Here is a 57,671-nt window from a genome sequence, read left to right on the forward strand (position 1 = left end):
TAAAGCCCATCAAGCAGGCCGAGTGGAAGGGGTACAAGAAATGGCCCTGAAGATTGCCAGCTCGATGCTCGCTAATGGTTATGACCGCACTGAAGTCATGAAGCTGACAGGTCTGAGCGATAAAGAACTGGCACAAATTTGCCATTAAGTTATTAGCTAAATCTCTACTTTTAACAGGCGATGTTGCCTTAAACGTCGTCTGTTTGCGCTGTTTATTACCCCTTTCCCTTTTTATTTCTTACTCTTTGTTGCCTCATCCATCTTTAACGCATCACCACGATAACTGCCTATTTTTACAGAAAAAATGTTTGTCCTAAAGTGATGTGGGTTGATTGCACAGCAGAACGTCGCTGAGCTATAGTCACGCCGCAGCGGCAAAATCCGCTGTCGGGATTAGCGTCCCGGAATTTACCAAAGCGCACGACCGTAGACACGGCTATTATGTGCGGCACAGTGACACCTGTAATAGGTAAGAAACGGTGAACTGGGTGGGGGCATCGCAAGATGCGCCGGGGTCTTTGGTAGCCGGTTACGCTAACCCCACCCAGTTCACTACCCTCTGAGGTTAGCGTCTCTTGGTGGTGATTAATCCCCTACCAAAGAGGTAGTCATCATGGATTCGACGACTCAATATCTATCATTATTTACCTGCAATATCATTGTTATTCCCATACCTGTTTCTTCATCTGCCCTTCTGCTGCCGGAGGTGCGCTATGTATGATGACACTCCCCGCGAACGCGAAGTAGAAGAACTTATCGACCACTGCCGGGCGCTGATTTACGCCATCGTTACCGGCCATCACCATTACGCGCGCCAGCGGTGATAAGCACAGCTTCCGGGTGGCTGACCGTGACGCCTACACCGGCGTTACCGCTTACTGGCTGGATCTCAACTACGGCAAGCCACAAAAAACCAGCGTTCGCCGCAAGCGAAAGACCACCACACCACCTAAAGTAAAAACACCGGCATCGAGCAGCAAAGAGGGAAATTATCTGGAAGGTGTCGAGGGGAATGTGTTTGTGATGCGGGAAACATTCAAGACGGAACGGGCCGCCCGTCGCGCCGCGCGTTGATCGAAACTGCAACGGGGTGTGGCTGAATTTACCATGACGCTGGTACGCGGTCGTGCTGACTTATTTCCGGAACTGCCCGCCGTGATGCAGGGATTTAAACCGAAGATTGACCAGGCGGCGTGGATCATTACCCAAGTCACGCACACTATCGGGGATAATGGTTTTACTACCGCGTTGAATTTTGAAGTGAAGATATCCAGTTGGGATATGGTAGGGGAAGCAGCAGAGGAAAAGAATTCGGAGAATGAATAGATTATACTTTAGCCAAGTAATAAAAGGTTGGAGTTATTATCATGATGTCATGCCCACAATGTGGTGCCGTTACTCGCACCCGTACCAGCAGAATGATAACCGTCAATACCAAAGAGAATGACCACCAGTGTCAAAACCTGCTTTGCAGTTGTACATTCACCACGCTGTAATCAGTCGATAAAATCCTGTCCCGCCCCAGCCGTAATAACACCGCAACCCTACCCCGCGATCTGTTTCTGCCGGGGCATTTGGGTGATGACCAATTTGATTTAGCGTTTTGATGCTCTCAGTTTTCAATCAGCCTGCCGCGTGCAGGCTTTTTTGTTTGGCTCAGGATGTCTTCTAATGGATTGCTAACCTATTAATCATTACAATCAGTTAAGTGTTAAAAACACTGAGTTGAAGTTAGCATATTAAAAACGAAATGAAATCAATAAGACTTGTGAGGCCACACAATGATGTGCCTTGCTGAAACCTCTCAGCAAATTCAGTGCGCTGATTATGATTGTCTTTGAAATTTAGAAGGATTACACATTATGTCAAACATGGTTTTTTGCCGTGGGTGCGGTAAAGAAATACATGAATCAGCAAGAGCTTGCCCAAGTTGCGGTGCAACTCAAAAAGTCACGGGTGAGAGAAATCGTATGGTTGCGGCTCTTCTGGCGTTTTTTCTTGGCGGATTCGGCGCACACAAATTTTATCTAGGTAAGATTGGACAGGGATTTTTATATCTCATTTTTTGCTGGACATTCATTCCATCAATTATCGCCTTCATTGAATTCATTATTTATCTTTGCAATTCAGATGAAGAGTTTGCCCGAAAATACGGTTAGCATAAATTGGGTAATGAGCTCTAGCCACATGCACGCTCATAGCAACAGAGCAACAGAGCAACAGAGCAACAAGACCTTAAGTTGCGGCCAGAATGTGGGCAGTGAAAATAAATAATTCAATAAAATCAATGTAAAAAAGACAAAAAAAGGGAGGCTTTCGCCTCCCCTTCGCACTCCCCAAACCTACATTAATGGTTACGAATGTACTCGTCCATATCTGTTTTCAGGTTATCCGATTTCGTCCCGAAGATAGCCTGAACACCAGAACCTGCGACAACAACGCCGGCAGCACCCAGTTTCTTCAGACCCGCCTGGTCAACCTTGGATACATCGGCCACGCTGACTCGCAGACGGGTGATGCAAGCATCCAAGTTAGTAATGTTTTCTTTACCGCCAAACGCATTGACCAGTGCCGCTGACATTTCTGTGCCGCTCTGTACCGTTTGCTCAGTAGAGGTATCTTCACGGCCCGGTGTTTTCAGATCCAGTTTGGCAATCAACACCCGGAAGATGGTGTAGTACACCAGACCGTAGCAGATACCCACCAGAGGGAACAGCCAGATTCGGCTGCTGTTGCCACTCAGTACGATGAAGTCGATCAGACCGTGGGAGAAGCTAGTACCGTCACGCATCCCAAGCAGGATACAGATTGGGAAGGCCAGACCGGCCAAAATTGCATGAATAACATACAAAATTGGCGCCACGAACATGAAGGAAAATTCGATTGGTTCGGTGATACCGGTCAGGAATGAGGTCAATGCAGCGGAGATCATGATCCCGCCCACTTTTGCCCGGTTTTCCGGTTTGGCTGAATGCCAAATGGCAATGGCGGCAGCTGGCAGACCGTACATTTTGAACAGGAAGCCACCAGACAGTTTACCCGCAGTTGGGTCACCAGCCATGTAGCGTGGGATATCACCGTGGAATACCTGACCCGCTGCGTTGGTATATTCACCAATTTGCATTTGGAATGGTACGTTCCAGATATGATGCAGACCGAATGGTACCAGCGCACGTTCCACCACACCGTAGATACCAAAGGCCACTACCGAGTTCTGGTAAGCTGCCCACTGGGAGAATGTCTGGATCGCTGTACCGATAGGTGGCCACACGAAGGACAGCAGTACACCCAGGAAGATGGCGGTGAAACCAGAAATAATCGGAACGAAGCGTTTACCCGCAAAAAAGCCTAGATATTCAGGTAACTGAATACGGTAGAAGCGGTTAAACATGTAGGCAGCTATAGAACCGGCAATAATCCCGCCCAACACACCCGTATCGGCTAAATGCTTGGCAGCTATCTCTTCTGCCGGCAGATGCAAGACCAGAGGTGCTACCACAGCCATGGTTTTCACCATGATGCCGTAAGCAACAACTGCCGCTAACGCGGATACACCGTCGTTATTGGTAAAGCCAAGTGCAACGCCAATAGCAAAGATTAATGGCATGTTAGCAAAGACGGAACCGCCTGCTTCGGCCATGACATGAGAGACAACTGTTGGTAGCCAGCTAAAATTCGCGGAACCGACACCCAGCAGAATACCTGCGATGGGTAACACCGATACCGGTAGCATTAGCGATTTACCTACCTTCTGTAGGTTTGCAAATGCGTTCTTAAACATAATTGAGTGTGCTCCTGAGTAATAGTACTTTTCTGCTTTTTCTCGCGTTATTAATTCCGCGTTATGGCGTTACAAAAGGGGGGAGTAAGCCTTTGCGAATAAGGGTGTCTAAAGCACCCCTTTAATTTTTACGAAGAGTAAAATAAATAGCCTGCTTAATGTTTGATGGCAGTCACGTTTCTTCCAACAAAGCGCATAACTTGATACAAAATGCGCGTTTTTTGTAAAAAAACGTCAGTAAGAGCTGCCCTCACCCCATAAATCGGGTGAGAACATTACTCGTTTCGGCGATTAATTACGAGATTAAAAAAAAGTATTATTAAGGGAGTTGGGGCATTTCATTGGATAGCGTTGAAGACTCCAGATGAAATAATCGGCAGAAGTTATCTGTGGTGGCTTGCGCCAGTGATTCAAGACTCACGCCTTTCAGTACCGCCATATATTCTGCAACATCACGGACATAGGCCGGTTGATTTTCTTTACCACGGTGAGGAACCGGGGCCAGATAAGGCGAATCTGTTTCTACCAACAACCGGTCCAACGGAACATAGCGGGCAACATCACGCAGTTGTTCTGCATTACGGAAGGTGAGGATCCCTGAGAAGGAGATATAAAAACCGAGGTCTAACAGCGTTGCGGCCGTCGCTTTATCTTCTGTAAAGCAATGTAATACGCCACCGCACTCCTGCGCCTGTTCTTCATGCAAAATGGCGAGGGTATCTTCACGAGCATCACGCGTATGCACAATGACCGGTTTATTTAATTCGCGGCCAATACGAATATGCTCGCGGAAGGAGGCTTGTTGCAGCGGGATATTATCTTGCTGATAAAAATAATCCAGCCCAGTTTCACCCATTGCGACCACATTATCTGCTGCCGCAAGCACTCTGAGTTGCTGAAAATCATAACCACCGTCAAGATTCAGCGGATGAACACCACAGGAAAATGCGACATTCTTTCGCTCGCCGATGAGGGTGGTCATCGCGGTAAAGCCCGGTAATGTCGTGGCAACCGCCAGAACAAAACCCACATCCCGTGCATTGGCTTTAGCTAATACATCATCGACACTACGGTGTAAGGTCTGGTAATCAAGACTATCAAGATGACAGTGAGAATCTACTAACAACATAATATTTAACTCTTCCATACTCTTCGCACTTTACGCCGCAGGGGTGTTAGCTACGCTCACTCACCCAAATCACTTACTTGAGTAAGCTCATTGGGATCCTCTTGCTTGCCGCCTACCTGCAACGCCAATGACTTTGAGTATTTAATTAAGATAAGGTGGAATAAGTGCCGGTGGTCAGGGCGGTTTCCCAATTGAGCAAAAACTCGGTGAGTAATAACTCACGATTGACACCAACCACAGATAATAACTGATGACGGCAATGACCCAACTGTTGAGCTGACTGGAGCAATACCGGTGTCGTAGCTATTTGTGCCCATTGCTGCACCAGTGATAATTGATCCTGATTAACCGCGAACTCACCCGCGCCCTGCTGCCATTTTAACGCGTCCAGCACTAGCGAAGTGATCCATTGCAGGCGATCTGGCGCATCATCATGATTCAGTTGCGGTAATAACGACAGTAAATCTGAACTATACAGTGCGCTGCTCAGCGCGCCGCACAAGGTGGCTCTGATGGCCCAACGATCCGGTTGCAGCAAACGCTCTGCTGCCAGTGGTGCGCCTTCACTCAATTTAAGTGCTGCCAGCACTGCGATCGGTTCTGCCTGAACCTGTCGATGCAGCCATTGCAGACTAAGTGTGCTATCCGGGCAAGCCAGATGCCAGTAAAAACAACGGCTACGCAATGTCGCTAACAAACTGGCGGGTTGGTGGCAATCCAACAGGAAATACGTTTTCTCCGGTGGCTCTTCCAGCGTTTTCAGCAAAGCATTCGCGGCTGCATCGGTCAGCAGCTCAGCATGTGGCAACCACACCACTTTAGTCCCGCCTTGATGCGCATGAGAATAGAGCTTATCAATCTGCTGGCGCACCAGCTCAACGCCGAGACTACTTTTGCCTTTTTCGGGAGCCAACATATACCAATCTGGATGGTTGCCTGCCAGCATCAAACGGCAGCTATGGCATTCGCCACAGCTTTTCTCACCTTGTCGTTGCTGGCACATCAACCAACGGCTAAGGCCATAGATCAGCGCATCTTCGCCATTACCAGGCAAAGAATGCAGCAATAATGCATGGTGCCCGCGCCCGGCAATATGTTGCCCTATTAGCTGACGATAAGGTGCAGTAAGCCACGGATACCATTTCATTACAGGACTTCCCGGCTGGACAGCCATTGGCTAAGCACCTGACGGATAGATGCACTCACCTGCGCAAGAGACTGTGAAGCATCAATGGTTTTAATATTGGGATCCACAGCGGCCAAGGCAAGATAACGCGCGCGGGTGCGTTCAAAAAAGGCCAATGACTCTTGTTCAATACGATCCAATTCGCCACGCGCACGGGCGCGCGCCAGCCCCACCACCGGAGGCAAGTCCAGATACAGCGTCAAATCAGGGCGGAACTCACCTAGCACCGTATCACGTAACGATGTCATCAGTTGGCTATCAATACCGCGCCCCCCGCCCTGATAGGCCTGAGAGGACAGATCATGACGATCCCCCACCACCCAATTACCTTGGGCCAATGCAGGTTTAATCACGTTTTCAACTAATTGCACCCGAGCGGCATAGAGCATCAAGACCTCGGCTTTGTCCGTCAGAACTTCACCGTCAATACCTTGTTTAATCAAATCACGCAGCTTTTCAGCCAACGGCGTCCCCCCCGGTTCACGGGTAAAGACAATATCGTTAATCCCTTGGGCGCGCAGTGTAGCCACCACCACGTCTCTGGCAGTGGTTTTCCCTGCCCCTTCAAGCCCTTCAATAACGATAAATTTACTGTTCATTTTTATCCTTGAGCGATTGACGATAAACCCGTACTGCTTGGTTATGACTGGCTAAATTAGTGCTGAATGTGTGCCCGCCTTTGCCATCGGCCACAAAGTAGAGGTAAGCAGTTTTAGCTGGATGAGCGGCGGCAGTCAGTGAGGCCAAGCCTGGCATCGCAATCGGGGTCGGCGGCAAACCGGAAATCACGTAGGTATTATAAGGTGTCGGGGTATCTAAGTCTTTACGACTAATATTGCCATTATATTTATCACCCATACCGTAGATGACCGTCGGATCCGTTTGCAGGCGCATACCAATCCGCAAGCGATTAACAAATACGGATGCAACTTTGGTTCGTTCTTCATTTACGGCGGTTTCTTTTTCAATGATTGATGCCATCGTGACCAGATCGTCCGGTGTCTTATAAGGTAAAGACTCATCACGTCCTTGCCAAATTTCATCAACGGTCTTTTCCATCTTCACATGGGCGCGTTTCAGTAACGCGAGGTCAGTCGTGCCAGCCGTATAGGAATAGGTATCTGGGTAGAGCCAGCCTTCGGGGTGCTCACGGTCTTTCAACCCCAACAACGCCGCAATCTCGGCATCACTCTTCCCTGCCAATACCTGTGTTACGTATTTTGATTGCTGCAATTCATCCAGCCAATCACGCAGCCGCTTACCTTCAATAAAGCGCACGGTAAATTGTGCTTCCTTTCCGCTGGCGAGCAGTTCTAACATGCCGCGCACCGTCATTCCAGGGGTAAACCGATAAGTCCCCGCCTTGAACTTGGCCAACTCAGGCTCGATACGTAATAACCAGGGGAATAAACGGGTATTTTCAATCAGGTGATCGCGTTGCAGCAGATGCTCTAATGCAACCCGCCCGGTACCTGCCGGGAGTGTAAATAGAGTCTCTTGCTTGATAGCCAACGGCTGGTTCGCAAACTGCTGTACTTTCTGATAACCCAACAGCAGTAATCCCAAACAGATAGCAATAAAAAGGATCAACGCTCTGGTGCTTTTTAGTTTCATCGGGCGACCATCTTCAAATTAAATGTAGTTATAAATGCTATAAATTAAAACCGTCATGATGCTTAAACGTCGCAACAATGCAGGTTCAGGAAATCAAATAATTGCCGCGAGTTATAAACCCATGTCTCGGCACTCTTCACTGGGAGTAGCGGCATCAACGCGTTACACAGGATAACTTCATCCGCATCAGCCAGCACACTCAATGGCTGCGCCACTATTGCCACCGGCCAGCCATGGCGGGCCAGACAGCTAATAATCCGCTGGCGCATTATACCGTCAACACCTGACTGGCTAAGGTCAGGGGTAAATATCTTATCTTTTTTACGCCAGAATAAATTAGCCGCACAGCATTCCACCAGCATACCTTCAGTGTCAAGTACCAGCGCCTCATCGGCCTCTGTCTGCTCAAGATGCATGCGAATCAAGACTTGCTCAAGGCGATTTAGATGTTTAATGCCTGCCAGCAATGGGCTGCGGGCCAAAGGCACCGGGCTTAACGCCAATGAAATACCTCTATCACGCCAGCTATGGTAGTGAGCCGGGTAATCACTAAGCGAGATAACCCGCGTAGGATGTTGACATACCGGAGCACTGTAACCCCGGCCACCAATACCCCGGCTAATAATCACTTTCAGCACACCGTCTTTGGTATGATTTGCGGCCTCAACCATCTCATTGGTTAAAGCATCCCAGTTTACTGCGGACATCAACAGGCGCTTAGTCGCCTGCTGCAAACGCTGTATGTGCGCATCAAGCCACACCACTCGACCACCAGCTACTCTGGCGGTAGTAAAGCACCCATCACCAAACTGCACCGCGCGGTCTGACGCTGAAATAAAATTTTGTTCAACACCATTAATCCAGAACATTCAGATTCTCTTTAAATGGGATGGTCGTATTGGCTCTATATTCAATTAGGGTACAGGTATTGCCCATAAGTATAAATTGTACCTGCTGACAGTATCAGATTTAAGCCAGTGGCTGTTTGCGGATTTGTCTCTTATTGAGATAATTATTATGGAGGGATGTTATGACTGAAGCTTGGCTAAGCGAATAAAAGACCCGGAGAACCGGGTCTTTTAAGCAGTTGGCGTTTAACGACGGTCTATACTTTGCGGAAAACCAAAGAGCCGTTAGTACCACCGAAGCCGAAGGAGTTACACAACGTGTACTCCATATTGTTTACCTGACGGCCGTCATGCGGAACAAAATCCAAATTACAGCCTTCATCTGGGTTATCCAGATTAATGGTTGGCGGAATGGCCTGATCACGCAACGCCAGCACGGTGAAGATAGACTCAACGGCACCTGCGGCACCTAATAAGTGCCCAGTCATAGATTTGGTGGAACTGACCATCACTTTATGGGCATCTTCACCAAATACAGACTTAACAGCCTGCGTCTCGGCTTTATCACCAGCGGGAGTTGATGTGCCGTGGGCATTGATATAACCAATTTGAGAGGTGGTTACTCCCGCGTCACGTAAAGCATTCACCATGGCCAGAGCTGCACCAGAACCGTCTTCTGGCGGAGAGGTCATGTGGTAGGCATCGCTGCTCATACCAAACCCAACAACTTCAGCATAGATTTTCGCGCCGCGTTTCTTGGCGTGTTCATACTCTTCCAACACCATCATGCCTGCGCCATCACCCAGCACGAAGCCGTCACGGTCTTTATCCCATGGACGACTTGCTGCCTGCGGGTTATCGTTGCGGGTAGACAATGCACGAGCCGCACCAAAACCACCGACACCTAATGGTGTACTGGCTTTTTCAGCCCCACCCGCCACCATGACATCAGCATCATTGTAAGCAATGATGCGTGCCGCGTGACCAATGTTGTGTACACCAGAAGTACAGGCAGTCGCAATAGAAATGCTTGGCCCACGCAGACCATACATTATGGTCAAGTGACCGGCAATCATGTTAACGATGGTTGAAGGCACGAAGAATGGGCTAATTTTACGTGGCCCGCCATTCACCAACGAGGTATGGTTTTCTTCAATCAGACCCAACCCACCAATACCAGAACCAATAGCGGCACCGATACGGAAAGCGTTAGCTTCTGTTACTTCAAGCCCGGAGTCTTGCATGGCTTGTATGCCAGCAGCAACACCGTACTGTATGAAAGCATCCATTTTGCGTGCATCTTTACGCGAAATGTAATCTTCACAATTAAAATCTTTTACTAAGCCAGCAAATCGCGTTGCATAGGCACTAGTATCGAAATGGTCGATCAGGCTGATGCCACTCTGCCCGGCAAGCACAGCTTTCCATGTGGATTCGACTGTATTACCGACAGGAGACAACATGCCCAGTCCAGTCACAACAACTCGACGCTTAGACACGGTTGTCCTCCAGGGAGGGAAAATAACACTTAGGACAAAAAAAACTTAGGCGGTCGAGTGACCGCCTAACTATCTAAACTTAAAGCATGTTCGCTTACTGCTGATTAGCGTTGATAAAATCAATAGCTGCCTGAACAGTAGTGATTTTTTCTGCTTCTTCGTCTGGGATTTCGGTATCAAACTCTTCTTCCAGAGCCATTACCAGCTCAACGGTATCCAGAGAATCCGCGCCAAGATCTTCAACGAAAGAAGCACTGTTCTTCACTTCGTCTTCTTTAACACCCAGTTGTTCAACGATGATTTTCTTAACGCGTTCTTCGATAGTGCTCATACTCTTAAATTTCCTATCAAAACTCGCTTTCGCGATGGTTTTTGTAGTGTATAAAATGTTGAAAAAGATGCAACTAAATCTCGGCTGGTCAAACCACGATTTTGCGCTATTTTGCGGTTTCCACCCCAAATAATGCAAATACTTTCGTGATTTTTAAATCATATACATGCCACCATTGACATGTAACGTTTCACCAGAGATATAGCTGGCCTCGTCAGAGGCTAAAAATGCAACAGCGCTGGCGATTTCTTTAGCTTGCCCAAGCCGGTTAGCTGGTACTTGGGCTAAAATGCCTGCGCGTTGATCATCTGTCAACGCCGTCGTCATATCCGTCTCAATAAAGCCAGGTGCCACAACGTTGACAGTAATGCCACGTGAAGCAACCTCACGCGCCAAAGACTTACTAAAGCCGATCAAACCCGCTTTAGCTGCCGCGTAGTTAACCTGCCCCGCATTGCCCATTGTCCCGACTACAGACCCAATGGTGATGATGCGCCCAAACCGCTTCTTCATCATAGCGCGCATTACCGCTTTTGACAGACGGAATACGGAAGTCAGATCGGTGTCAATAATATCCTGCCACTCTTCATCCTTCATACGCATCAGCAGGTTATCACGCGTAATACCTGCATTATTCACTAAAATATCGACTTCGCCAAATTCTGCACGAATCGCTGTCAATACCTGGTCGATCGACGTGAGATCCACGACGTTCAACATATAGCCTTTTCCGTTCTCACCCAAATAGTCGCTAATCGCTTCTGCGCCCTTTTCACTGGTCGCCGTACCAATAACACGGGCACCGCGTTCAGCCAATAATTCTGCAATCGCACGGCCAATACCGCGGCTAGCGCCGGTTACCAGCGCAATTTTTCCTTCGAAGCTCATGTTACCCTCTTTCTTCGTTTTCAAGCGCATTGGTCAGCGTGGCAACATCGTTTACCGGTGCTGCTGCTAATGTATCAACGATACGCTTGGTCAAGCCAGTCAAGACCTTACCCGGCCCAACTTCTAACAGCCGCTCAACGCCTTCTGACGCCATAAATTCTACACTTTCAGTCCAACGTACCGGATTATATAACTGACGCACCAGCGCGCTACGAATCGCTTCTGGTGACACTTCCGTGTTCACATCTACGTTGTTCACCACCGGGAATACCGGTGCCTGGAATTCAATATTTTCCAGTGCGACTGCCAGCTTATCTGCCGCAGGCTTCATCAGCGCACAATGAGACGGTACACTGACCGGTAAAGATAAGGCGCGCTTGGCACCAAAGGCTTTACAAGCAGCAGCGGCGCGCTCTACCGCGTCTTTGTTACCGGCAATAACCACCTGGCCCGGTGAGTTAAAGTTGACTGGCGAGACAACCTGCCCTTGTGCCGCTTCTTCGCAGGCTTTGGCAATGGATTCATTATCCAGACCAATAATTGCGTACATCGCACCGGTACCTTCAGGCACCGCTTCCTGCATCAGCTTGCCGCGCAGTTCAACCAGACTGACCGCCTGTTTGAAATCCAGCACGCCAGCACAAACCAGAGCCGAGTATTCACCCAAACTATGGCCTGCCATCAGCGCTGGCGGTTTACCGCCTTTATGTTGCCAAACGCGCCAAATAGCGACAGATGCAGTAAGCAATGCTGGCTGTGTCTGCCAAGTTTTATTTAATTCTTCTGCCGGACCTTGTTGCACCAACTGCCAGAGGGAGTAGCCCAGAACTGACGACGCTTCACTGAAGGTCGCTTCAACTATCGGAAATTGTGCGGCCAAATCGGCCACCATGCCAAGGGATTGAGAGCCCTGGCCTGGAAATACCATTGCAAATTTCGACATTTTGCTTTCCTGTTAAATCAAAAAAGGTCCTGTTAAATTAAAAACGAACCAGCGCTGAGCCCCAGGTAAAGCCACCGCCAAACGCTTCCAGCAGCACCAGCTGCCCACGTTGAATACGCCCATCCCGTACCGCTTCGTCCAGCGCTGCAGGTACTGAGGCCGCAGAGGTGTTGCCATGACGATCAAGGGTGATCACCACTTTATCCATCCCCATGCCTAATTTTTTAGCCGTTGCACTGATAATGCGCAGGTTAGCCTGATGCGGCACCAACCAATCAAGCGCGGTACGATCCAGATTATTAGCCTGCAATGTCTCGTCCACAATGTGGGCAAGCTCGGTCACTGCAACTTTAAAGACTTCATTACCCGCCATGGTGACATAGGCTGGTTGCTCTTGCTGTTGACGATCCTGATATGGTAGTGCGAGTAATTCGCCATACTTACCATCAGCGTGCAAATGGGTCGAGAGGATGCCAGGCTCCGTTGATGCGCCTAATACTACTGCACCTGCGCCATCACCAAACAGAATGATCGTGCCTCGGTCTTCTGGATTCAATGCGCGAGATAACACATCTGAACCAATGACAAGAGCATGTTTTACCGCACCACTTTTCACGTACTGATCGGCAACACTCAGCGCATAGGTAAAACCAGCACATGCCGCCGCCAAATCGAAAGAAGCCGCATCTTTAATCTCCAACATCTGCTGCACCTGGCAAGCAGAGCTTGGAAAAGCATGGCTTGACGAAGTGGTTGCCACGATAATCAACCCGATATCGTTATTCGCGATACCGGCCATCTCCAGCGCTTTTTTAGCCGCATGGCAACCCATGGTAGCGACTGTTTCATTCAGGCCGGCAATACGCCGCTCACGAATACCGGTTCGAGTGACAATCCACTCGTCCGACGTATCCACCATTTTTTCTAAATCAGCATTGCTGCGCACTTGTACGGGCAGATAACTCCCCGTACCGAGAATCTTAGTATACATGTACGATCAGTCACTCTTGGGTAAAACCGCTTCAAGGCGCGCGGCAATTCTTTCAGGAACTTGCCGCTGCACCGCCTGTACAGCCTGTTCGATAGCAACCGCAAATGCGCGTTGATTCGCAGCGCCGTGACTCTTGATTACAATACCCCGTAATCCTAACAGACATGCACCATTATACTGGTCGGGGTTCAAATGGCCGAACCGCTTCGTCACCCGTTTTTGCAGCCAACGCCCAATGAGTTTAAGCCACCAAGACTGTTTGCTACCTTCGCCCGATGATTTGAGCAGTGACAAGAACATTCTTATCACACCTTCCATGGTCTTTAGAGTGACGTTACCCACGAAGCCGTCACAAACCATCACATCAGTCTTACCTGTGAGCAAATCATTGCCCTCCAGATAACCAATATAGTTGATCGCCGGTGTATTTTTTAATACTGCGGCGGCTTCGCGGATATTATCCAGCCCCTTGGTTTCCTCTTCGCCGATATTCAGCAAAGCAACACGAGGATTCGCTATTCCCACAACTTCTTCTGCCATCACTGAGCCCATGACGGCAAATTGCACCAACATCGTGCTATCACACTCAACATTCGCACCCAAATCCAGTACCACGGTTTTGCTACGTTGTTGATTGGGGATCACCGTCATTAACGCCGGGCGCTCTATTCCATCCAGTGGCTTGATAAGCATCTTCGCCAACCCCATCAGTGCCCCAGTATTCCCTGCGCTCACACAAGCTGCCGCTTTACCATTTTTGACCAGCTCCAACGCGATACGCATTGAGGTACCACGGCTGGCGCGAATGGCTTGTGAGGGCTTAGCATCGCCAGCAATAACATGCTCAGCGGGGATGACTTGTAACCGCTCCAGCAACAAAGGATTGGCATTAACAAGTAACGGAGTGAGAGTGTCGGGGTTCCCGACCAACAGGAGTTTAAGTTGTGGATTAGAGGCCAGCGCCTGCAATGAAGCAGGCACTGTGACGTGGGGACCGAAATCCCCACCCATTGCATCTAACGCTAGGGTTAGACAAGTCAAGGTATCGCCTTGCTAAAAATTAGCAAGTATTACTCAGCCGATAACCTTGCGGCCGCGGTAGAAACCATCGGCTGTGATGTGGTGACGCAGGTGAGTTTCACCGGAAGTTTTGTCCACAGACAGAGTGGCGGTGGTCAGCGCATCGTGTGAACGACGCATGCCACGTTTGGAACGAGTTGGTTTGTTTTGTTGTACGGCCATTGACCTTACTCCTTAATTACTTTCTTTAAACTGGCTAATACGGCAAATGGATTAGGTTTCTCCACCTCTTCAGGTAGTTTGCCAAATACCATGTCCGCCTCGGACACTTCACAGTGTTCAGAATCATGTACCGGAACGACAGGCAGTGAAAGAATAATTTCGTCTTCAATCATAGCCAGCAGATCAACTTCGCCAAATTCGTCGACTTCGATCGGCTCGTACGCTTCCGGTAATGCTTCAGCCTGCTCATCATTGATGACCGGGCTAAAACAATACGTTGTATGAACATGGTGCGCAAACGTGCCACCACAGCGCTGACACATCAATGTTACATCGACGTCCGCATGACCTGTAATAACCGCCAGGCGCTGATTATCGATATTAAACGATAATGAGGCCACAACATCGCTGTCCACACTTACCACTGAATCGGCTACTCGTGTAACCTGCTCAGGTGAATAGATACCTGCGTAATCTAAACGTTTCTGAGCGGTACGAACCGCATCAATGGTTAGGGGTAATTTTACCTTTTGCATAGGGCGCGCATATTAACTTTGTAACGACATAGAGTCAAAGAAAAAGGCCGTTTTACCGCACCTTTCACCAATATTCGCTTCCGAAGCGACAGACAGTTTAAAATGCCTGATTAAATTACGCCATGGTTTATGGAAAATATTATGCCGCAACTGGTTCTTGCTTCAACCTCACCCTATCGCAGTGCCTTGCTGGCAAAGCTGCAATTGCCCTTTGTTACCGCCGCGCCAGAGACCGATGAAACCCCGCTACCATCCGAAACCGCGGACGCGCTGGTCCAGCGTCTGGCGATCGCAAAAGCCCAAGCACTGGCCGGGCGTTATCCACAACATAAGATAATCGGCTCAGATCAAGTATGCGTAATTAACGGGGCGATCGTCGGGAAACCCCATAACCATGCCAATGCGGTGAAACAATTACAGCAAGCCAGTGGACAATGTGTCACTTTTTATACTGGCCTGGCACTGATCAATACAGCAACCACCCGTATTAATTGCCTCTGTGAAACCTTTGACGTTTATTTCCGCACCTTGAGTGATGCAGAAATAAACGGTTATTTGACACGAGAACAACCGTGGAATTGTGCCGGCAGTTTTAAAAGCGAAGGTTTGGGTATCACGCTGTTTGATCGTCTGTCAGGCCGTGATCCCAATACTCTCGTCGGTCTGCCATTAATCGCCCTCACCCAAATGCTGATCGAGCAAGGGATAAATCCGCTACTACAAATATAAATAAGTCAAAAAAACAGGGCGCGTCATTGTGAACTGCGCCCTGCTGTTTCAATCAGTAATTACTGCAATTTATTTTTCTACTGTTTCTTCCTGCAACATCAACCTTTCTTTCGTAACATCAACAGGCAGTGACGTAATTGGTTATCCAGCGGAGCTTCAATACGCATGGTTTCACCGCTATTCGGATGCTCAAAACGCAATGCGGCGGCATGCAAGAATAAACGATGTAGCCCTGTTCCTTGCAATTGCTGATCAAATTCACGGTCGCCATAACGATCATCAAAAGCGATTGGATGGCCGGCATGTAGCGCGTGAACGCGGATCTGGTGGGTCCGGCCAGTAATTGGGCTGGCTTTAACCAATGTGGCGTGCTCGAAGCGCTCTTCTACTTTAAAACGAGTTTCTGAAGGTTTACCTTCACTGCTGACTTTCACTACACGCTCACCACTTTGCATAATATTTTTCAGCAGAGGAGCTTGCACCGCTTTACAGTGAGATTGCCATTGGCCACGGACTAATGCCAGATAGTCTTTCTGCATACCTTTTAATCGCAGTTGCTCATGTAAAGAGCGCAAGGCCGAACGTTTTTTGGCGACTAATAAGACGCCGGAAGTATCTCGGTCAAGGCGGTGAACTAACTCCAGGAAGCGGGCTTCGGGGCGCAAAGCACGTAACCCCTCAATAACACCAAAACTCAAACCGCTGCCACCATGAACCGCCGTACCCGAAGGCTTATTCAGGATCAACAGATAATCATCTTCAAATAAAATGCAATCGGTCAGTGCCGCGACTTTATCAAGCTTGGCCGACACCTGAATGTCTTCGCGCTCAGCCACCCGCACCGGAGGTATGCGTACCACATCCCCGTCAGCCAGTTTATATTCTGGCTTAATGCGCCCTTTATTAACGCGAACCTCACCTTTGCGCACGATGCGGTAGATCATACTCTTTGGTACACCTTTCAATTTGGTGAGCAAAAAGTTATCGATCCGCTGACCGGCTTCGTCGGCAGAAATGGTGATTAATTGAACTGCTGGAATATTCGTTTTCATGGGGCGCGATTCTAAATACACCGAGGAATTAGCGCCACCCCTTTTTCTGTGCTTAACTGTCAATCTAGCTATTTAAAGATAACGTTTGCGCGCATTTATTGTTTAATAAGACAACGATAGCCGCCAACACTGTGAATACAGTAAAAGAATCTTTACGTAGATAGGTAAAGTCACCTTGCTATATCAGTGTCAGCAATGGAATAATGTCGCTAATTCTGCGTTGATTCTCGTTAGACCAAGAGACTTGTGGAATAATAAACTTTGCCTGATCACACAAAAACGCAGCAATGGCGTAAGACGTAATGTGAAATCAAGCAATTAGCGGGCTGCGGGTTGCAGCTTGGTCGGCAAGTGGGTAAAGCTCTGTTGTGTTATATTCAGAAGCTACCCTTTATATAAAAGCGCTGTTTTTCAGAACGAAACACAGGCTTACCGAAATAATGCGCCCCTATGCAGGCGACAACCGTGAGGTTGACGGCTTTGCTAGCAGACTCGGGGTCATCGGTTTATCCGACCATGAGGTTATTTTGCCCGCAGTTCTAACGCCAATGTAAAAATAACGAGTAAGTAAAGATGAAAAGAATGTTGATTAACGCAACTCAGCAAGAAGAGTTGCGTGTTGCCCTTGTAGATGGACAGCGGCTGTATGATTTGGATATTGAAAGCCCAGGTCATGAACAGAAAAAAGCGAATATTTACAAAGGTAAAATCACCCGAATAGAACCGAGTCTGGAAGCCGCTTTTGTTGATTACGGTGCTGAACGACACGGTTTTCTCCCATTAAAAGAAATTTCTCGCGAATATTTCCCTAGCAACTATTCCTCTCATGGCCGCCCGAATATCAAAGATGTTCTGCGCGAAGGCCAAGAAGTTATTGTTCAGGTTGATAAAGAAGAACGTGGCAATAAAGGTGCCGCACTGACGACCTTCATCAGCCTAGCTGGCAGTTATTTAGTTCTTATGCCTAACAACCCGCGTGCCGGTGGTATTTCCCGCCGCATCGAAGGTGATGACCGCACTGAGCTGAAAGAAGCCCTATCCTCCCTGCAATTACCTGATGGCATGGGTCTGATTGTTCGTACTGCAGGTGTTGGCAAATCTGCTGATGCACTGCAATGGGACTTATCATTCCGCCTGAAGCACTGGGATGCGATTAAAAAAGCGGCTGAAGGCCGCCCTGCACCGTTCTTGATTCATCAGGAAAGCAACGTGATTGTCCGTGCTTTCCGTGATTATCTGCGCCCGGATATCGGTGAAATCCTGATTGATAACCCTAAAGTTCTCGAACTGGCAAAAGAACATATCGCAGCATTGGGTCGCCCGGATTTCAGCAGCAAAATCAAGTTGTATAGTGGTGAAATCCCGCTATTCAGCCACTACCAGATTGAGTCGCAGATTGAGTCTGCATTCCAGCGTGAAGTGCGTCTGCCTTCCGGTGGCTCTATCGTCATTGACACCACCGAAGCCTTGACCGCAATTGACATCAACTCCGCGCGCGCTACCCGTGGTGGTGATATCGAAGAAACGGCGTTCAATACCAACCTTGAAGCCGCAGATGAAATTGCGCGTCAGTTACGTTTACGTGACTTGGGTGGCCTGATTGTTATCGATTTTATCGATATGACACCCGTGCGCCACCAGCGTGAAGTGGAGAATCGTTTACGTGATGCCGTTCGTCAGGACCGTGCCCGCATCCAGATTGGTCGTATCTCACGCTTTGGTTTACTGGAGATGTCCCGCCAGCGCCTCAGCCCATCACTGGGTGAGTCAAGTCACCACGTGTGCCCACGCTGTAGCGGTACCGGTACTGTCCGTGACAACGAATCCCTGTCACTTTCTATTTTGCGTCTGATTGAAGAAGAAGCGCTGAAAGAAAATACCCATGAAGTTCACGCCATTGTACCGGTACAGATTGCTTCGTACCTGCTGAACGAAAAACGTGAATCAGTCAACGCCATTGAGAAACGTCAAGGTGGTGTGCGTGCGGTGATCGTGCCAAACGATCAGATGCAAACACCGCATTATTCTGTTCTTCGGGTGCGTAAAGGTGAAGAAGTTCCTTCTCTCAGCTACCTGCTGCCACAACTGCATGAAGCAGAGATGGCACAACCACTGGAAGAAGCGACTATTGAACGTAAACGCCCGGAACAACCGGCGCTGGCAACCTTCTCTCTTCCGAGTGAAGCGCCACCGGAAGCAGCTCCTGCTGCTGCCAGTGTTAAACCTGTCGTTGTTGCTCCACAGGCCGTGACATCTGACACCACAGAACAACCTGGCTTCTTTAGCCGTCTGTTTAGTGGCCTGAAAGGTATCTTCGGTACGTCTTCAACAGTGGACGTTAAACCCACTGAAGTTGAAAAAACCGAAACCAGTGATAATCGTCGCAATGATCGCCGTAATCCGCGCCGTCAAAACAATGGCCGCAAAGAAAGAGGTGACCGTACGCCACGTGAAGGCCGTGACAATAACGCTCGTGATAGCTCAAGCCGTGACAACACTAGCCGTGACAGCACCAACCGTGACAACACCAACCGTGAGGGTCGTGAAGATCAACGCCGCAATAAACGCCCTGCCCAACAAACGGTTGTAGCACCAGCACTTGCTGAGGTTGTTGTTGATGAAACCGATAAGGTACTGCGTGAAGAGCAGCCACAACGTCGCGGTGATCGCCAGCGTCGTCGTCAGGATGACAAACGCCTGGCACCACAGGATGTGAAAGCTAATGTTGAAGTTCCAGAGGTCAGTGTTGTAGAAGAAGTGCAACCTGAGCAAGAAGAACGTCAACAGGTTATGCAACGTCGTCAGCGTCGCCAATTGAATCAGAAGGTTCGTATTCAATCTGTCAATGATGAGCTGAATGTTCAGGAAAACGCGACGCAGGAAACCCCGGTCAGCCAGCCGGTCGCCAGCATTGCAGTACCGGCTATTGTCGTCCCAGTAGTGCAGGAAGAAGTGAAATTACTGCCACAGGTCATTGTTCAGGCGGATGATGAAACGACTAACGATCGTAATGCCAACAATGAGAATGGCATGCCACGTCGCTCTCGCCGCTCTCCTCGTCACCTGCGCGTCAGTGGCCAGCGTCGTCGTCGCTATCGTGATGAACGTTACCCGGCACAGTCTGCCATGCCTCTGGCTGGTGCTTTCGCCTCCCCAGAAATGGCTTCAGGCAAAGTGTGGGTTCGTTATCCGGTCGCTCAAACGGTTGAACCTGCCTTTGTAGAAAACCCGGTTGAAGCACCATTCCCAGTGGAAGTTGCAGCAATAGAGGCACCGGTGTCTACGCCAGACGCCATTGCTACTGCTGTAATGGTCGCAGCGCCAGTGGTTACCGCCCCCATTGCGGTTGCTGAAACTGTAGCGCCAACACCGGCGCCACAGCACAAACCTGGTGGTTCTTCGTCTTCAGCCGCCGCCGTACCTGGCCGTGCACCCGTCGTTGTAGAGACTGCTGTGGTTGAACCTGCTGTCGTTGAACCAACCGTTGAAGTCATGGCTGTTGAAGCTGTGACTCCGGTTGCCGATATTACGCCAGTAGTTGAAACCATCGCCGCGATTGAAGCAACGCCAGTAACCACCGAAAATGTGGTTGACGAAGCCATGGTGCCAGAAACTGTTGCAGTAGAAACGGTGATTGCTGAAACGGCAGCGGAAGAGGTTGTTGCTGAAGAACAGATCCTAACCGAAACCGTCGCTGAGGATGCTGCTGAAGGAGCCAATATTACTGAGCCAGTAACCGATGCTGTTGCAGTAGAGCCACAACAGCCGGTGGTGGCTCATCCTGAAGGTGTGTTGTTCAAACACTACGCCTCAGCGCCGATGACCAAAGCGCCAGCACCTGATTATGCGCCAGAGTCACTAACCAAAGGTGATTGGGAACGCCCAACCTTTGACTTTGCAGGTAAAGGTTCTGCCGGTGGTCACGCTGCGGCAACTCAGGCAACCGCTCCGGCGACAAAACCACAATCGGTTGAATAAACCTAATTGTGAGTCTTAATAATATTACACCGACAAAACCCGCCGTCAGGCGGGGTTTTTTTATCTTGACGCTACCCATGGCGGGTAGGTCTTTTAGGCTATCTGCTTCACTTCCTTGATCTCAAGGCTTTCCAGCTTGCCTTCTATCGCTTTGATAAAAGCTTTAACATGCTCAGTGTGCTTATGTTTTTCCAAGGCGTCGCCTGATGCCCAACGTTCGAAAAACACGAAAGAACCTTTTTGGTCGTTTTCGGCATGGAGATCATATTGTAGACTCCCCTTTTCCTCGCGACTCGGTTCTATAACCTGATGAACCGCTTCTTTTATCTCATCAATAAATTCAGACTTTGCCACTAAACTGGCGATGACGCGGACTTCCATAGTTATTCTCCCATCAGTACATTCGATTAGCCGTATTTTACTGCCAATCAACAGCTCGCCCTATCGGGCAATGTTAGCTTGAGCCTCTCTATAAGATGCCCTTTTTAGGTTATTTTCAACTTACCCCGAACAATTGATGCATCCTGCGCATTTTCCGCTTATCCTTACACCCCGCCGGAAACAGCATAAAACCCCGATATCTCATCATGACTGCGGAGCTCGTTAAATGACTGCACAACCCCAAACCCTGAAAATTCGCCGCCCGGATGACTGGCATATTCACTTACGTGATGACGAAATGCTCCGTACCGTGCTGCCCTATACATCCGAGGTGTTTGCCCGTGCCATCGTCATGCCAAACCTGGCCGCGCCGATTACCACCGTGGCCGCTGCCAAGGCTTATCGAGAACAAATTTTAGCCGCAGTACCTGCCGGACATAAATTCACACCATTAATGACGTGCTACCTGACCAATACCCTTGATACCAAAGAACTGACTGCCGGCTTTGAACAGGGCGTGTTTACTGCGGCAAAACTCTATCCTGCCAATGCCACGACTAACTCAAATCACGGTGTATCCGATATCCCAGCGATATACCCGTTATTTGAGCAAATGCAGAAGATAGGTATGCCGCTGCTTATTCATGGGGAAGTCACCGAAGCCACTGTCGATATATTCGATCGTGAAGCTCGCTTTATTGACCAAATACTGGAACCGATCCGTTGCAAATTCCCTGAGTTGAAAATTGTCTTTGAGCACATTACGACTAAAGATGCGGCCGACTATGTGCTGGCAGGCGATCGTTTTCTCGGGGCGACCATCACTCCACAGCATCTAATGTTTAATCGGAATCACATGTTAGTTGGCGGCATTCGCCCCCATTTGTTCTGCCTGCCAATATTGAAGCGTAGCACTCACCAAGAGGCATTACGTCAGGCGGTAGCCAGTGGCTCAGACCGTTTCTTCCTGGGGACTGACTCTGCTCCCCATACCAGGCAGCGTAAAGAGTCATCTTGCGGCTGTGCCGGGGTTTTCAATGCGCCATCAGCCTTGCCTGCCTATGCTACGGTGTTTGAAGAGATGGAGGCGTTACAACATCTTGAAGCATTCTGTTCCTTAAATGGCCCACTCTTCTATGGCCTGCCGCTTAATGAAGGCTTTGTTGAATTGGTTAAGACTCCGTTCCAACAGCCGGAAGAGATCCCGTTAGGTGATGAATCCGTCATCCCATTTCTGGCCGGGCAGACGATTAATTGGGCAGTTAAACGCTGATAACTATCACTGGAGAATATTATTCTCTCTCCGGTGACAGATTTTTATATCAGTCACTTGCAACCTGAATATTTACACTGTATAAATAACCAGTATTAATATTTGGAGGGGCAAATATGCGTGTTGAAGTCAGTATTGACAGAAAAAATCAGTTACCCGCAGGTGCTATTGAAGCGCTAACCAATGAATTGAGTAAACGACTAACGACAAAGTTCCCCGATACCACTACTGCGGTACAGGTGCGCTATGCCGGTGCGAATAATCTTTCTGTTTTAGGCGCTGCCAAAACAGATAAAGATCTGATCTCTGAAATATTACAAGAAATATGGGAAAGCGCTGACGACTGGTTCGATGCGGAGTAACCCCATTAATGCTGTTTTTGCCGGGGAGTCGTTCCTCGGCTTTTTTATTTCAGATTTGAGCCTCCCTGTGCCTCTGCATACTTATTTTATTAACCTCACGTTCACTCTCTGATTAATTAATCATCAGATAATAAATAATTTGTAAATATTTCCCATTAATCGCCAAATTCATTGCGGGTTGCGTATACTGAAAAAGCTCACTTAATAATGAGCCGCATTGATCCTCATTAGTCACTCCTATCAGTAACTACTATATAAGGGGTCTTTATGGACAGAAATGATGAAGTTATTCAGACTCACCCGCTTGTAGGCTGGGATATCAGCACGGTAGATGTATACGACGCGATGATGATACGTCTTCATTACCTGTCTTCTTTGGATCAACCACCAGAGGATGCACTAGTCGATAGAACGCTCTGGCTGACGACCGATGTTGCACGCCAATTAATTAATATCTTAGAAGCTGGCATTGCTAAAATTGAGTCATCGGAATATCAAGATCTTGACCACCGTAAACATTAATTTTTATCCATCTGATAATACTTTCAATGATCCAAAAAAACAGGCACCAGTGAATATCACTGGGTGCCTGTTTATTAACCATTCTCGTAGTGATAAACGTAACATCCCTTTTTCTCCCCTCTTTCCCGTGTTATTACTGTCGTTTTAATTATATCGTTACTGTTACTCACTTTTATTTATATCCTCTGGTGAATACCGCAGGAAAGGCAGACAACGATACTTGGAGTGTAACAACATGGATTATGATTTGATTGTCATTGGCAGCGGTTCTGTTGGTTCAGCGGCGGGTTACTACGCCTCGCAAGCAGGTCTAAAAGTATTGATGATTGATCGTGCTATGCCACCACATCAGGCTGGCAGTCATCATGGCGATACGCGAATCATCCGTCATGCGTATGGTGAAGGGGAGAAATATGTTCCTTTAGTCTTGCGCGCACAAACTCTATGGGATCAATTATCTGCTCAGACCGGCGAAAAGTTATTCCATGCCAGTGGTGTCATTAATCTCGGCTCTGATGACTCAACCTTTCTGAGAAATGCCAAAGATAGTGCTCAACAATATAATTTACCTGTAGAAATATTGGATGCTAGCCAGATCCGCGCAAAGTGGCCGGTATTTACCGTGCCAGACAACTATATCGGCGTATTCGAACCTCAAGCAGGTTATCTGCGCTCAGAGTTAGCCATTAAAACGCTGATTAAAGCTGTCACTGAAGCGGGTTGCGGTATTCTATTCAATTGTCCAGTTACCGCTATCAAGCCACTGGATGAGGGCGTTGATGTTGTGACCATCGACGGTACCTATAGTGCCAACAAAGTCGTTGTCACTATAGGTACCTGGGTCAAAGAACTGCTGCCCGAGTTGCCCGTGACAACCCTACGCAAAGTCTTTTCCTGGCATCATGCCGACGGGCGCTACAGTGAGGGGAACCATTTCCCCGCATTCACAGTAGAAACACCGGATAATATCCACTATTACGGTTTCCCCTCACAGAATGATGAACTGAAACTCGGCAAACATAATGGTGGGCAACCCATTCAGTCGGCCGCACAACGTAAACCTTTTGGTCGTTATGCGGAGGATGGCACTGAAGTATTTGGTTTTTTACGTCACTTCCTACCAGGAGTGGGTGTCTGCCTGCACGGTGCTGCCTGTAGCTATGATATGAGCCCTGATGAAGATTTCATCATCGATACCTTACCGAATAACGACAATATTATGGTGGTAACCGGCCTGAGCGGTCATGGATTTAAGTTCGCTACAGCCCTGGGAGAAGTAGCAGCACTCTTTGCACAGAATAAACCGTCACCCATTGATATTTCGGCCTTTTCTTTGTCTCGTTTTACTGATTTTTAATGCCGTAACACGCCAGTACCTCACCGAATTATTACCGATGACTGTTTCTGTTTTATATCAGTCATCGGCTTTTTATCCACTGATTTATACCGTTATACAAGTATAATACATCGCTAATTTAATAATTAGCAGATGGTTCTATTCGTAAAAGTCATCAAAACCATTCGCGATTCCCGAATTGACGTTTTAGGCATCAGAAGGCTACCTTATCCTTGTATGCGGCCAGGTATGGTTGCTATTAGACAAGGATGTATGCCACATGAAAATATTAATTATCGACGAATGTTTTTATACCCGCTCAGGGGTAAATTCATATTTGACTAACGATTCATCTCTCAATTTAATGGATGTGTCTTCAGTTAGCCAGGCTACAGTAGCCATTTATGATTTTGATCCTGAGATAATCATTGTTAATCTCACGCAATATTGTCGATACGGTGGACATTGTCCGTTATTAGAACAATTTCTAAGTTGTTGTAGCCGGGCTCAAGTTTATATTTACCTGGATGCATCATATCCATTTAGTGAGTTCCCCATACCTCTGACTAACTCAGTCTCCATCCTGGCGAAAAGGCGCTTACCTGAGCTGCTACAAAAGCTATCAGACCTTTCAGAGTATCCCCATAAGCTACCTCTCCCCTGCCCCGCATCCCTATTCAGCCCACAAGAACATAAAGTGATGTGCTACTGGATGATGGAGATGCCAAATTACCGTATTGCCAGGAAGTTAAACATCAGCGATAGCACGGTTTATTCGCATAAGCGGCATATCACCGAGAAAATAAAAGTCAGAAATCGCCTGGAACTCTGTTTTATTTATAATGTATTTAAATATTTATATTGAACATAATCATGCAATTAAGAATATAATAGCGAAAGGGATATCTATTTTAATCGACTGGATACATCTGTAGTCTTTTTATCATGAGTAATTTGGTCGGAATAATATTGTAGATATGCTTTACCGTTAAAGTAATCGGTCATATTACATTTAGCACTGTTATTAAAACACAATATTGACTCTTTACATTTGAGTGAGTATTTTTTCATTACTTACAGATATAGGAATTTAACTTGCCAGCTCATTGTTTACAAAAGTAAAAGTCCCTATAATGAGCGACGATTTTAGCCGCAGGCAGTCAGTATGTTAAATAAATGTCTTTCGATGGTTATCAATAATGTACGAGAGCATTTATTGATCTACATCTGCTTATGGCTGATTCTACTGGCGCTGGATATTTATCTCTTTTTTTATTAACCCGTTCTCGCAATACCTCTTTCTTTGCCAGGCCAGCAGGCATAAATTCACCTGTGGCCCAGAGATAAATACGATATCAGAAGTTTGTCCTACTCATTTTGGCTGGGTTTACCATCACTCAGTAACACCGCAAATTTATAACCAGCAGGTGTTAATTCAAGTGCTATCTTGGCAATAATGGTTAACGGCACTGAGAGCAACATGCCAATAGGCCCTAATAGCCACCCCCAGAAAATCAATGATAAGAACACCACGAGCGTTGACAGGCCCAAGCCACGCCCCATCATTCGTGGGTCAATAATATTGCCGCCAATCAGGTTAATCAGAATATACCCGCCAGTGACGGCAAAAGCATCGGCAAAACCGTTAAATAACAGGGCCTGAATGATAGGTGGAATGGCAGCCAATACTGAGCCGATATTGGGAATATAATTTAATACAAACGCCAGTAGCCCCCAAAGGAAAGCAAAACGAACCCCCATCGCTGCCAGGAATAGCCAAATAACAATCCCCGTTGCAATGCTAATAATCGTTTTGATCACCAGATAATGGGTTACGCCATTTAGTGCACGTTTGAGGATAGCATTCCCTTGCTCCGGATTATCAAACATCAATTGCATTTTATAAGGTAGGCGTTCGACTTCAAACAGCATAAAGACCACCGTCATCAGCAGCAAGAACATGCTGGTCATGGCACCTGAAAGGTGACTCAGCAACCGGGTGACAAAGTTCATCGCGGTACTGGGATCGACATACTTCATGATGTCATCCACCGAGAACTCGATATTAAAGCGCATCGCGAACTCTTGTAGATCGCGCATTTTTTCCAGCATCATCCCGCGATATTGCGGTAATGAGCGGGCAAACTCATTGAGGGACGAACCTAAGCGGCCAAATAATAATGCCATGAGTAAAATAATAATGGTCACTAATAACACAATCGCCAGGGTGCGGGGAATTTTGAACCGCTCCAGAAGTTTTACTAATGGATTCAGGACGATAGCAAGAAATATAGCTAATAGGAATGGAACCACGATGGGTGATGCTGCTTTGATCCCCGCCATGATGACCACCAACATTGCCAGCATCGTGACTAACCGTAGCCCTTGGCTACTCACTCCAGGTATTGTCATTATCAATCCTTGTATCGGAACCGCCACCGCTCTAAAAATGGCAAAAAAAGACGCTATCGAATAAAATAACCAACAACGTCTAACTTTAATAGTACATCCAGTAGGTTAACCCTACGACTATTTATTATCCGCACTCTTTTCTGGCATCGGAATATGCATGGTGGTTTGCAATAATCCCTTCGATTTGTTGAAAATCTTAATACCGTTTTCACGCCCTGCACGACGGGAACGTTGTTCTTCCTGCGGTAACGTCAGCTCTTCCTGACAAATAGCACTACAGCAACCTTCGAATTTTGCCGCACAAGCCGGACACTGAATAAACAGCAAATGGCAGCCGTCATTCTTACAGTTAGTATGTGTGTCACAAGCCGTACCGCACTGATGGCAATGTGCTATCACATCGTCAGAAATACGTTCGCCCATCCGCTCATCAAAAACAAAGTTTTTACCAATAAACTTCAGCGGCAAACCTTGTTCTTTCGCTTTACGGGCATATTCGATAATGCCGCCTTCAACGTGATACACATTTTTAAAGCCATTATGTAACATATAAGCGCTGGCTTTCTCACAACGGATCCCTCCGGTGCAATACATAACAATATTCTTATCTTTGTCATGTTGCAGCATTTCAACCGCCATTGGCAGTTGCTCACGGAAGGTATCAGAAGGGACTTCGATCGCATTTTCGAAATGGCCCACTTCGTATTCATAATGATTGCGCATATCGACAAACAGGGTATCGGGGGAGTCGATCATCTGATTGACCTGATCCGCCTTCAGATAATGCCCCACATTGCTGGGATCGAAACTGTCATCATTGAGACCATCGGCTACAATGCGCTCGCGAACTTTCATGCGCAGCACCCAGAATGACTTACCGTCATCCTCATGAGCCACATTCAGCCGCACCTGATCGAGTGCTGGGTGCGCGGCAAACAGTACGGTTTTGAACTCAGCATAACGATTAGCTGGCACACTGATTTGCGCATTGATCCCTTCCTTCGCCACATAAACCCGGCCAAATACCCCGAGTTTAACAAATTGGCTATACAGGCTATCGCGGAAGGTTTTGGCATCTTCCAGAGTAAAGTATTTATAAAAAGAAACTGTGGTGCGCGGTTCGGTTTCAGCCAACATGCGCGCTTTAAGTTCCTCATTAGAAATTCGGTTATGTAACACTGGCATGGTGTACGTTCCTGTCTTTCGAAGAGGTTACTGATAAATATTTAACTACTGCTCAATGGGTTACGTAATTCATTAGACAGCTAACCACGATAATACACCGCGCAATAGAACTGATATTTTGGCACGGGCAGGCCCACGCGGCGCACATAATACCTGAAACACCGCGACGGCACATCTTTAGTGGCGTTCACCATCGGTAAAAGCGGAGTGAATGAATGACACCCGTTTATATATCGGAGATATCATAACGCAGAAATAAAAAATCCCTCTTCAATTGGAGGGATTTAAGTCAAAATTGATTGCCTGCTAGCTAATCACTTCCAGTTTTGCGGGTGATCCTTGCCGCACAGCCGCCCCGCTCACGCGGCCCGGTGGCATCACCGTTCCAACTTTTCTCATAAGGTGCAAAGCGCCCGCCACGGGCCAGCAAATAAGCCACCCGCCGTTGCTCATCAGGGTGCAAACTGCGCCGTAAAGCAGGCTATAACCGATCCACTCCGGTTAACTTAAGCTCGTCATCAGCGGCCAATGGCAGTGGTTTTTCACCGCCATACGCTATATTGGCGGCAGCCCGTAAGTAATAATCTTCAGCGCGATCCAGTGGCAAATTATTGCCCTGATTGTCCTGCATGGCATTGGCACCAAATCCCGGCAGTTGTAATGCTTTCGCCACCGCAATCAAGAGACTTTCCATGGCGACAGGTTCGCCTTCAGCCGTGCGAGCAGTACGCGACTTTATCACTGGCCAACGGGCGGTACTGGCTTTCACCCACACCCCAGCCCACGGCGCACTGAACCCCCAGCGCTCAAAATTATGGCTATCCGGCACGATATAATCAGCCAGTGCCGTGGTTTCATTCATAAAAGCATCGATAGCGATAAACAGTGGCAGTTGACGTGAGTCTTTCAGTTTTTCTTCAATCAGATTACGTAAACCCGCAACCCCATACAGTGGGTTGGTCATAACCGCCCATGGCGAACTGCCACAGGCGGTTGAGCAGATGAAACTGGGCGCGGTCGATTTCTTACAAAAACCGGTCGCCACTGCGCCGTTGATTGCAGCCTTACAACAGGGTTTTCAGCAATCAGAACAACTTATCACCCGCCGACAGGTACAACAGCGCTATGCTTCCCTAACGCCACGAGAGCAGATGATTGCGCAATGGGTTATGCAAGGTTTGATTAACCGCGATATCGCCGATAGAGCCTGTGTATCCGTCAGAACAGTAGAAGTGCATAGGGCCAAAGTGATGGAAAAAATGGCGGTTAACAACTTAGCTGAATTAGTCAGCATGCTGAGTCCGATACAATAATCGAATTAAAGCAAACGGCTGACAAACTTCGACGACTCGATCTTACGAGGTAAGGACGGGCAGAAGAGTAAAGCGTCCGCGCTCGAGCCGACATGGATGTATTCACGGCGTCTTTACGATCGGCTTGTTGTCACCGCTCCGAGCAGGTTGTCATTAACCTCATTAAATCGGGGTATTTAACGTTCAACCCGGTTGATTTACCGGTCGGGATCATCAACAACAAAGCATAAAAATGATTTTTTAATGCGGTCTTTTTTCCCTGTAAGCCCCTAAAAATGCCAGAATAGTCTACCTTAAATCACAGATGAGACAGACCAACAGGTTGGTATCGGCACCGTTTGAGGCTTGCGAAGTGAGTCCCAACTCCGCTATCAAGAGTAAATAGTTAACTGTCCGAATGAATGACAATGGCACTGAGAACAAATATGCAAGTTCCTTCTTTTAAAAGCTCACTACTGCACCCACGTTACTGGCTGACCTGGATCGGCCTTGGTATTCTCTACCTATTGGTACGACTTCCCTACCCGGTTATCTATGTTCTTGGCACTTCCCTTGGCCGCTTTTCCATGCGTTTTCTCAAACGACGTAAACGAATAACACAGCGTAATCTGGAGCTATGCTTTCCTGATATGCCTCCGGCTGAGCGCGATGAGTTGCTGGTTAAGAATTTTGAATCGGTGGGAATGGGCCTGTTTGAAACCGGTATGGCATGGTTCTGGCCGAACTGGCGTATTGAACGCTGGTGCACCGTCAGTGGGCTGGAACACATCCAGCAGGCACGTGATGAAGGCAAAGGCGTGTTGCTGATTGGCTTACATTTTCTTACGCTGGAACTGGGTGCCCGTATTTTCGGTATCTACAATCCGGGTATTGGTGTCTATCGCCCTCATGATAATAAAGCCATGGACTGGATGCAGACCTGGGGTCGAATGCGTTCAAATAAAGCCATGTTGGATCGCCGGGACCTGAAAGGTATGATCCGTAGCCTGAAACAAGGCGAAATTATCTGGTATGCCCCAGATCATGATTACGGCCCGCGCAGCAGTGTATTTGTACCACTGTTCGCCGTAAACCAAGCCGCTACCACCACCGGAACTTATTTATTGGCACGAATGGGTAAACCCGCGATTATTCCTTTCACACCACGTCGTTTACCTGATGCTAAGGGCTATCAACTGCTTTTGCAGCCCGCCGTGGAGAACTTCCCACTGGATAACGAAGTGGAAGCGGCAGCCTTTATGAACAAAGTGATTGAAAAAGAGATTACCCAAGCCATTGATCAATACATGTGGCTGCATCGGCGTTTTAAAACCCGGCCGGAAGGTGCGCCTTCGTTGTATGAGTAAATAATCTATTCAGTAATGGCTTATTCGAAAAAAGAATGACCAATAATAATGATAATTAGTTTACATCAATTTTTTTGATGCAATCTATCAGTATTATCCAATAGAGATAGGGGGCTGGTCTGACGATACTGAATTAATTTCTCTGGGTTATTTTCTGGTTATTTTTTTCTTAATAAGGATAAATATGCTAGCAACTCTCAATCGATGGTTCACGCGGTTAACTAACCATCCGGATGGTGGCAAGTTATTATTACGCCTTACGTTCGGTATTCTGATGTTGTTCCATGGTGTGGCAAAAATTCAGCACGGTACCCATTGGATAGCTGAGTCTTTGCAAGCGCAAGGTATCCCAGGTTTTGTAGCTTATGGTGTTTACATTGGTGAGATCATTACTCCATTACTGATTATTCTTGGCCTATTCACCCGCCCCGCGGCATTTGTTTACGCCGTTAACCTGCTGGTGGCGGTATTGATGGTCGGTACCGGTAAATTCTTTACTCTGACTCAAGTGGGTGCCTGGGGTCTGGAAAACGAAGCGATGTATTTCCTGGGAGGCGTGGCAATCATGCTGTTGGGCAGTGGCCGTTACTCCATGACCAAAAACGAAGCTTATCGCTAAACCTCTGATGCGATACTGATCCACTCCGCCGCTACCGGCGTGGTTTTTTCATACAATCTGTGCCGGTTATACTATTCATACCAGCCATGCTATCCAAATTGGTTATAACATCGCGATTCAGTATCAGGGTAAGAGTTATTACCTATTGGAATAAGCATATACCTCCATTTCAAACCAGCTTTCCGTTTTAGTAAAAACTAACATTCATCTCATTGATGTCAATGTACTATGAGCGCATACTTATCAAGCTAACTGTTTTCTTATTGTGCTTTGCAGCCCCTTCAAACGCCCTATCGACGAATAAAGAGACGCAAAGCAATCACTTGCTTAATCGGTAATGTATGACCTCGGACCCACAACGGGTTAACTGGAAAAGAAACTTATTTGTCACCTGGTTAGGTTGTTTCCTAACCGGCGCGGCGTTTAGTTTGATCATGCCATTCTTGCCATTATATGTGGAAGAGTTAGGCGTGAGCGGTCATCAGTCATTGAATATGTGGTCCGGCCTGGTGTTCAGCATCACCTTCCTATTTTCTGCCATTGCCGCGCCCTTCTGGGGTAGCCTTGCTGACCGTAAAGGCAGGAAAGTCATGCTATTGCGTTCAGCATTGGGCATGGGGATTGTAATGGTATTAATGGGTATGGCGCAGAATATCTGGCAATTTCTGGCGCTACGCGCACTGTTGGGGTTACTGGGTGGCTTTATTCCGAATGCCAATGCCCTGATCGCCACTCAAGTGCCGCGCAATAAGAGTGGTTGGGCGTTGGGTACCCTCTCAACCGGTGGGGTGAGTGGTGCATTAATCGGGCCATTGATTGGCGGTCTGTTGGCTGATAATTATGGTTTACGGCCAGTGTTCTTTATTACTGCGGGCGTGCTGTTCGCCTGTTTTGTCATGACCTGGCTGTACGTCAGGGAGCAATTTTCACCCGTACTGAAGAAAGATATGCTCAACGGGCGGCAGGTATTTAACTCATTGAAGAACCCTAAGTTAATCCTTAGCCTGTTTGTCACTACCATGATTATCCAGATTGCGACCGGTTCCATTGCCCCCATCCTGACATTGTATGTCCGTGAGTTGGCCGGAGATATTCATAATCTGGCCTTTGTCAGTGGCATGATTGCATCTGTCCCCGGTGTTGCTGCGCTGATGAGTGCGCCACGATTAGGGAAACTGGGTGATAGAATCGGCCCGGAACGTATTCTGATTGCTATGCTGGCGCTGTCGGTGCTGATTCTTATCCCGATGGCTTTCGTTCAGACCCCCTTGCAACTGGGGATCTTGCGCTTCTTACTGGGTGCAACAGATGGTGCATTATTACCGGCGGTACAAACGTTATTGATTTATAACTGCACCAATCAGGTCGCAGGCAGAATTTTCAGTTATAACCAATCGTTTCGTGATGTTGGTAATGTCAGTGGCCCGCTATTAGGTGCTGCCGTCTCTGCCAGTTATGGCTTCCGCTCAGTATTTTTTATCACCGCGGCGGTGGTGTTATTTAACGCTATTTATTCTTATTGGTGTTTGCAACGTCAGCCCTTAAAAGCACGGCAACGTGAAGCTCAACAACAGCAAGATCGTTAGCCAGAAACGGTTCCACTAATACCATTAACGGCGGTAATCATTCATCTTGATAAAAGCGCCCACTCTTGTCATCTGCTCATAAAAAGAACTAAAAAACGCCTATATTAGATTTTAACTGATTGATAATTAGAATGTGTATCGACTTTTTATCTAAAAATACGATATAACCCCCGACGGAAAACAAAAAATAACGTTATTCTTACGTTAAAATCTACTGTAACGAATGTTGACCCCGACGACTGGCCACGGTGCCAAACGGGTGAGCGTTCGATGATGGCTTATTCGCCCGACTTCACGGCGATTTTATGGGAATACCCGATGCAAACCACTGTTAACAACCAAGGCGGCCGTACGTTCTTCGGCCATCCTTATCCGCTCAGCGGGCTGTTTCTTTCCGAAATGTGGGAGCGGTTCTCGTTCTACGGCATCCGCCCACTGTTAATCCTGTTTATGGCCGCGACTGTTTTTGACGGTGGTATGGGTCTGCCCCGTGAGCAAGCCTCGGCCATTGTCGGGATTTTTGCCGGTAGCATGTATCTGGCAGCATTACCCGGCGGCTGGTTGGCTGATAACTGGCTCGGTCAGCAACGCGCGGTCTGGTATGGTTCGATCCTGATTGGGCTGGGCCATCTGTCGATTGCGTTATCTGCCTTCTTCGGCAATGACCTGTTCTTTATTGGTTTGGTGTTTATCGTGCTCGGTACTGGTCTATTCAAGACCTGTATTTCAGTCATGGTCGGTACCCTGTATAAGCCGGATGATGCCCGCCGCGACGGAGGCTTCTCACTGTTCTATATGGGCATCAATATGGGGTCATTTATCGCGCCGCTACTTTCTGGCTGGTTATTGCGAACCCATGGCTGGCACTGGGGTTTTGGTATCGGCGGTATTGGTATGCTGGTGGCATTACTTATCTTCCGTGGCTTTGCTATCCCGGCGATGAAGCGCTATGACGCCGAAGTGGGTCTGGACTCTAGCTGGAACAAACCGACCAATCAGCGTCAAGGTGTCGGTAAATGGGTTACTGCGATTATGGCGCTGGTAGTGGTGGTGATTGCGCTTATCTCGCAAGGGATCATCCCCATTAATCCGGTACTGGTTGCCAGTTTGCTGGTGTATGTTATTGCGACCTCAGTGACACTCTATTTCATTTATCTTTTCGCCTTTGCCAACATGAGCCGTAAAGATCGTGCTCGTCTGTTAGTATGCTTCATTCTGTTAGTTTCTGCGGCGTTCTTCTGGTCAGCGTTTGAACAGAAACCGACCTCATTCAACCTGTTTGCCAATGATTATACTGACCGCATGTTTATGGGCTTTGAGATCCCGACGGTCTGGTTCCAGTCAATAAATGCGCTGTTTATTATCCTGCTGGCACCGGTATTTAGCTGGGCCTGGCCTGCCCTGGCGAAGAAGAAAATTCAGCCCAGCAGTATCACTAAATTTGTTATTGGTATTTTATGTGCCGCGGCCGGTTTTGCCGTGATGATGTATGCGGCTCAGCATGTGCTCAGCAGTGGCGGTGCAGGTGTTTCTCCACTGTGGCTGGTGATGAGTATCTTGCTGCTGACCCTGGGTGAACTGTGTTTAAGCCCAATCGGGTTAGCTACCATGACGTTATTGGCCCCCGCAAGAATGCGCGGCCAGGTGATGGGGCTGTGGTTCTGCGCCAGTTCTCTGGGTAATCTGGCGGCTGGCCTGATTGGTGGGCATGTTAAAGCCGACCAGTTGGATATGTTGCCGACGTTGTTTGCCCGCTGTTCAATTGCATTGGTTATCTGTGCCGCAGTACTGATATTGCTTATCGTGCCTATTCGTCGGCTGATGAATAATACTGTGGACCAGCAAGCAGCCTGAGTGTTATCGCGCTACCGGTATTAACGCTAAACCAGGTGCGTGCAGGGTTGACTGTCCCCAGGGGCGCTTCGGTCACTCACACGACTGCGACCCCAACAGTACATTTCCCCTTCATTTGACTTTGTCAGCCGTCTGAAACCAGCCCTTGTGGCTGGTTTTTTATTTATACTTTGGATGACATATTACTCACTCCTGATAACACATTTGAACGCTGAGACTAAAAATGAAAATAAGGCCTGCACAACCTTCTGATTACCCTGCCATATTACAATTACAGTCACAAAACACCCCAGCAAATTTAAGCCCGGAACAGCGTAAACAGGGCTTTATTGTGTCGCAAATGGACGAAAAACAACTGGATTCCATCAACCAAGACTTAGGTATTTTGGTGGCAATTGATGATGAACAAGTCGCTGCTTTCGTCTGCCTGGCTCGTACACATAAACAGCCCCGGCCGCCAGTGGTCGATGCCATGTTAGAAGCAATAAGCCATCAACAGTATCAAGGGAAGCCATTGACAGAGTTGCGGGTGTTTCTTTATGGGCCGGTGTGTATTGATAGCCGCTGGCGTGGCAAAGGGGTGCTTAGCCAACTGTTTGCCGCAGTTAAAAACCATACCCGTAATGACTTTGATGTGGGGGCTGCATTTGTTAACCATGACAATCCGCATTCACTGGCAGCACATGTGAAAGGGCTAAATATGACGCCGGTTTGTGAATTCATGTGCCAGCAACAACGTTACCAGTTGCTGGTTTTTGCTACCACGGCGTAGTTTTACTCGTAGGGACCATGACGAGCATCAATTGGTAGCATAAAGGTATCAACAATCATTGACAGCGGAACGTCAATCACGGTGATGTATTTCCATGCGCCATCCCGTATATCCCATTGCACACCGGGGTAATATTGATGCCCATGGCCCTGCCCCGGCACGGTGCGGCTGATTATGCTACCACAGCCGGACAACAGCATAATACCCGCCCCCAGTACCACAATGCGGGTTACGATATTCAGACGACTGATCAGTTTCAAAATAAGATCCACGCAATCAACGCTTATCGGCTCACAAACAATTTAAACTCAAAAAACAAAAAAACGGGCCATACCCTATTGTATGCCCGCTTTTTCTCAATATGACAATGGCTTAACGCACCCATTACTTAGCGGCAGGGAATGCCTTCACATTATGCGTCAGTTGGCGATAATATCTGCTCCAGGCTTGATACTGCTCCGGTTGCTGCCAGACCTGTAGGTGCAAGCGTGAAATGAGCACCGGATCACTGAGCAGTTCCAGACGCTGTAATTTGCCCAATTTCTCAGGCCCCGCTTCCAGTGCCTGAGCTACCCGCTCGGCACGATTTTGCTCGATAATCGCCCTTGCCCGATGGCGAGCTGTTGCCATGGCACTTGCCAGCGCGTTATACGATGGGTTCATCACGGCATGTAAGAAACCATCACTGAGCGCCCGCTGGCGGTTAAGCTTCAGATACGCCTCTGTCGCCAGCAGTTCTCGTGGCGGATTATACTCTTCCGGTATCAAGAACAACTTAGCCCGCCGACTGGCCAGCCCCAGCGTGCGGCGGCTGGATAGAACAGAGACTACGGGTGACAGAATCAACGAGAACACAATCGGTGATAACCACCAGAGGAAACGCAGATCTAACCAAGCCACCCCACCGGCCCAGACCAGACCCAGTAGCAATTGCGGGCCATGGCGCACCAATGCTTCACTCCAAGGAGTGGCGTCATCATCACGCTGTGGTGAATTCCACTGCACAGACCACCCAAGGAAAGCACTGACCACGAAAACGGTATGGAATAACATGCGCACCGGTGCCAGCAAGACTGAGAACAGCATTTCAGACAACATCGACAGCAACAGACGGATCGCCCCACCGTACTCTTTAGCGCCTTTGGCCCAGATCAAAATGATACTGAGTAACTTAGGGAAAAACAGCAATACCAACGTGGTGGAGAACAAGCCAATCGCCAATTCCGGCCGCCACTGAGGCCATACCGGGAACAGCTGACGCGGTTGCAGGAAGTATTGCGGCTCCATTAAGGTATGCACCGCTTGCAAAGCAGTACACAATACCAAGAACATAAACCACAACGGGGCGGACAGATAAGACATCACGCCAGTGAGGAACACCGCCCGGTGAACCGGATGCATCCCTTTAACCAAAAACAACCTGAAATTCATCAGATTGCCGTGGCACCAACGGCGGTCGCGTTTTAACTCATCAAGTAAGTTAGGCGGCAATTCTTCGTAACTGCCCGGTAAATCATAAGCAATCCACACCCCCCATCCGGCACGGCGCATTAATGCCGCTTCCACAAAGTCATGCGACAGAATGGAACCCGCGAAAGAGCCTTCACCCGGTAACGGTGCCAGCGCGCAATGTTCGATAAATGGTTTTACCCGAATAATGGCATTATGGCCCCAATAATGAGACTCACCCAACTGCCAGTAATGCAGGCCAGCCGTGAACAGTGGGCCATAAACTCGGGTCGCAAACTGCTGGATGCGAGCATACAGCGTGTCCATACCCGATGCTTTCGGGGCAGATTGAATGATCCCCGCATTAGGATTGGCGTCCATCAGCCGCACCAGCCCGGTCAGACACTCGCCACTCATCACGCTATCGGCATCCAGAATCACCATATAGCTGTACTGACTGCCCCAACTGCGGCAGAAATCATCTATATTACCGCTTTTACGTTTAACCCGACGGCGGCGGCGGCGATAGAAAATACGACCATGCCCGTCAACATCACGGCACAGCTCCAGCCAGGCTTTTTGCTCTGCCACACAGATATCGGGGTCATAGCTGTCACTCAGCACATAAATATCGAAATGTTCAAGCTGACAGGTCGCCGCCACCGACTCATAAGTCGCGCGCAGACCGGCAAATACCCGCGCCACATCCTCATTACAAATAGGCATAATCAGCGCCGTCCGGTGCGCCGGATTTAAAGCTTCATTCCCTTTGATAGTAGAGGAAATACTGTATTTGTCCTTACCAATCAGTAATTGCAGGAACCCCATCAGCGCCGTCCAGAAACCGGCAGAGACCCAACAAAACAGAATGGCAAACAGGATCAGGATGCCGGTTTGTAACAGATAAGGCAGCAGTTGCATGATCGAGACCTGCCAGTTCTGCTGCCAGATGTCGAAAGGATCGATTAATGCCCAACCCTGATAAGGCAAAATGGTCTTCATGTAACTGGTCGCAATCGCGGTTTGCAGCACAATCAGCACCAGCAAAATATAGCGGCGCAGGGAACCGACGCTACGCCATTTTTTCTCGGCGAGAGCCTGTTGATGCGGCTGCTCCCGTGAAACAATATTATTGCGACCCAGCAACGAATCCCAAAAACGCCCTACCGGATTAGTCCGCCATGCCTGCGGTGCCATACTGGTACGCTTGATGGGAGGCGTGGCATTGATAACCGTGCGCCCTTCATCATCTTGCTCGAGTAGTTTGCCACCGGCCAAGGCAGCTGGCCACGCGACACGCAGACGGGCATTAACTGACGCCAGTGCACTGTCTTCTGCGCTAAAAGCGATGTGTTCAGGTGCGCTAGCAGCCAATTGCTGATGCAAACGCTGCATGGCATCCGGAGAGCTATCGAGTCGCACCTCGTCAGGGAGAGCATCGCGCAACGCCCCTTGCTGCTGCGCAGTCAGGGGCAAGTCTGCAATATAATCCTGAACCGGAGATTGAGTTGACTTATTCATCGGCAGGGAGCTGATAGCTCCAGGGTTCTGTCAGGGTTTTATCACCGTTAACCAATGCAGCGCGCATCTCTATCGGTTTTTTGCCATCCTTAACTTTCAGCCGCAATGTCAAACGCCAACCCTTGGTAACCGGGTTGTAACGCACACTATTTTCGATCAGTTCACCGTTATCATCGACGCTGACCTGTGAAGCCAATGGCGTATTTTCATCAAGTGACTTCAGCGCCGGGCCGACAAAATCGACCAGAAAAGCCACGCTACCGTCCGGCTGACGGATCAGGTTGGACTGTTTCACATCACCGGTTGAACGCAAGGTCTGTTTCACATAAGCCACATCCGGTGAATGCAGTTTCTCTTCATCACGGGTGAAGTGCAGGCGATAATTCAGATCGAGTGATGTTTTCGCGTCCGGCAACACCTCTGGTGTCCAGAAAGCCACGATATTATCGTTGGTTTCGTCTGCTGTTGGGATTTCTATCAACTGAACGTGACCTTTGCCCCAATCACCACGAGGTTCAACCCAGGCACTCGGACGCAAGTCATAGCGATCATCTAAATCCTCATATTGCGAGAATTCACGGCCACGTTGCAGCAGACCAAATCCTTTGGGATTTTCAACCGCATAGGTGCTGACCGACAAGTGTTTTGGATTGTTCAGTGGACGCCATATCCATTCACCATTACCTGCATGAATAGAAAGACCATTAGAATCATGCAATGCCGGACGATAGTTCAACACCGCTGACGGCTGGCTTGGACCAAACAGGAACATACTGGTTAACGGTGCGATACCCAACGTCTCAACTTTATCGCGCAGGAAGACTTTAGCCTGTACATCAACCGTGGTATCTCGACCCGGATAAATGATAAAACGGTAAGCACCGGTGGCCCGAGGGGAATCCAGCAAAGCAAAAACGACCAGATGCTTATCATTTGGTTTTGGCCGTTCAATCCAAAACTCGCGAAAACGCGGGAACTCCTCACCGGAAGCCAATGCCGTATCAATTGCCAACCCGCGCGCAGAAATACCATAAACCTGACCTTTACCAATCACACGAAAATAGCTGGCACCCAGCATACTGACAATTTCGTCTTGTTTGTCCGCTTTATTGATCGGATAAAGTACTTTAAAACCGGCAAAACCTAAATTCTTCACTGACTCTGCATCGTGCTTGACCGAGCCGAAGTTAAAATAATCCGGACTATAATTGATGGGCTTAATACCGGTCGCGGTGACTTCGTTAATCTTCACCGGTGTGTCGAAGTACATACCCTGATGGTAGAACTCCAACTTAAATGGCGTATCCAGTTTGCTCCAATACGACTTGTCGTGGTTAAACTGAATCTGTTGATAGTCGGCAAATTTCATTTCGCGAAATTGCGATGGAAGGTTACTTTTTGGTGCTTCGAAGCTTTTACTCGCCAACGTTTGTGCCTGCTCAGCTACATCGTCTAACGAGAAAGCCATTGCCTGGGCCGTGAATAATGACAGCAAAAGAGTCACCCCCAGCCATCTGACGCTGTTCGCGCGTGACCCTTTAGGCATTCTATTCATGTTTGATGAAATATTAACTCGCACATCTCCCCCTATTCGGGTGGTTAAATCATAACAGCCAAATTATTGGCGGTTTACCCAACTGACCAAACAGATAAATCCAGGTGACAGTTAAATCCGGAGTTATGCTGGCGGCACATTGCGTAAACCCGTCGCTAAGCCACAAGCCTAGCAACACCGGCTAAAATACGCCATGGAAAATCATTAATCCTTATAGTAATGTTTATCGCCACGCTGATCCATTGAATAACGTATATTGTCATCAATAAGCGTTTACTATAAAAACGACACGGTGGGCAACGCTGGCTCGTTATTCTAATTCCGCTAACAAATAGTGAATAAGTATGAAAAAAAATACTAACCAACGAGAGTACTTTCTAGACGCTATCCGCGCCTATTTGATGTTACTCGGCATTCCTTTTCATCTTTCTTTAATATACTCCAGCAACCATTGGGCGGTAAACAGCAGTCATCCTTCATCTCTATTTACCTTACTAAATGATTTTATTCACGCCTTTCGCATGCAGGTTTTTTTTGTTATTTCAGGTTATTTTTCGTTCATGCTATATCAGCGTTATGAGCGCCAGCACTGGCTTAAGGTCCGTTTAGAGCGAGTGGTTATTCCGTTTCTGGCAGCGATCCCACTCATTACGCTGCCACAATTCTTTCTACTCAAAAATTACACGCAAAAATTACAAGGTTGGAATTCATTTACACTTTATCAAAAAATAAACATTGCTATTTGGGAAGTTATTTCACATTTATGGTTTTTGTTAACACTGATCTTACTCACAGGTCTCTGTTTTTATCTATTCAAAAAAATTAAAAATAACGCCTCATCAATTCCAATCTTGGTAAAGGGAATGAATAATATAGGAAAAATCTCACTATTGTTGGTTATATTTGTATTAATTTACGCTGTGATACGTAGAGTCATATTTATCCTTAATCCTGAGATACTCTTTAATAGTATCTTTAATTTCGTTGTTATGGAGACGCTGTTTTATTTGCCATTCTTTCTTCTCGGTGCTTACAGTTTTATCTATCCAACACTCAAACAGGTATTTCTTACGTTTTCACCAGGCTCATTATTAGCCTCAATATTGTTATTTATCGCTTATTATGTAAACCAACACATTAATACTGCTGAGTTTTTTTCCTTCGAATTGGACCTTATCATCAAGGTACTGATGGGCGTCACCATGACCAATGTGGTCTATTCTCTTGGCCACCGGTTATTTAACTCCCCCTCGCCTCGCATCACTTATCTGGTAAATGCTTCGCTATTTATCTATCTGGTACACCATCCATTGACTTTGATTTATGGCACCTTCATTACACCCAAAATTGACAATAATGGCCTAGGCTTTTTGTTGGGCATAGTCTTTGTTTGCTTGATCTCGTTCATACTGTATGAGATTCATCGCCGCGTTCCTTTGCTGAAATTCTTGTTTTCTGGCAAGTCGCCGCCGCAAACAGCGCAATCAAACTATTATGCGAACAAATAATATTATTGCTAAGCAATATGAATATCGCCATACCGCTTAGGTCATAAAGCGGCTACACTGTGAAACCATCATGTAGATGGCGGGATGGCTTATGCCTCACTGTGCGCTCTGCTTTCAGAGCAACTATCCTGTTGATTCCTTATCAGGATTTGTTTCACTTGCAGTGACAACAAAAAGAGGAATTACGATGAAAAAGCAAGAATCGATTGAGAATAATCCCACGTCTGATACCCCCCCAGTCACCGAGTTCGCAACCTTGTTTGCCTTGGTTAGCCGCCTGAGCGGAGCACTGGATAGCGCGATCACCGGCAAAGATCGCAGTGTACTGGTCAATGAACTGTCACAACTGTCTGTCGATAATCTTTCTGAACAGGAAAAATTATTAACCACAGAAGCACTGAGACGAGTTCTGGCCACACTCAAACGCGATTAATTCTATTATCCAACGCTCACCCTTGATTCCCCTCAGGGAAATTAAAGGTGAGTGATCTGCTCCGCCCCCTTACCTACCTCAGCGGTACAATAGCTAAATATCCTGATTTAACACCTTGAATTGGGTCATCTCTTCCCATCGCTCGCGATAAATCTGTGTATAATATTTTCGCTATAGCTTTCGTTCGCTACTCATTTGTTTACGGATTACATTAGGAGATCTCCCACCTTGGATGCCATCACCATTAACAGCCTCTTTTTGATCGGCGCAGTGCTGGTGGGAGCCAGTATTTTACTGAGTTCATTTTCTTCTCGCTTAGGCATTCCCATTCTGGTTATCTTTCTGGCCATCGGCATGTTGGCAGGTGGCGACGGCATTGGCGGTATTGCCTTTGATAATTATCCGGCCGCGTATCTGGTCAGTAATCTGGCGTTAGCCGTGATTTTGTTGGATGGCGGTATGCGCACCAGAGCATCATCCTTCCGTGTTGCCCTATGGCCGGCACTCTCTTTGGCGACCGTTGGCGTAGTGATTACTGCGGGCCTGACCGGTTTAGCCGCCGCCTGGTTGTTTGATTTAGATATTATTCAAGGTTTATTAATTGGTGCAATTATCGGTTCAACCGATGCTGCGGCGGTGTTCTCCCTGCTCGGTGGCAAAGGTCTCAACGAGCGCGTCAGTGCCACCCTCGAAATAGAATCGGGCAGCAATGATCCCATGGCCGTATTTTTGACAGTGACCTTAATTGCCATGATTTCAGCCGGTGAAACTGGCCTGAGTTGGATGTTCCTGGTGCATTTAATTCAGCAGTTCGGTTTAGGCATTATTATCGGGCTAGGCGGTGGTAGTTTATTACTGTTACTCATCAACCGAATAGAACTGGCAAGCGGTTTATATCCATTGTTGGCCGTCAGTGGCGGGATTTTAGTGTTTTCACTTGCAACCGCGATGAATGGCAGTGGGATTTTGGCGGTGTATATCTGTGGTTTGCTGCTCGGCAACCGCCCAATCCGTAACCGCTCAGGCATATTGCAAACTTTCGATGGGCTGGCATGGCTCAGCCAGATCGGGATGTTCTTGGTATTGGGGTTGCTCCTTAATCCTAGTGAGTTGTTACCGATTGCGATCCCCGCGCTGATCCTCTCATTGTGGATGATTTTATTCGCCCGCCCCCTGTCGGTATTCATCGGTTTGCTACCTTTTCCAAGCTTTAATCTACGTGAGCGTATTTTTATTTCATGGGTTGGCTTACGCGGTGCGGTTCCGGTTATTCTGGCCGTATTCCCGATGATGGCCGGCATACCCAATGCACATTTATTCTTCAATGTGGCCTTTTTTGTCGTATTGGTCTCGCTACTATTACAAGGCAGCAGTCTGTCATTTGCGGCACGCAAAACGAAATTGGTAGTACCACCTGCGTTGGCTCCAGTGGCACGAATTGGTTTAGACATTGATAAGAATAATCAGTGGGAACAGTTCATTTACCAGTTGAGTTGCGATAAGTGGTGTATCGGTGCCGCCCTACGCGATTTAAAAATGCCTGAGGGTACGCGTATCGCGGCTCTGTTCCGGGGTAAAGACTTATTACACCCCACGGGTAGCACCCGCTTAAAAGAAAACGATATCCTGTGTGTCATCGGTCAGGAGCATGACTTACCCGCTCTGGGTAAACTGTTCAGTCAATCACCCAAAATCCAGTTGGACGAGCGCTTCTTTGGTGATTTTATTCTTGATGCCGATGCAAAACTTTACGATATTTCTCAGATTTATGGCCTCAATCTGGAACCGGGTATCGACAAACAGCAAACTCTGGGTCAGTTCGTTCTGTATCTTTTTGGTGGCGAACCGGTTATTGGCGATCAGATTGAGTGGGATGGTTTGACCTGGACCATTGCTGAAATGGAATCAGATCGCGTAAGTCGGGTTGGGGTTAAAATCGTTACTGATAAGGCTTGAATTAGGATACGCCCTTATTTATACAGGCACAAAAAAGAAAAACCAACACACAAGAATAATCCCAAAAATGAAGTGTCAGATAAACTATCCTATCATTTATTGTGGATAGCTGGCTATCTCACAGTATGTGATATTTTTAGCCTATCCATACTATCGAGTGCTTTGGCTTTTCCACTAAGAAATGCAGGATCCATTATTAACATTGGGTATAACCATAAGGCTTATCCATTGCCTGAACGACAGAGTTTCATTCTCTCTTTTGCTTTCTAAATACAATAAAATCGTTAGGATTTTTCTTGCTTACTGTTGATGCGCGTAAATTTCAATAATCATAAAAACAGATATTAATACATCCCATTTAGAAAAAAAACAATTAAAACAATGTGTTAAATTCCATATTATGGCTTGAATTTTTATTGCTTGATAAAGATGTTTTAAATAGTATTATCTTGTAACAGTCTCAATTGTTTATAAATCAATAGCAGCTATATCCTCTACTGCTTTTATTGCTTCTCTCTGTACTGTATTAGATAAAATTGAATTTCATAGTTACCAGTACAGAAGCCTACAGCATGCTCATTTCAGGTAATGATTTTATGATGAAAAAAAATATTTACCACATCCTACTTGTAGAAGAGCACCCTTTTATTAGAATGAGCATTCGTGCAGCTATCGAAGATTGCAGCAATAATTATCTCATAGAAGAAGCAGTTCATACTCAAGAGGCAATAAGCTGGTTAGATCGCCAATCATTCGACTTAATAATTATTGACTTTGCGTTACTGGAGAACGAGGAATATAACCTGATCGACACCATCAGGACATCGCCCAGTAATACCCATGCAAAAATACTGCTTTTCTCCAGCGTCAATGATGCAAATTCAATCACTCAGGCCAAAAACTTGGGTGTCAGCGGTTTTGTGTCTAAAGACCAAGATGTTTCACAACTACTACTCGTTATTAAAACCATACAAGCAGGTTACTCATGCTTTCCAATTGAGAAGATAACTAATGAGACCCTCACTCCCCCCTCAGTTGAAATGTTAACAGCGCAAGAGACAACCATTGCTAAATTACTCGTAAAAGGAATGAATAATAAAATGATCGCCGATGAGTTGTCGATCAGTAGCAGGAGCGTGAGTACACACAAGAGCAACATCTTACATAAGCTAGGCAGCAAAGATAAAATCGTATTAGCCAGACTTTTAAGTTCAGCCTATAAAGAGAGCTAGTTCTGATGAAAATTTTTATAACCAAAATTATCATCATCTTGATTCTTTTCAGCGATGGCGCTTTAGCCCTCTCGCAAGAAAAAATCAGGACGTTACTAAAAGTAGGTTACCTCGACAATCTATCACCGTTAGTGTTTAATAACGGCGAGTTAAAGCCCAGTGGTATGGCCATCGATTACCTCAATCAGTTTGGTGAAAATAAAAATTTTCAATTCGAATATTTTCACTACAAAAACAAAAATGAATTATGCGATGACTTAGAAAGTGGAAAGATCAGTATTGCAATCGGATTCACGCAGATAGCCAATGTCGAATATCAATTGACTCTCCCGTATTTTGGAGAACCCGTCTTTATAAACTGCAAAACAACCAACGCCAGAGAGATATAAAAACAGTTTATTCTCTTTCACAACAGATAACAGCCGAACAACTTAGATCTATATATCCTAATGCTCAGATAATAGAAGATAATCCGGAAGCAGAAATTTTAAAAAATTTACTGTCTGATCCCTATTCCATTTTTGTCAGTGGTGCCTTTAATGCCAACCGTATGGTTCAAGAAAATGCGATGGATATCCAATCCACCCCTTTAAGATATAATTATGAGACAAAGTTTATTTTTGCATTAACTCCATTAATAGAGACTAGTTTCTCAAATACATTCAATACTTTTATCACGAATAACTCATCCTCCTACCCTAATAAAGATGAGATGTATTGGCTTAATTATGCTCAATTAGATAGCTATCAAAAAATACAATTGACGTCAGAGCAAAAAAAATGGGTAGCAGAGAAAAAAACGATCATTGTTGCTGTACCTAAATATTCTTACCCATTGGGGTATCGTGATGATAATGGTAATTTCAGTGGGCTATCTGCACAACTTTTAAATATTGTATCGGAGAGTACAGGACTTAAATTCACACCAGTATTCGTCGACTCATTAGAAGAAATGATCGAGTATGTAAGGTTAGGGAAAGCTGATATGGGGGCTCATAGAACAGTCACCTCTGACTATACACCTAACACAGTATTTAGCCCGCCATTTTATATTTCAAGATTTGTAGCAATAGTGAGATATAATGATAATGAAATAAATAGCTCAAAAGATATTAATGGGAAACGTATTGTTTTTGCGAAAGGTCAGAAAATAATACAAGAAAGTGCTATGGAGTATCCTCAGTCAATAATAGATACTATTGATGGCTCTGAGGTGGATTTGCTAAGTGCCGTTGCTAACAATACAGCAGATGTCACCATCATGCCTAAGATCGTATCGTCTTATTGGGTTAAAAGTTATTATGACAAAAAATTAAAAGAGATACCATTAACGAATCCACCAGCAGTCATTGCATTTACAATTAACAGAAAACATCCTATTCTTAATGAAATACTTAAAAAAGTAATGCTCAGCGCACCTTATAATAATCTATCTAATTTAGACTATCATCTATCAAAATCAACAACACCACCGAGTAATATCACGCCAAAAATAACTGATATAATTTATTTTTCCTTATCAATACTTGCCTTGATATCAATAACCATTATCTTATTCTATATAAGAGCTCGTTTAGTTGGACAGAGAAAAAAAGATTTAGTCGCCGACAATAATCGCCTTAAAAAAATAATAGACTCAATGCCTTACCCTATTTATAGCGTAAAAAAAGATGGCAGTATTGGTTTTGCTAATAAAGCATTTTATTCGTCGCTGTCCATTAAAAACCCTGACAATATTCGTACATTAAAAGATATTGAATCTCTGGAACGGGATAGTCTGTCAACATTCATAAAACTGCATGAAACTGCGCATTCAGAAAATAAAGCAATAAATATTGAACAAAAATACAATTTTTTAGGTGAGGATACCTATATTAAGCAGTGGCTATTACCTGTTGAGGGTAAAAATGAGCAAGATATAGATTTGCTCTGTGGTTGGTTTAATGTCACATACAGTAAAAAGCTAGAAATAAACTTAGAGAATGAGAAAAAAAATACTGAAGATGCGACCAAAGCTAAAAGTATATTTCTTGCACAAATCAGTCATGAGATTAGAACACCACTTTCAATAATCATTGGTATAATAGAACTGTTATGGAAAAAAGCACACACTATTCCTCGACCATTACTGGAACGTCAGGCACTATTAGCTTATCGTAACTCTCGTACATTATTAGGCTTACTAGACCAAGTTATTAACTATACAAAAACGATGGCTAGCGAGAGATCCTCGGTTAATAATAAATTGGTTGATATATATATATTAGTAGAAGATATAGTCTCATTATATCGTATCAGTGCATTAGAAAAAGGATTGAAACTACACTATAAGTATAATAACAATGTTCCACGTTGGATTATTTCAGATGAGCTAAAGCTACAACAACTGCTTAATAACTTACTGTCTAATGCAATTAAATTCACTGAAAAAGGGAGTGTAACCGTCAGTTTAGATATCAAACATCTTAATAAAAAACAAGCTGAGCTTAAGCTCACGATAAAAGATACTGGCATCGGAATTGAGTCCAAATTCAATAGTAAATTATTTGATTTCTTTGAACAAACTAAAACGAGTATCCAGGAACACTATGATGGTTCAGGATTAGGGCTGGCTATTTGCAAGCAAATTTCTTTGCTGTTGAATGGCACTATTTCTTTAAAAAGTGAGCAGCTAAAAGGCACTGAAGTCAATATTACCATTCCCGTAATCATCGCAACACAACAAGCCAACAATGATACGGTGCATAAACTCACTACTGAAGATAATTATAGTATGCTACATATTGCTATTATTGATGACAGTTCAGCCAGTAGTCTGTTGCTTAAAGCTCAACTTGAGCAATATCGTGTTAATGTTAGTGAGACTAATGATCTTGTTGAGGTGAGAAAACGATTAAGTGAAGGGCTATTTGATGCAGTTATCAGTGACTTAAATATGAAAAACATGACTGGTTATGATGTGCTAAAAATTATAGCAGACTCAACCAAATATCCCCCACCTTGCTATATCTATACTGATAATGTTGAAAAAGAAATTGAAGAGAAATGCTTAATGCTCGGAGCTACAGGGTTAATCATAAAACCATCAGAAATTGATCACATGCAAGAGATACTAAGCCACGTCAAGTCGTCTCAACAGCTATATAGATTGCTAATAACACTGGAAAAAAATGCTTATGGCAAACAAGATATGTTATTAAAAATGGTTAATGTACTATCCGATACAGTAAGTGAAAATATCCAACAATTGCAAAAATTAGTTCTTGATGATAAAAAATCCGCGCTCAAGATAGCACATAGCATTAAGGGGATACTTAGCCTACTCCGCTTGGAAGAACTGATGAAGGAATGTGATAACTTCGCGGCTATCTTAGAACACAATCCTGAGGAATTCTCACCCGCATTGCAAACCTTCGAACAAAGTCTGCTGCAATTCTTATCGAACATTAGACAATGCCAAATGTTGATCAATAAACAACAAAGCATGCCTGAAACGTGATCTCAACATAGCCTAAGCTGGCACAGAAAGAGTGGCACTGTAAGCTGTAACTTCGCATTACCGCTTACATTTCATAATATGACTTACCGTTTACACTTAGATAGTTATTTCCTTGGCGGATTTAATTTTATTCACCAAAACAATCCCTACACAAACCAATACCAGTGCAATGGCATTTTTCCATTCTAAAATACTTTCGTTGAGGAAAATGGCCGAAAGAACCGCACCAGAAACCGGGATAAGAAAATTGAACGGCACCACCATTCCTACTCGATTATATTTGAGCAATAAGCTCCATAGTGCAAAAGCCGCTGATGACAACACCACCAGATATGCCAGTAACAATAAGGCCCGCCAACCGAAATCACTCAGATGGCCACCAAACAGGTAACCGCCAAGCGTCAAAACCAAGCCGCCAATGGCAAGTTGGTAGCCCGTCATCACCGTGGTATCCATAGTTTGCGAAATACGCTTACCGTAAATACTGGCGGCTGAAAGAATGAATGCAGCCAGTACAATGCTCCCCTCGCCCAGCAGTGAAAAATTAAAATCCATCAGATCTGAACCAAAATTCACGACCATCACACCAGCAAAGCCCAATGCGCAGCCAATGATTTTATTGAACGTTACCCGGTCATTTTTATAAATATAATGCGCTAACAGCACGCTGAAAAATGTCCCAGTCGCATTCATGATTGAGCCTTTCACCCCAGTGGTATATGCCAGGCCAAGATAGAAAAACACATACTGTAGTGCTGTTTGTGTTAACCCCAGAATAGCTATTTGCTTATATTGGTATGTTTTGAGGCGACCAATAGCTTTACCACTGGCAATAGCGAAAAACAGCAGTACTAATCCTGCCAATAAAAACCGATAACCGGCAAAAACCATTTTGCTAGGAATATCGTCTGGTGCAATATGAAATAGTGTATAACCGTTTTTTATCGCGGGGTAGGCACTCCCCCAAAGGAGGCAACAGAAGGTCGCAACCAGGAAAACAAATTTTTTATTGGTAAAAAGCGGAGGGCTGCCATCCACGTGAACATCCTTTTCAAGCAAAAATGAAATGATGTTTCGTTATAACTATTTCCTGCCAAAAAGTCCTGTCTAATGTCACTTTTTGCCTAAAAATACTCAGGCTATTCTCTGTACCGCACCTATCACCCATGCCCGCCAAAAATAACTGCCTATTTCTTTAACCAAACACCTAAAGATGAGACACAATATTTTAACTTTTTTCTCGATTTTACATTATTTTATCTTAATGAATAAGCACTCAACGCAGTAGCACGATGTGTAAACCGTCCTGTATCGTTTAAAAATCAAACAAATAATATCATTCCATGCCCTACTTCCCCCATAAAATAGATAATTTAACTATTTACGCATATAAACATTAAACATATTTATGTAATTTTGATAAACTTGACTTAAGTTGTGTCACTAACCGAAATTAATCGTACGACAAATAAGCGGTTATAAAGTTTTCCCTGGTGTTGGCCGAATTGGCATCCCTTACCAAATGAGATTGGTAAGGGTTTTTTTTGCCTATCATTCAGGCTTAGGTCGTTATATGTCTAAGAAGCCTGCTGCATCACCCGAGCTAACGTAAGGGCACGGATAATCACCGCCATTATTTCCTGAGAACTGTGGCCTGCTTCGACCAATCGGTAGATCTCTAAACGCAAATCCTGCGCAATGGGCGATGTCGACTCCAGCAGTTTTGATTTTGGCACTGTGGATCGTAGAGATTTTTTGATAAGGGTTGCCGTAGTGCTGGAACGTATTCGATGAAAAATACCTCGCCATAAAACAACCCATGACAAATATCACCCGGTGGGTGACGGAGATAGTAAGGAGGATTTGCCGCAAATTATTTGTAGTAGTAGAAATGCTTGTTTTAGATCAAGCAATTTTTGTATGGGTATTCACTTTTATGAACCAGCTCAAAAAAATGCACCCCTCGATCAATTTTTCATAAAATCAATCATACACCTCTTTGTGGGTAGAAACTGAGGGTGGCAATAATAAACGTCGGTGTCATGTTATTGATAAGAGAGAATTCAGATGGCAGGCAACACATACCGCTTGCAGTGAAAATGGCGGATTATTAATGATGCCCTGAACCATAAAAATAATTCAGAGCATCTGGTATCGTTATTTACGAGGTGATGCCGCTATCACTGCTCAATATCCAGCTTTTCAAGTGCCGATCCCAGCATGCGTTTAGCATCAGGGATAGATTCAATCAACTGGAGAGTAAGCAAAGCTTCAACGGTAGATTCTGCTCCTGAGTTTTTATTCACCTTGGTGGCCGAATCGATACCGTCAAAAGAGATGCCGCTCACCGGATAATACATTTGCGCCTGTGCGGGGTTATTCTTGAAGAACCACAACGATAAATCGACCGCTCGCTCCAGGTAAATCGCATCGCGGGAGATCTGCCAAGCTTTGATATTGGCAAATACCATCGGACGGATGATATAGGCAATCTGGGAGAATTTCTTTTGTTCCATCAGTGTGACTTTCTCACCCTGCTGACGAACGGTAAACTCGTTTAATAACCCATTATTAATCAACCAAGGGTGGAAGTGATCCAGCTCGTTAAAGGCCGCTTTAATCATATCCCGATCACCCAAACTATTGCCCGCAACCAGCAAAGAATATGCCTGGCTGTTACCGTAACCATGCCACAGGTTTTGCCAGCTTAAAAAGGCACCATTAACCGGTGAAGAGGGATCCTTAACCTGCATCAGCATGATACCGGCGGCCAGTGAACGCATCATCTTTTCAATTTCTGGTTTTGCGTCCAAAGCCTGTGCATCACTCAAAGCCATCAACAGCACCGAAGCCTGATCGCCAGCAGTATGAGGCAGCCATTCAGCTACCGCTACACCCTCTTTTTCGCCCTGGGTTTGTTTGAAGTTAAAATCTTTATAAATCACATCGATGGTGGCGAAAATAGTCTCGCGGGTTCTTTCTGCCAGCGCGCTATCGGTTTTTACCAATGTAGGGTATGCCTGAGTCAGCGCCCATAACGCGCGCCATGTCCACCAATTTGGCTCTGCCACACTGGTTTTATATTCTTTATTAATAGAATGGTCAGGGTAGATAAAATTATAGAAATAACCATTATCCGCCCGCTGATAAAGAATAAATTCGACCAACGATTTTACTTTTTCTAAATCTGCCGCTGAGCCTGTTGATTGATATTGACGCTGATAAAAAATGGCCGCACGAGCAACGTCATCAATGGCTGATACACCTTCAATGGGATCTTTAACCCAACGGTAATCTGGAAACTCACTATAGATATGAATCAGACCCAGTTCTGTTTTGTTCGCAACCGTGACCTTCTGGTATAAGGCATCCAAATGCTCGGCATTAACCAGCGAGGCGGAGGAAGAGAACGATGTTAACCCGATGACGCAAACCAGCGTATGTAATAGTTTCATATTATTTCTCTTATTCTAGGTTCATTATTTACCACAAGTTAAAAAATATAGTTAACACCTAATTTGCCAAAATGCGTGGTAGTGTCATTGTAACTTTTCTCATCGCGCACGCCACGATCCCAGAATTTTTTGTCGTGTTCCACCCGGTAAAAATATTCGGCAACCAGATAAAATCTATCAGCGATAGGATAGCTATAGTTAAAGATATATTTTTGCGCTTTCGAGGTTTCTCTATAGCCGTCTTGCCCACCGATACGTCTTAACTGCGGTTCCATTTTAAACAGAAAGTTATTTTTACCCATATTAACCGCAACCCAAGGACGAAGTTCCTGCTCCAGAACGTTCGCTGTTTTTGCGCCGTCATGATTAAAGTCCTGGCCCTCTTTACGGAATAACTCAAGACCCGCGTGCACATTATCTGCAACGCGATAATTCACATTAATGAGCGCTTCATAGAACTGGAACCGCCCATTATCGGCACCACGGGCATCTTTATCTTCTACCAGCATTTTCACATCGGTATTTACACTCAAGCTATCCGATACTTGATAACGGTAATAGGGCCGGAAGCCATAACCATCGCCGCCAATATTGTTGTCGCTGCCTGTCATGCGGTTTTTCTCATAACCGGTTTTGCCTAAATAGATCCCCTCGAACATAAACCAGTGTTTATCGACACTTTTGGCCCAGGCAGGACGAATTTCCATTTCTATCATGCGGAAATCGACTTTTTGATTGCTCTCATTACGTGAGTCGCTGGTAAACTGCACTTGCTTGAGTACAAAGCCGGTATTCCAACCTGTATCGCCAAAATTAACTCGCCCGTCAGCGAACACCCTTTCATGCACCGGACGAGAGTTAGTGCTGCGTCCTTCATTGCGGAAATGTTCTATTTTATATTCAGCCAGCCAGTTGCCATGAAAATAAGCTTTTTCATTCTTAGGAATGCGCACAATGCCAACATTATCATCGCTGAGTTCGACAACGGCCTCCACCGTCTCACCACCGTCGTTTACTATTCTTATTTTATCACCAGCAAAAATAGGGCTATTTTCAGTGTTATTGGTTTTTACCCTATTCGGAGAATTATCCGCATGGGCAACAGAACAGATACCTGCCATCAGAAACAGGTAAAAATATTTTGAGTGTTTCATATGCATTCCATGTAAGCAGGTGGTATTCCCATTCGATAGATAATAGGAATCCCACCCAATATAATTGATATTAGATTTAGTCCATTAAGGAAATTAAACAGCGATTCAGATTGTCTGGTAATTAAAATCCGGTAAAGGGATCCTCAATATCAATCCAATGCGCTTCAGCATCACTGGCACCCACATATAATCGCCAGCGGTTGTCCGGTAGTTTAATCAGTCCTCCAGGGAAAAGAACATCCACTAAGTCCGGGCGTTTAGCGCTACCGGGTAGCAGATTATCTCTGACCGCAATAATTTTTATTGCGGTGTCGTGTTTGGTCTCCGGGTTGAAGATAAATACGCCCGGGTAGTAGTGCCTCCTTCCTTGTGGGTCAAAACAGGCAATATGGGAAAGTAACCCAATGGTGCCGTCGCAAAGTAAATGAGTTTCGTTGACACCGCCCCATTCGTCAGTGTTGAACTGCTGATCGAACAGTTCAGCACTAGCGATAGTTTCTGCTGTTAACGCCTCCAGGTTGTTTATCTCAACATAGCCAATAGTCCCTCTACCGCCAATATTGCCCTGTGGTCGGGTAAATACCCCAATGCGCCCCGGTTGAATATGACACAGACGGATATCCTTCATTCCCGGTGGGCCAGAGGCGAAACGGGTTAATGAGTAGATGTCAGGCCCACGATAAAATACGGTGTGCCAGATGAGTGCTTCCGGGTTATCAGGGTGTGGATTAATCTCAACCCCGCCAAAAATGAGTTCATCCTCAATCCAGGTAAAGAAGGGATCCTGTAATTGGAAGGTCGGAGCCTCTGCAACCGGCGTCCATTTCCCTTGCTGTTCACTAAAAAATACAATAGTTGAATGCTCGGAGTCCCTAGCTTCAACACGCCCGGCAATCACTACCTGCCCGGCGGAGGTAAATGGGGCCGTAATATTATAAATGTCTTGGTCACCGACGCCGGTAAACTCAAGCTTTCCGGTCGAATGGGTGATATCCGACCTGCGTTGCTGGTAGTCGGCGAGCAGTTGGGCAACGCTGGCTGGGGGGTTATGTATCATCATAGAACCTTATATTTTATCCCGTAATTATACCGACAGGTGCTGCCACAATTGAGCCAGAGGCATTTCAGCCAGACACATACATTCGTCCGCTGCGCCGTAATAGACCCGCAAAGTATCGTTCTCAATTAATGCGCCACAGGTAAAGACAACGTTACCAAAAAAGCCGTGCAGCTCATAAGGTGCCTGAGGTTGGAGCAACGGCACCGGCGACTTCGCGAGGATTTTGGTGGGTTGTGCCAGATCAAGCAGCAGCGCACCAAGGGAATAGCGTTGGTTAACATCCACCCCGTGGTAAATTTGCAGCCATCCTTTTTCGGTTTTCAGCATTTGTGCGCCACCGCCCAGTTTCAAGGCATCCCAAGGATCTTGCGATGTCCCCAATAAGTGCCGGTGGTCTCCCCAGTGCAACAGATCGGTGGAACTGGCCAGCCAAATCTCAGGTTTGCCGAAGTGTTTCGGTGCCGGGCGGTGCAACGTCATATATTTACCGTCGATTTTTTCCGGGAATAAGCAGGCATCACGATTATCCGGGCAGAAAATCAGCCCCAAGCGCTCAACCTCGGTGAAGTCCCGAGTGACCGCCAACGCGGTGCAAATCCCCTTAGCAGAAACGGCAGAATAGTTAATATAAAAAGCACCATCAATCTGAGTAATACGGGCATCTTCACAACCAAAAGCTTCGTAACCATTAGCCGGGAAGATAAAGGGCTGATCGTCAACAGTGAAGCTCACGCCGTCACGACTTCTCGCCACACGAAGATGGGAAAGAGAGGTCAGGTAGACGGTCGATGGATCAGCAATATCGGTGATTAGCCGCGGATCGCTAAAATCGTAGGCTGGATCATCACGCTGGAACAACCGCGTTGTCACCTGCCAGCGCCCGGAATCTTCCATTAGAAAAGGTACGGCGGTGGTGCCTTCACTTTCAGGGATAACGCTTTCCGCGATGCGGATCAGCATAATGGTTTCATCGCCCAGTTTGGTGACACCGGCGTTAAAGGCGCATTCAACCTTAAATCCCGGATAGCTTGGCGTAATATCCTGGGGTGTAATTAACGGATTACCGGAATACCTAATCATCATTGTCCTCTATATAAATAACGATATCGTTATTAGTCATTTCACTGTCTTTACGGGTATCAAATAAAACCTTTCCGGGGAGAGGAGCCGCTAATGGATAAGCTCTGCCAAAATTAATCAATACCGTGGCACGCTGGCGGCGATAGCAACGGCTGAATATCAGGGTGTCCTGCACCAGTGCTAACCCGTCATATTCGCCATACTGAAAAACGGGGTATTGAGCGCGTAGAGCCATCATTTTTTGATAGTCATGCCAGAGTGAGTGACTGTGCTGTTGAGCCGTTTCGGCGTTGATCTCCCTATAATTTTCATTAATAGGCATCCAAGGCACTTGCGAACTAAACCCAGCCAATGGGGCGCAGGACCACTGCATCGGTGATCGTGAATTATCACGGCTTTTGGTTAATGCAAAGCGGAAGGCTTCGTCAGGATCACCGCAGGTCGTAAGTTTCTGCTGGTAATGCATTTTCCCCTGGATGTCATAAATATCGTCCGGGCAGGTGGCTACGTAGTCCTGCATGCCCACTTCTTCGCCGTAATAAATAAAGGGAACACCGCTCGCCATTAATTGCAGCGCGGCCACCGCCCGGGCACGGGCAATATCGCCAACACCATCGCCGAAACGACTGATCATTCTCGGCATATCATGACTGGAGAAAAACAGCGTTGGCACGCCACTGTGTGTACTGTTCATCTGCTCCAACTGCCGGAAAATCTGTTGTGGTTCGAAAGTTGGCTGGCTGGCTAAATTAAAATTAAAGACCACATCACATAATGCGGCAGACTGATAACGCACCAGTTCATCGAGCTTATCGCTGCCCACTTCCCCGACAATAAAACAGTCACCTTTAGCACGCACATGAGCCAGTAAATCGGCGAGACAATCTTCGATAGCTGGCTGATTAATATCATTAAGGTGTTGCTGCTCACCGTTATCCAGCATCGGGTTATCCGTTCGGCTGGCATCGCAAGAAAGGAAATTGATCACATCCAGTCGAAAACCATCCACGCCCATCTCTAGCCAGAAATCCAGTACCGCTTTAGCTTCATCAACCACCGCCGGATTAGCCCAGTTAAGATCAGCCTGCTGAACAGCAAACTTGTGGTAGTAGTAATACTCGCCTTCCGCTTCCGGCTCCCAAGCCGAGCCGCCAAAGAATGACTGCCAGTTATTAGGTTCGCGGGTAAAAATAAAATAGTCACGATATTGGCTGGCCGGATTATTGTGCGCATCTTTAAACCACGGATGCTCGGTAGATACGTGGTTAAGCACAACGTCGATAATGACCCGAATATTGCGCTGGTGGGCCTCAGCAATTAACTGTGCGAAGACCTCCAAAGTGCCAAAACGCGGGGCAACGTTAAGGTAATCGCTGATATCGTAGCCATTATCCACCAGGGGGGAAGGATAGAATGGGGTTATCCAAATTCCACCAATCCCCAGCGCCTGTAAATAGTCCAGTCGCTCTATTAGCCCGTAAAAATCCCCTACCCCATCACCGTTACCGTCCTGGAAACTGGGCAGGTAAATTTGATAGAAGACCGTTTCACGCCACCACCGCATATTAGTCATCTCGGCCGCGCCCTATTTTAATGACAGGGACATGCCCTGCATGAAATATTTACGGAATAAAATAAACAGCACGACAATCGGGATGGTCTGAATAACCGCGCCAGCAATCACTGGCCCAACATAAACACCATAGGATTTGCTGAATGTGGCCAATAACACCGAGAGCGGCATTTTACTTTCATCCTGAATAACAATCAGCGGCCATAAGAAGTTGTCCCATGTACCGACAAAGGTAAACAGTGCCACGATGGCGATAATGGCTTTATTAAGCGGCATCATCAGATAAATCATAATTTGCCACAGACTGGCGTTATCTATCTTAGCCGCGTGAATATAATCATTCGGCGTTCCCTGAAAGCTCTGGGAAATCATAAAAATGCCCCAAGAACTCATCAGGAAAGGGATAATCATGGCGCTATAAGTGTTTAATAACCCCAACTCCCTGACCAAGACAAATTGCGGGATGATAAACATAGATGCGGGGAAAA

51 protein-coding genes and 4 pseudogenes (1 of these 55 running past the window's edge) are annotated in these 57,671 nt (G+C 46.4%); 24 read left to right on the top strand and 31 right to left on the bottom strand.

Annotation, left to right across the window (positions count from 1 at the left end):
* Positions 1-148, top strand: a pseudogene (locus tag AEP37_RS27140) (ISNCY family transposase); the annotation flags it as partial.
* 514 nt (positions 149-662) lie between these two features.
* Here AEP37_RS27140 and AEP37_RS26470 read toward each other — a convergent pair.
* Entirely contained in the window at positions 663-806 is a 144-nt protein-coding gene (locus AEP37_RS26470; RefSeq protein ID WP_167337928.1) for a hypothetical protein, read from the bottom strand.
* On the opposite strand from AEP37_RS26470, the pseudogene AEP37_RS27145 reads away from it, so the two are divergent.
* From AEP37_RS27145 to AEP37_RS02705, 3 genes and pseudogenes are all read left to right on the top strand, one after another.
* A pseudogene (locus AEP37_RS27145) lies at positions 790-1,326 on the top strand (phage late control D family protein); the annotation flags it as partial. The gene AEP37_RS26470 and the pseudogene AEP37_RS27145 overlap by 17 nt on opposite strands.
* A 41-nt stretch (positions 1,327-1,367) precedes the next feature.
* Entirely contained in the window at positions 1,368-1,496 is a 129-nt protein-coding gene (locus AEP37_RS27150; protein WP_072086230.1) for an ogr/Delta-like zinc finger family protein, read from the top strand.
* Positions 1,497-1,862: 366 nt separating this feature from the next.
* Complete coding sequence (locus AEP37_RS02705; protein ID WP_025378414.1) at positions 1,863-2,159, top strand: TM2 domain-containing protein; 297 nt, start codon at positions 1,863-1,865, stop codon at positions 2,157-2,159.
* 188 nt (positions 2,160-2,347) lie between these two features.
* Here AEP37_RS02705 and ptsG read toward each other — a convergent pair whose 3' ends face one another.
* The 14 genes from ptsG to yceD form a co-directional block, all read right to left on the bottom strand.
* Positions 2,348-3,781 carry a PTS glucose transporter subunit IIBC gene (gene ptsG / locus AEP37_RS02710; RefSeq protein ID WP_049609490.1) on the bottom strand — a complete coding sequence of 478 codons (1,434 nt, stop codon included), beginning with the start codon at positions 3,779-3,781 and terminating at the stop codon, positions 2,348-2,350.
* Positions 3,782-4,100: 319 nt separating this feature from the next.
* Positions 4,101-4,910 carry a metal-dependent hydrolase gene (locus AEP37_RS02715; RefSeq protein WP_049609905.1) on the bottom strand — a complete coding sequence of 270 codons (810 nt, stop codon included), beginning with the start codon at positions 4,908-4,910 and terminating at the stop codon, positions 4,101-4,103.
* Positions 4,911-5,055: 145 nt separating this feature from the next.
* Positions 5,056-6,057, bottom strand: a complete 1,002-nt coding sequence (gene holB / locus AEP37_RS02720) for a DNA polymerase III subunit delta' (RefSeq protein ID WP_049609492.1) — start codon at positions 6,055-6,057, stop codon at positions 5,056-5,058.
* Positions 6,057-6,695, bottom strand: coding sequence for a dTMP kinase (tmk, locus tag AEP37_RS02725; protein ID WP_049609495.1), 639 nt, complete (start codon positions 6,693-6,695; stop codon positions 6,057-6,059). The genes holB and tmk overlap by 1 nt, the downstream gene beginning before the upstream one ends.
* Positions 6,685-7,710, bottom strand: a complete 1,026-nt coding sequence (mltG, locus tag AEP37_RS02730; protein ID WP_049609498.1) for an endolytic transglycosylase MltG — start codon at positions 7,708-7,710, stop codon at positions 6,685-6,687. Before mltG ends, tmk begins: the two co-directional genes overlap by 11 nt.
* Positions 7,711-7,772: 62 nt before the next feature.
* Positions 7,773-8,579, bottom strand: a complete 807-nt coding sequence (pabC, locus tag AEP37_RS02735; protein ID WP_049609499.1) for an aminodeoxychorismate lyase — start codon at positions 8,577-8,579, stop codon at positions 7,773-7,775.
* A 236-nt stretch (positions 8,580-8,815) separates the two neighbouring features.
* Positions 8,816-10,057: a beta-ketoacyl-ACP synthase II gene (fabF, locus tag AEP37_RS02740; RefSeq protein ID WP_053101930.1), complete on the bottom strand. Its 1,242-nt coding sequence runs from the start codon at positions 10,055-10,057 to the stop codon at positions 8,816-8,818.
* 94 nt (positions 10,058-10,151) lie between these two features.
* Positions 10,152-10,388 (bottom strand): acyl carrier protein, encoded by a 237-nt coding sequence (acpP, locus tag AEP37_RS02745; protein ID WP_002220787.1) that lies wholly within the window; start codon positions 10,386-10,388, stop codon positions 10,152-10,154.
* A 153-nt stretch (positions 10,389-10,541) separates the two neighbouring features.
* Positions 10,542-11,276 (bottom strand): 3-oxoacyl-ACP reductase FabG, encoded by a 735-nt coding sequence (gene fabG, locus AEP37_RS02750; RefSeq protein ID WP_049609505.1) that lies wholly within the window; start codon positions 11,274-11,276, stop codon positions 10,542-10,544.
* 1 nt (position 11,277) lies between these two features.
* A complete protein-coding gene (fabD, locus tag AEP37_RS02755; RefSeq protein WP_049609507.1) occupies positions 11,278-12,219 on the bottom strand; it encodes an ACP S-malonyltransferase in 942 nt (313 codons plus the stop codon).
* Positions 12,220-12,256: 37 nt separating this feature from the next.
* A complete protein-coding gene (locus AEP37_RS02760; protein WP_049609509.1) occupies positions 12,257-13,210 on the bottom strand; it encodes a beta-ketoacyl-ACP synthase III in 954 nt (317 codons plus the stop codon).
* Between the two features lie 6 nt (positions 13,211-13,216).
* Positions 13,217-14,251, bottom strand: a complete 1,035-nt coding sequence (plsX, locus tag AEP37_RS02765) for a phosphate acyltransferase PlsX (protein WP_072086231.1) — start codon at positions 14,249-14,251, stop codon at positions 13,217-13,219.
* 33 nt (positions 14,252-14,284) lie between these two features.
* Positions 14,285-14,452 (bottom strand): 50S ribosomal protein L32, encoded by a 168-nt coding sequence (gene rpmF / locus AEP37_RS02770; protein WP_002210931.1) that lies wholly within the window; start codon positions 14,450-14,452, stop codon positions 14,285-14,287.
* 5 nt (positions 14,453-14,457) lie between these two features.
* Entirely contained in the window at positions 14,458-14,988 is a 531-nt protein-coding gene (yceD, locus tag AEP37_RS02775; RefSeq protein ID WP_049609516.1) for a 23S rRNA accumulation protein YceD, read from the bottom strand.
* 141 nt (positions 14,989-15,129) lie between these two features.
* Between yceD and AEP37_RS02780 the strand changes: the two genes are divergently transcribed.
* Positions 15,130-15,717 carry a Maf family protein gene (locus AEP37_RS02780; RefSeq protein WP_049609519.1) on the top strand — a complete coding sequence of 196 codons (588 nt, stop codon included), beginning with the start codon at positions 15,130-15,132 and terminating at the stop codon, positions 15,715-15,717.
* Positions 15,718-15,815: 98 nt separating this feature from the next.
* Here the strand turns inward: AEP37_RS02780 and rluC are convergent, their stop codons facing one another.
* Positions 15,816-16,769: a 23S rRNA pseudouridine(955/2504/2580) synthase RluC gene (gene rluC, locus AEP37_RS02785; RefSeq protein ID WP_049609906.1), complete on the bottom strand. Its 954-nt coding sequence runs from the start codon at positions 16,767-16,769 to the stop codon at positions 15,816-15,818.
* Positions 16,770-17,342: 573 nt separating this feature from the next.
* Here rluC and rne point away from each other — a divergent pair.
* Positions 17,343-20,747 carry a ribonuclease E gene (gene rne, locus AEP37_RS02790; RefSeq protein ID WP_049609522.1) on the top strand — a complete coding sequence of 1,135 codons (3,405 nt, stop codon included), beginning with the start codon at positions 17,343-17,345 and terminating at the stop codon, positions 20,745-20,747.
* A 93-nt stretch (positions 20,748-20,840) separates the two neighbouring features.
* Here rne and AEP37_RS02795 read toward each other — a convergent pair whose 3' ends face one another.
* Entirely contained in the window at positions 20,841-21,128 is a 288-nt protein-coding gene (locus AEP37_RS02795; RefSeq protein WP_049609525.1) for a putative quinol monooxygenase, read from the bottom strand.
* A 226-nt stretch (positions 21,129-21,354) separates the two neighbouring features.
* Here AEP37_RS02795 and pyrC point away from each other — a divergent pair, with 226 nt between their 5' ends.
* The 6 genes from pyrC (at position 21,355) to AEP37_RS24560 (ending at position 25,900) form a co-directional block, all read left to right on the top strand.
* The gene (gene pyrC / locus AEP37_RS02800; protein WP_049609528.1) at positions 21,355-22,401 is read left to right on the top strand and encodes a dihydroorotase; all 1,047 of its coding nucleotides are present in this window, start codon (positions 21,355-21,357) and stop codon (positions 22,399-22,401) included.
* 116 nt (positions 22,402-22,517) lie between these two features.
* On the top strand, positions 22,518-22,763 hold the full coding sequence (gene dinI, locus AEP37_RS02805; protein ID WP_049609531.1) for a DNA damage-inducible protein I: 246 nt from the start codon (positions 22,518-22,520) through the stop codon (positions 22,761-22,763).
* 267 nt (positions 22,764-23,030) lie between these two features.
* Positions 23,031-23,285 (top strand): biofilm formation regulator BssS, encoded by a 255-nt coding sequence (bssS, locus tag AEP37_RS02810; RefSeq protein ID WP_042546233.1) that lies wholly within the window; start codon positions 23,031-23,033, stop codon positions 23,283-23,285.
* A 235-nt stretch (positions 23,286-23,520) separates the two neighbouring features.
* Entirely contained in the window at positions 23,521-24,642 is a 1,122-nt protein-coding gene (gene solA, locus AEP37_RS02815) for an N-methyl-L-tryptophan oxidase (RefSeq protein ID WP_049609535.1), read from the top strand.
* Positions 24,643-24,901: 259 nt separating this feature from the next.
* A complete protein-coding gene (locus AEP37_RS24175) occupies positions 24,902-25,486 on the top strand; it encodes a LuxR C-terminal-related transcriptional regulator (RefSeq protein WP_053101931.1) in 585 nt (194 codons plus the stop codon).
* A 321-nt stretch (positions 25,487-25,807) separates the two neighbouring features.
* Positions 25,808-25,900 carry a DUF2770 family protein gene (locus AEP37_RS24560; RefSeq protein WP_408068318.1) on the top strand — a complete coding sequence of 31 codons (93 nt, stop codon included), beginning with the start codon at positions 25,808-25,810 and terminating at the stop codon, positions 25,898-25,900.
* 89 nt (positions 25,901-25,989) lie between these two features.
* Here AEP37_RS24560 and AEP37_RS02820 read toward each other — a convergent pair whose 3' ends face one another.
* The 3 genes and pseudogenes from AEP37_RS02820 to AEP37_RS25950 form a co-directional block, all read right to left on the bottom strand.
* Complete coding sequence (locus AEP37_RS02820; protein WP_049609538.1) at positions 25,990-27,033, bottom strand: AI-2E family transporter; 1,044 nt, start codon at positions 27,031-27,033, stop codon at positions 25,990-25,992.
* A gap of 117 nt (positions 27,034-27,150) precedes the next feature.
* A complete protein-coding gene (trhO, locus tag AEP37_RS02825; RefSeq protein ID WP_049609542.1) occupies positions 27,151-28,218 on the bottom strand; it encodes an oxygen-dependent tRNA uridine(34) hydroxylase TrhO in 1,068 nt (355 codons plus the stop codon).
* A 367-nt stretch (positions 28,219-28,585) separates the two neighbouring features.
* Positions 28,586-29,182 (bottom strand): annotated as a pseudogene (locus AEP37_RS25950) (tetrathionate reductase subunit TtrA); the annotation flags it as partial.
* Here AEP37_RS25950 and AEP37_RS02835 point away from each other — a divergent pair.
* The 6 genes and pseudogenes from AEP37_RS02835 to AEP37_RS02860 all read left to right on the top strand — a co-directional run.
* Positions 29,175-29,531: pseudogene (locus tag AEP37_RS02835) on the top strand (LuxR C-terminal-related transcriptional regulator); the annotation flags it as partial. The pseudogenes AEP37_RS25950 and AEP37_RS02835 overlap by 8 nt on opposite strands.
* A gap of 425 nt (positions 29,532-29,956) precedes the next feature.
* A complete protein-coding gene (locus tag AEP37_RS02840) occupies positions 29,957-30,877 on the top strand; it encodes a Kdo(2)-lipid IV(A) acyltransferase (protein WP_049609909.1) in 921 nt (306 codons plus the stop codon).
* A gap of 184 nt (positions 30,878-31,061) precedes the next feature.
* On the top strand, positions 31,062-31,496 hold the full coding sequence (locus AEP37_RS02845) for a DoxX family protein (RefSeq protein WP_049609547.1): 435 nt from the start codon (positions 31,062-31,064) through the stop codon (positions 31,494-31,496).
* A gap of 341 nt (positions 31,497-31,837) precedes the next feature.
* Positions 31,838-33,082, top strand: coding sequence for a multidrug efflux MFS transporter MdtG (gene mdtG, locus AEP37_RS02850; RefSeq protein ID WP_049609550.1), 1,245 nt, complete (start codon positions 31,838-31,840; stop codon positions 33,080-33,082).
* 318 nt (positions 33,083-33,400) lie between these two features.
* Positions 33,401-34,936 (top strand): peptide MFS transporter, encoded by a 1,536-nt coding sequence (locus tag AEP37_RS02855; RefSeq protein WP_049609915.1) that lies wholly within the window; start codon positions 33,401-33,403, stop codon positions 34,934-34,936.
* 223 nt (positions 34,937-35,159) lie between these two features.
* Complete coding sequence (locus AEP37_RS02860; RefSeq protein WP_049609553.1) at positions 35,160-35,708, top strand: GNAT family N-acetyltransferase; 549 nt, start codon at positions 35,160-35,162, stop codon at positions 35,706-35,708.
* A gap of 2 nt (positions 35,709-35,710) precedes the next feature.
* Here AEP37_RS02860 and AEP37_RS02865 read toward each other — a convergent pair whose 3' ends face one another.
* The 3 genes from AEP37_RS02865 to AEP37_RS02875 form a co-directional block, all read right to left on the bottom strand.
* Complete coding sequence (locus AEP37_RS02865) at positions 35,711-35,971, bottom strand: YceK/YidQ family lipoprotein (RefSeq protein ID WP_268872741.1); 261 nt, start codon at positions 35,969-35,971, stop codon at positions 35,711-35,713.
* A gap of 121 nt (positions 35,972-36,092) precedes the next feature.
* Positions 36,093-38,678 carry a glucans biosynthesis glucosyltransferase MdoH gene (gene mdoH, locus AEP37_RS02870; protein WP_049609556.1) on the bottom strand — a complete coding sequence of 862 codons (2,586 nt, stop codon included), beginning with the start codon at positions 38,676-38,678 and terminating at the stop codon, positions 36,093-36,095.
* Positions 38,671-40,224 carry a glucan biosynthesis protein G gene (locus tag AEP37_RS02875; protein ID WP_049609559.1) on the bottom strand — a complete coding sequence of 518 codons (1,554 nt, stop codon included), beginning with the start codon at positions 40,222-40,224 and terminating at the stop codon, positions 38,671-38,673. The genes mdoH and AEP37_RS02875 overlap by 8 nt, the downstream gene beginning before the upstream one ends.
* 353 nt (positions 40,225-40,577) lie before the next feature.
* Between AEP37_RS02875 and mdoC the strand changes: the two genes are divergently transcribed.
* The 6 genes from mdoC to AEP37_RS02905 all read left to right on the top strand — a co-directional run bounded on the left by mdoC (position 40,578) and on the right by AEP37_RS02905 (position 48,861).
* Complete coding sequence (mdoC, locus tag AEP37_RS02880) at positions 40,578-41,741, top strand: glucans biosynthesis protein MdoC (protein WP_049609563.1); 1,164 nt, start codon at positions 40,578-40,580, stop codon at positions 41,739-41,741.
* Positions 41,742-41,928: 187 nt separating this feature from the next.
* Positions 41,929-42,174 (top strand): hypothetical protein, encoded by a 246-nt coding sequence (locus tag AEP37_RS02885; protein WP_049609566.1) that lies wholly within the window; start codon positions 41,929-41,931, stop codon positions 42,172-42,174.
* Positions 42,175-42,402: 228 nt separating this feature from the next.
* Entirely contained in the window at positions 42,403-44,130 is a 1,728-nt protein-coding gene (locus AEP37_RS02890) for a potassium/proton antiporter (RefSeq protein ID WP_049609569.1), read from the top strand.
* Positions 44,131-44,726: 596 nt separating this feature from the next.
* On the top strand, positions 44,727-45,362 hold the full coding sequence (locus AEP37_RS02895) for a response regulator transcription factor (RefSeq protein WP_049609573.1): 636 nt from the start codon (positions 44,727-44,729) through the stop codon (positions 45,360-45,362).
* Positions 45,363-45,367: 5 nt separating this feature from the next.
* Positions 45,368-45,751 carry a transporter substrate-binding domain-containing protein gene (locus tag AEP37_RS02900; protein WP_049609576.1) on the top strand — a complete coding sequence of 128 codons (384 nt, stop codon included), beginning with the start codon at positions 45,368-45,370 and terminating at the stop codon, positions 45,749-45,751.
* A 161-nt stretch (positions 45,752-45,912) separates the two neighbouring features.
* Positions 45,913-48,861 (top strand): ATP-binding protein, encoded by a 2,949-nt coding sequence (locus AEP37_RS02905; protein ID WP_082170661.1) that lies wholly within the window; start codon positions 45,913-45,915, stop codon positions 48,859-48,861.
* A 96-nt stretch (positions 48,862-48,957) separates the two neighbouring features.
* Here the strand turns inward: AEP37_RS02905 and AEP37_RS02910 are convergent, their stop codons facing one another.
* The 8 genes from AEP37_RS02910 to AEP37_RS02940 form a co-directional block, all read right to left on the bottom strand.
* Positions 48,958-49,899, bottom strand: a complete 942-nt coding sequence (locus tag AEP37_RS02910) for a DMT family transporter (protein WP_049609583.1) — start codon at positions 49,897-49,899, stop codon at positions 48,958-48,960.
* Positions 49,900-50,438: 539 nt separating this feature from the next.
* Positions 50,439-50,597 (bottom strand): cytochrome c-type biogenesis protein CcmH, encoded by a 159-nt coding sequence (locus AEP37_RS27155; RefSeq protein ID WP_235801357.1) that lies wholly within the window; start codon positions 50,595-50,597, stop codon positions 50,439-50,441.
* A gap of 444 nt (positions 50,598-51,041) precedes the next feature.
* Complete coding sequence (locus tag AEP37_RS27680; RefSeq protein WP_328286893.1) at positions 51,042-51,698, bottom strand: sugar phosphotransferase; 657 nt, start codon at positions 51,696-51,698, stop codon at positions 51,042-51,044.
* Positions 51,699-52,354: 656 nt separating this feature from the next.
* Positions 52,355-53,470 carry a hypothetical protein gene (locus AEP37_RS02920; RefSeq protein WP_049609589.1) on the bottom strand — a complete coding sequence of 372 codons (1,116 nt, stop codon included), beginning with the start codon at positions 53,468-53,470 and terminating at the stop codon, positions 52,355-52,357.
* A gap of 121 nt (positions 53,471-53,591) precedes the next feature.
* Positions 53,592-54,530, bottom strand: coding sequence for an MTP-1 family protein (locus tag AEP37_RS02925; protein WP_082170663.1), 939 nt, complete (start codon positions 54,528-54,530; stop codon positions 53,592-53,594).
* 24 nt (positions 54,531-54,554) lie between these two features.
* Positions 54,555-55,610: a glycoside hydrolase family 130 protein gene (locus AEP37_RS02930; RefSeq protein WP_049609595.1), complete on the bottom strand. Its 1,056-nt coding sequence runs from the start codon at positions 55,608-55,610 to the stop codon at positions 54,555-54,557.
* Positions 55,603-57,183, bottom strand: a complete 1,581-nt coding sequence (locus AEP37_RS02935; RefSeq protein ID WP_049609598.1) for an alpha-glucosidase — start codon at positions 57,181-57,183, stop codon at positions 55,603-55,605. Before AEP37_RS02935 ends, AEP37_RS02930 begins: the two co-directional genes overlap by 8 nt.
* Positions 57,184-57,195: 12 nt before the next feature.
* Positions 57,196-57,671, bottom strand: the 3' portion of a protein-coding gene (locus AEP37_RS02940; RefSeq protein WP_049609601.1) for a carbohydrate ABC transporter permease. The gene runs 349 nt beyond the window's last position; the window shows 476 of its 825 coding nt (coding positions 350-825); its start codon lies off the right edge, out of view — the gene reads right to left on this strand; it ends in the stop codon at positions 57,196-57,198.

Source organism: Yersinia pekkanenii, assembly GCF_001152565.1.
Taxonomy (GTDB): domain Bacteria; phylum Pseudomonadota; class Gammaproteobacteria; order Enterobacterales; family Enterobacteriaceae; genus Yersinia; species Yersinia pekkanenii.

Excerpts from the sequence above, each read along its gene's own strand:
- AEP37_RS26470 (WP_167337928.1), bottom strand. The coding sequence starts at position 806 with ATGGTGATGGCCGGTAACGATGGCGTAAATCAGCGCCCGGCAGTGGTC.
- AEP37_RS27150 (WP_072086230.1), top strand. The coding sequence starts at position 1,368 with ATGATGTCATGCCCACAATGTGGTGCCGTTACTCGCACCCGTACCAGC.
- AEP37_RS02705 (WP_025378414.1), top strand. The coding sequence starts at position 1,863 with ATGTCAAACATGGTTTTTTGCCGTGGGTGCGGTAAAGAAATACATGAA.
- ptsG (WP_049609490.1), bottom strand. The coding sequence starts at position 3,781 with ATGTTTAAGAACGCATTTGCAAACCTACAGAAGGTAGGTAAATCGCTA.
- AEP37_RS02715 (WP_049609905.1), bottom strand. The coding sequence starts at position 4,910 with ATGTTGTTAGTAGATTCTCACTGTCATCTTGATAGTCTTGATTACCAG.
- holB (WP_049609492.1), bottom strand. The coding sequence starts at position 6,057 with ATGAAATGGTATCCGTGGCTTACTGCACCTTATCGTCAGCTAATAGGG.
- tmk (WP_049609495.1), bottom strand. The coding sequence starts at position 6,695 with ATGAACAGTAAATTTATCGTTATTGAAGGGCTTGAAGGGGCAGGGAAA.
- mltG (WP_049609498.1), bottom strand. The coding sequence starts at position 7,710 with ATGAAACTAAAAAGCACCAGAGCGTTGATCCTTTTTATTGCTATCTGT.
- pabC (WP_049609499.1), bottom strand. The coding sequence starts at position 8,579 with ATGTTCTGGATTAATGGTGTTGAACAAAATTTTATTTCAGCGTCAGAC.
- acpP (WP_002220787.1), bottom strand. The coding sequence starts at position 10,388 with ATGAGCACTATCGAAGAACGCGTTAAGAAAATCATCGTTGAACAACTG.
- fabG (WP_049609505.1), bottom strand. The coding sequence starts at position 11,276 with ATGAGCTTCGAAGGAAAAATTGCGCTGGTAACCGGCGCTAGCCGCGGT.
- fabD (WP_049609507.1), bottom strand. The coding sequence starts at position 12,219 with ATGTCGAAATTTGCAATGGTATTTCCAGGCCAGGGCTCTCAATCCCTT.
- AEP37_RS02760 (WP_049609509.1), bottom strand. The coding sequence starts at position 13,210 with ATGTATACTAAGATTCTCGGTACGGGGAGTTATCTGCCCGTACAAGTG.
- rpmF (WP_002210931.1), bottom strand. The coding sequence starts at position 14,452 with ATGGCCGTACAACAAAACAAACCAACTCGTTCCAAACGTGGCATGCGT.
- yceD (WP_049609516.1), bottom strand. The coding sequence starts at position 14,988 with ATGCAAAAGGTAAAATTACCCCTAACCATTGATGCGGTTCGTACCGCT.
- AEP37_RS02780 (WP_049609519.1), top strand. The coding sequence starts at position 15,130 with ATGCCGCAACTGGTTCTTGCTTCAACCTCACCCTATCGCAGTGCCTTG.
- rluC (WP_049609906.1), bottom strand. The coding sequence starts at position 16,769 with ATGAAAACGAATATTCCAGCAGTTCAATTAATCACCATTTCTGCCGAC.
- rne (WP_049609522.1), top strand. The coding sequence starts at position 17,343 with ATGAAAAGAATGTTGATTAACGCAACTCAGCAAGAAGAGTTGCGTGTT.
- AEP37_RS02795 (WP_049609525.1), bottom strand. The coding sequence starts at position 21,128 with ATGGAAGTCCGCGTCATCGCCAGTTTAGTGGCAAAGTCTGAATTTATT.
- pyrC (WP_049609528.1), top strand. The coding sequence starts at position 21,355 with ATGACTGCACAACCCCAAACCCTGAAAATTCGCCGCCCGGATGACTGG.
- dinI (WP_049609531.1), top strand. The coding sequence starts at position 22,518 with ATGCGTGTTGAAGTCAGTATTGACAGAAAAAATCAGTTACCCGCAGGT.
- bssS (WP_042546233.1), top strand. The coding sequence starts at position 23,031 with ATGGACAGAAATGATGAAGTTATTCAGACTCACCCGCTTGTAGGCTGG.
- solA (WP_049609535.1), top strand. The coding sequence starts at position 23,521 with ATGGATTATGATTTGATTGTCATTGGCAGCGGTTCTGTTGGTTCAGCG.
- AEP37_RS24175 (WP_053101931.1), top strand. The coding sequence starts at position 24,902 with ATGAAAATATTAATTATCGACGAATGTTTTTATACCCGCTCAGGGGTA.
- AEP37_RS24560 (WP_408068318.1), top strand. The coding sequence starts at position 25,808 with ATGGTTATCAATAATGTACGAGAGCATTTATTGATCTACATCTGCTTA.
- AEP37_RS02820 (WP_049609538.1), bottom strand. The coding sequence starts at position 27,033 with ATGACAATACCTGGAGTGAGTAGCCAAGGGCTACGGTTAGTCACGATG.
- trhO (WP_049609542.1), bottom strand. The coding sequence starts at position 28,218 with ATGCCAGTGTTACATAACCGAATTTCTAATGAGGAACTTAAAGCGCGC.
- AEP37_RS02840 (WP_049609909.1), top strand. The coding sequence starts at position 29,957 with ATGCAAGTTCCTTCTTTTAAAAGCTCACTACTGCACCCACGTTACTGG.
- AEP37_RS02845 (WP_049609547.1), top strand. The coding sequence starts at position 31,062 with ATGCTAGCAACTCTCAATCGATGGTTCACGCGGTTAACTAACCATCCG.
- mdtG (WP_049609550.1), top strand. The coding sequence starts at position 31,838 with ATGACCTCGGACCCACAACGGGTTAACTGGAAAAGAAACTTATTTGTC.
- AEP37_RS02855 (WP_049609915.1), top strand. The coding sequence starts at position 33,401 with ATGCAAACCACTGTTAACAACCAAGGCGGCCGTACGTTCTTCGGCCAT.
- AEP37_RS02860 (WP_049609553.1), top strand. The coding sequence starts at position 35,160 with ATGAAAATAAGGCCTGCACAACCTTCTGATTACCCTGCCATATTACAA.
- mdoH (WP_049609556.1), bottom strand. The coding sequence starts at position 38,678 with ATGAATAAGTCAACTCAATCTCCGGTTCAGGATTATATTGCAGACTTG.
- AEP37_RS02875 (WP_049609559.1), bottom strand. The coding sequence starts at position 40,224 with ATGCCTAAAGGGTCACGCGCGAACAGCGTCAGATGGCTGGGGGTGACT.
- mdoC (WP_049609563.1), top strand. The coding sequence starts at position 40,578 with ATGAAAAAAAATACTAACCAACGAGAGTACTTTCTAGACGCTATCCGC.
- AEP37_RS02885 (WP_049609566.1), top strand. The coding sequence starts at position 41,929 with ATGAAAAAGCAAGAATCGATTGAGAATAATCCCACGTCTGATACCCCC.
- AEP37_RS02895 (WP_049609573.1), top strand. The coding sequence starts at position 44,727 with ATGATGAAAAAAAATATTTACCACATCCTACTTGTAGAAGAGCACCCT.
- AEP37_RS02900 (WP_049609576.1), top strand. The coding sequence starts at position 45,368 with ATGAAAATTTTTATAACCAAAATTATCATCATCTTGATTCTTTTCAGC.
- AEP37_RS02905 (WP_082170661.1), top strand. The coding sequence starts at position 45,913 with ATGGTTCAAGAAAATGCGATGGATATCCAATCCACCCCTTTAAGATAT.
- AEP37_RS27680 (WP_328286893.1), bottom strand. The coding sequence starts at position 51,698 with ATGGCTTTGAGTGATGCACAGGCTTTGGACGCAAAACCAGAAATTGAA.
- AEP37_RS02920 (WP_049609589.1), bottom strand. The coding sequence starts at position 53,470 with ATGAAACACTCAAAATATTTTTACCTGTTTCTGATGGCAGGTATCTGT.
- AEP37_RS02925 (WP_082170663.1), bottom strand. The coding sequence starts at position 54,530 with ATGATGATACATAACCCCCCAGCCAGCGTTGCCCAACTGCTCGCCGAC.
- AEP37_RS02930 (WP_049609595.1), bottom strand. The coding sequence starts at position 55,610 with ATGATTAGGTATTCCGGTAATCCGTTAATTACACCCCAGGATATTACG.
- AEP37_RS02935 (WP_049609598.1), bottom strand. The coding sequence starts at position 57,183 with ATGACTAATATGCGGTGGTGGCGTGAAACGGTCTTCTATCAAATTTAC.